Origin of the sequence: Mesorhizobium sp. WSM3859, from assembly GCF_002295065.1 — a bacterium.
In the GTDB taxonomy this organism is placed as follows: Bacteria; Pseudomonadota; Alphaproteobacteria; order Rhizobiales; family Rhizobiaceae; genus Mesorhizobium.
Genome location: NZ_NSGG01000009.1, coordinates 1 through 56,530 on the forward strand (window position 1 = coordinate 1; position 56,530 = coordinate 56,530).

Consider the following 56,530-nt stretch of genomic DNA (forward strand, 5'->3'; position numbering starts at 1 on the left):
CTGGTGTTGCCAGAGCCAGGACCGCTGCGCTGACCAAGCAAGGTTCGGATCGGCGCCCAGTCCAGTTCCTTCGCTATCAGGTCGAAGATCGTCTCATCCGACGCCGCAAAACCGTCCGCTAGGCTCAGCTGACCAAGCACTCGATCGACCATCGCGAATCCTCCTTGCCGGATATCCGCATGGAATCACCGATCCGATTCTGTGCAAAGCCCTCCTTGCGGGAGAAGGTGGATCGGCGCGCAGCGCCGAGACGGATGAGGGGTGTTCCAGCGGAGTGAGACGTTGGTGTTCCCTGGAACACCCCTCATCCGACCTCGCTTCGCGAGGCCACCTTCCCCCACAAGGGGAAGAAATGAGCTCACCCCAGCGTCAGCCCCGCCTTCCTCGCTTCCTCGCGCAGGAACGGCAGGCCGACCTCGATCACGTCGCGCGGGTCTTCCGCCACCGGCCGCCACACCGCGAGACCGCCGGCGATGTCGACATCGACATGGTTCATGCTTTCGAGCGTGATCGCCCCCTCATAGCCGATGTCGGCGATCGCTTTCATGCAGGCCGCCCAGTTGAGCATACCGCGCCCCGGCACGCCGCGATTGGCTTCCGACACATGCACATAGCCGAGATAGGGCGCCGCCGCCTCGAAGCCGGCGGCGAAACTCTCTTCCTCGATATGCATGTGGTAGGTGTCGAGATGGATGAAGATGTTGTCGACGCCGACCCGCTCGATAATCCGCGCCGCGTCGATGCCGCGATTGATCAGATGCGTCTCGTAGCGGTTGCAGGGCTCGATGCCGAGCTTCAGGCTCCGCGACTTCGCCGACTTCGCTGCCCGTTCGAGGAAGCGGCACATGCCGTCGATCTCGCGCTGCGTCGGCGCCCGTCCGGTGGTCTTGCCGATCGTGCCGTAGGTGACGCCGCCAAGCACCTCGGCGCCGACCTCGTTGCAGACCTTGAAAGCCGGCTGCAGGAAGTCGAGCGCTTCGTCCGGCCGCTCGACCACGTCGAGCGCGCGCGGCAGGCCGAGCGACGGGATAAGCTGGACGCCATAGTGATTGGCAAAGCCGCGCGTGCGCTTGGTATCGATCTCCTCGGGGCGCAGCAGCGGGATTTCCATCAGGCCGATGCCGAGTTCCTTCAGCCGATCCATCTGCGGCTCGATGCGGGCAAGGTCCCAGACCGGAGCGATGGCGAAAGTGTGCAATCCGAAGGTATTCATATCAGCCTCGTTGCTCATGCGCCGCCGCGGCGGCAATGTCGCCGCCGCCGACGATGCGGCTGACGACTTCGTTCATATTGGTCCTGGCGGTGGCGAGATCGGCGTCCGCCCTGCCGTGCCGCAGCACCACGATGCGGTCGGTGACCGACAGCACATCGTTCAGCCGGTGCGAGATCAGGATGACGGCGATGCCTTCCGACTTCAGCCGCCGGATGAGGTCGAGCACGCTTTGCACCTCGCGCACGGCAAGTGCGGCCGTCGGCTCGTCCATGATGACGAGCTTCGGGTTGAAGGTGAGCGCACGGGCGATCGCCACGGTCTGCTGTTGGCCGCCCGAGAACGAGCCGACGGAACGGTTGATCGACGGCAGATGCGCGCCGAGCCGCTCGATCATTTTTGCGGCCTGGCGGTCCATCTCGCCTTTGTCGACGAAGCCGGGGAACAGGCCGAACAGCCGTTTCGTCGGCTCGCGCCCAAGGAAGATGTTCGACGCCACGTCCTGCTGCTTGGCCAGCGAAAGATCCTGATAGATCATCTCGATGCCGAGCTGGCGGCGCTGTCCGGGATCGAGGGCAAGAATGTCCTTGCCGTCGAATTCGATCGAGCCCGAGTCGGCGCGGTAGATGCCGGTGATGGTCTTCATCAGCGTCGACTTGCCGGCGCCGTTGTCGCCGACCAGCCCGACCACCTCGCCGGCCGCGACCGAGAGGTCGACGCCGTGCAAAACGTCAACCGCGCCGAAACTCTTGCGGATGCCGTGAAGCGAAAGCAGGGTCATACGCGTGACTCCTTCCGCACCTGGTACTGGTCGATGAACACGGCCAGGATCAGCACCGCGCCGATCGCCATCTGCTGGTAGTAGGATTGCACCGCAAGCAGCGTCAGCCCGTTCTGCAGCACGCCCATGATCAGCGCGCCGATCATTGTGCCGAGGATAGAAGCGCGGCCGCCGAACAAATTGGTGCCGCCAATGATCGCCGCCGTGATCGCGGTGAGCTCGTAATTGATGCCGGCGGTCGGATCGCCAGCGTTGACGCGGGCGGTGAAGAGCAGGCCGGCGAGCCCAGCCAGCGCGCCGGAGAGCGTGTAGATGATGCGACGGTGATGCTCGACGCGGATGCCGGCCGCGCGCGCCGCCCCTTCGCTGTCGCCTAGCGCCAGTGTGTGACGGCCGAAGCGTGTATAGGCAAGCACCGCATGCGCGACGATCGCCGTCAGCACCAGTATGATCACCGGCATCGGGATGCCGAACGGCCGCCCCTGGCCGATATAGACGATCTCGGGCGGCAGACCGTAGATCGCCCTGCCCTGCGAGATGACCAGCGCCAGCCCGCGCGCAAGGCCCAGCATGCCGAGCGTGACGATGAAGGCCGGGACGAAGGCGCGGGTGACCAACTGCCCGTTGATATGGCCGGCGATGCCGCCGGCCAGGATGCAGGCGATCACCAAGAAGACCGTCGGCCAGCCGAGATTGACGACCACGAATGCTCCCATAACACCTGCGAGGCCCATGACGGAGCCCAGCGACAGGTCGAGCCCGCCCGAGCCGATGACGAAGGTGGCGGCGATGGCCAGCACGCCGATGGTCGAGGTGGCCAGGAGGATATTGAGGAAGTTGCTGAGCGACAGGAAATAGGGCGACATCAGCGCCATCGCCGCGCTCAGCGCCAGAAGCACCACCAGCGACTCCAGCCTGATGTGGAGCCTTTCGACGGATGCGCGCTGCACTCGAGCCCAGAAGCCGGGCTGCGTCGTTTCGGAAGCCATCTTGCCTCGCTGTTCGCAAAAAGTTGGCTGGCGCAGGGTAGACCCGCGCCAGCCTGTCCGGGAGGACTATTTCACATATTGCAGCATCGGCTCCTTGCCGGCGTCGATCACGTCCTTGGTCAGCACCAGCGTGGGGACAGCGATGCTGTCCTCGACCTTATCGCCGGCCAGCGCCTTCTTGACGTTCTCGACTGCCTGCTTGCCGACGAGATAGGGAAGCTGCGCCACGGAGGCATTGAGGCGGCCTTCCTTGATCGACTTCACCGCGTCGGAATTGCCGTCGACGCCGATGATCGTCACCTGCTCACCCTTGCCGCCAGCATAGATCGATTCCACGGCGCCCAGCGCCATGGTGTCATTGGCGCAGAAAATCGCGACAAGATCGGGATGCGCCGTCAGCGTGTCGGTGGCGATCGAGGCCGACTTGTTGCGATCCCAATCGCCCGGCAGCGAAGCGACGATCTGCAGCCCCGGCGCCAGTTCTTTCAGCTTGTCGGCAAAGCCCTTGGCGCGCTTCTCGCCGGTGATGTTGCCCGACAGGCCTTCGATCACCAGCACCGGCCCCTTTGCGTCCTTGCCGAGCTTGGAGACGAGATATTCAGCCCCCTGTGCGCCGGCGGCCACGTTGTCGGAGCCGATATGGAAGGTAACCTTGACGCCTTCCTTGTCGAGCACCGCCTGATCGAGATTGTTGTCGAGGTCGACGATCTTGATGCCGGCGTCCTGCGCCGACTTCAGGCAGGGCAGAAGATTGGTCGAGTTGATGGCGGCGGTGATCATCGCCACCGGCTTGCGCTCGAGCATGGTGTTGCAGAGGTTCAGCTGCGGCTCGGCCGCCTGGTCGCTCTCTGCCGCCTGCTGGAAATATTTCACCCCGGCTTCCTTGGCGCCGTCCGCGACGCCCTGCGCCATCGCGCCCCAGAACGGATTGGCCAGCGTCTTCATCAGAACGCCATATTCGCCATCCTCGGCCTTGGCGACGCCGACGGCCGAAAACGCCAGAGCTACGCCCAATGCTAGGGTAAATCGATTTATCTTCAGGGTAAGCGATGTCATTCCAGTCCTCCTTCTGATCTGGCGTGCCGGATGCCTTGGCCAGGCCGGCACCGTCCTTCCGTTGTCGACAATGGGGGCTATTGTCGGTCTCCTCCCCCGGAATGCGGGACGCTGCCTGGCGAGCCAACCGATTCCCGCATCAACACCTTGCAAGGTTCGAGCCGCGCTCTCGGCGGTCCGCCCTCGCCTTCAATCCTGCGAAACAAAACCTCCATCGCGTTGGCGGCAATCTCGTGGACTGGCTGAACCACGGCGGCAATTGCCGGCCATGTCACCTGCATCCACTCGGCGTCGTCGAAGCCGACCAGCGAAATGTCGTTCGGGCAATGCCAGCCGCGTCGCCGGAATTCCGACAGCGCCACCAGCGTGCCCTTGAGGAAGAGCGAATAGACTGCCGTTGGCCGGTCGGCTCCTGCTTCGCGCTTGCTGAAGTAGTCGCGCAGCAGCATCCGCAAGGGCTCGACGTCGCTTTCACAAAGCACGACGTCGATGCGGATGTCGGGCACAAGCTCGAGCGCCGTGTTGCGAAACCCTTCGAGGCGGGCGCGAACGGTCGCCGCCTGCTGGCCGAGGCCGACGACAAGGATGTGGCGATGGCCCTGGACGATGAGCGCGCGCGCCACTTCGGCACTTGCAGCCGCGCTGTCTGCTGAAACGGTGTCGAAGGCATCGTCGGCAAGCACGCGATCGATCAGCACGCCAGTCATGCCGTTTGCTTTCATGAAGGCAGCCGCCGGCCCGTGCTCGTTGCGCACCGGCGCCAGCACGACACCGGCCACGCGCCAGTCATGCATGCGGGCGAGAATCTCCTTCTCGCGCTGCTCCGATTCACGGCTGGAGGCAGCGACCAGCGTATAGCCGCGCTGCTCGGCGAGGCCTTCGAGTTCGCTCACCATCTGGCCAAAGAACTCGCTTTCGAATTCCGGCATGATGGCGCCGATGATGCGGCGCTTGGCTCTGCGCATGTCGGAAGCGAGCGGGTCGACGCGGTAACCCAGAAGCTCGACGGCATCGAGGACGCGCTGCGCATTCTCCGGCTTGACCGTGGTGACGCCGGACAGCACCTTGGAGACGGTTGCCGCGGACACGCCGGCATGGCTTGCCACGTCGTGGATCGACGGGCGCCGCTGCGGGGCTTCCTGTTGCGCCATTGACCTCCTCCCGAGGGCAGGCAGCCGATTTTGCTGTCCCGCTAGCTAACCGATAAATCGATTTTTCGTTCTTGTAAATCGTTTCATCGTGGGTAAGACTCGAAGATGTGATTGACGCGATCCAATCGCGTCCGGGAGGAACGACATGTCCGACAAGGCCTTGCCGCTGGTCATCAGCGCACCCGAACCGCGCACGCTCGACCTGATCTTCACGCCGCCGCAACTGGCGCTGTTTCGCAAAAAATATCGCATCGTCGAGACAACGCCGGAAGGCGTCGCAAAGTTGCCGCCGGATGTGCTTGCCGAAGCGCGCTACATCGTTGGCCAGCCGCCCATCGCCTCGGAAACGCTGCAGAAAATGACGGCGCTGCGCTGCATCTTCAACGTCGAGACCAACCTCCTCAACAACATGCCCTATGAGACGCTGTTCGCGCGCGGCATTCACGTCGTCACCAGTGGTCTTGTCTTTGCCGAGCCGGTGGCCGAGCTTGGCCTCGCCATGGCGCTGAATCTCGCGCGCAACATCGTCGACGCCGACCTCGCTTTCCGGCAGGGCAAGGAACTGTGGGGCGGCGACGGCAACCAGACCGCGCGGCTCCTCTCCGGCGCCGATGTCGGCATCATCGGCTTCGGCGATCTCGGCCGCGCCCTCAATCGCCTGCTGAGCGGCTTCCGCACCCGCACGAAAGTCTACGATCCGTGGCTGCCGCCGTCGATCCTGGTCGACAATGGTGTCGAGCCGGCCTCGCTGGAGGAGGTGCTGTCGCAAAGCGATTTCGTCTTCGTCGTCGCTTCGGTCACCAGTGAGAACCAGGGTTTCCTAGGCGCGGACTCTTTTGCCAAAATGCGCAAGGGCGCCGCCTTCATCCTGCTCAGCCGCGCCGGCGTGGTTGATTTCGAGGCCTTGATGCAAGCGGTGAAGAGCGGCCACATCGTCGCCGCAAGCGACGTCTTCCCGGAAGAGCCGCTGGCGCAGGATCATCCCGTCCGCGCTCTACCCAACTTCCTGCGTTCGGCTCATCGCGCCGGCGCACTCGATATCGCCTTCAAGCGCATGGGCGACATGGTGTTGGAGGACATGGATCTCGTCGACCGAGGCCTGCCGCCGCTGCGCTCCAAGCGCGCCGAGCGCGAGACGGTCTCGCGGATGCGGTCGAAACCCGTCGACAGGAACTGAGGCTGCAGCGTCAGGCGACGAGATCACCTCTCGAGGCATGGCCTGCCGGCTGCCCGAAATTAGCCCTGAGCCAGGCGATCGCGCTGGCGACATCTTCAATGGCGAAGCGGGCAGCCGTCTCGCCCTGCGGCTTGACGCGGATCGAGATCCCGCCTGCGGCGTTGACCGTCTCGAAGCCGTTCTCGTCGGACGTATCGTCGCCGAGGAACACCGGACGCCTGCCGGTGAAAGCATCGAGTTGCATGAAGCGCCGGATCGCGGCGCCCTTGGCGGCTTCGAGCGGCATCAGCTCGACCCCGGCGTTGCCCGCGATCACGCGGTAGCCCTTCGGCAGGCGCTCAAGCGCAGCCTCGACCAGCTCCGTCGCGCGCGCAAGAAGCTGCGGCGCGGCTCTCGTATGGATGGCGAGCACCGGCCCCTTGCGTTCAACATAGACGGCCTGGCTTGCCAGCTCCAGTTCGATCTCGTCGGCAAGTGCCGCCATATCCGCCGGCGCGTCGGCGGCCTCGATAGGTCCGTCCGGCAGAAGCCTGTGCTCCAGCCCGTAGAGGCCGGCAATCCGGAGTTTCAAGGGGGCGAACAGATGGTCGACGGCCGCGATCGAGCGGCCGGTGATGAAGGCGAGCGCACCGTCCAACCGCCGCTCGATTGTCTGCAGGAGATCACGCAACTCCTCGCTGACCGAGACGGCGTCGGGATGCGCCGCGTGCTCCAGCAAGGTGCCGTCGATGTCGAGGAAAAGCGCCCACCGGCCTTCTGGAAGCGGCGGGGTGAGTTCTGCCTGGATGTTCATCGGAATCCGACTGCCTGTTTGCGTTCGAACATGGGGACGACATTGTCGCCGGTGGGGCCTGCCGGCCGCTCGTATAGGGCCGTGACTCGATCCAGGTCGCCGCGCTTCCTCAGCCGCGCCGCGTCGAGCAGCATGCTGCCGGCCCAGCGATAGACATTGTTGTCGCGCACGATCTCGCGCATGCGCCGCATGCGCTCGTGCTGCTCGTCCGACCCCATCGTCAGCGCCTGAAGCATCGCCTCGCTCATCATCGCCGCATCGTAAGGGTTGACGATCAGAGCCTCCAGCAGCTCGCGCGAAGCGCCGGCGAAGGTGCTGAGCAAAAGCACGCCCTGCTCGTCGTCGCGCGACGCGACGAACTCCTTGGCGACCAGGTTCATGCCGTCATGCAGGCTGGTGACAAGGCAGACGTCGGCGGCGCGATAGAGTTCATAGACCGCCGCTTGCGAATGATGCTCGGCCACCATGACCGCCGGCCGGTAGGTTTCGCTGCCGTAGCGCTGGTTAAGCTCCTCGGCACAGCGCAGACATTCCTCGTGCAGTTGTTTGTAGGCCGGCAACGTACCCCGGCTCGGCGCCGCGACCTGCAGGAACACGACTTTACCCACCATTTCAGGATGACGAATGAACAGCTCCTCCAGCGCACGGAAGCGGTCGAGGATGCCCTTGGTGTAGTCGAGACGCTCGACACCGACGCACAGCTTGGCGCCGGCTGGAATCCTGTGCCGCTTGCGCACGCGCAGCCGGCATTCCTCGACGCTGGGGAGCGCTTTCAGGAGATCGTCCGGCCATTCTATCGAGATCGGATAGGAATGCACCAGCGTCACCTGGCCGCCATAGGAAATGGCGGCATCGGCGCGCTCGATGCGGCTTTCCATGAAGCGGTCGACGCTCTCGGTGAAGTTGTTGGCGTGGTATTGGGTATGGAAGCCCACGATCGAACTGCCGAGCAGACCGTCCAGGATGCGCTCGCGCCACGGGCATATGCTGAACACTTCAGAATTCGGCCAGGGAATATGCCAGAAGGTGATGATGATCGCCTCGGGCAGACGCTCGCGGATCATTCGCGGCAAAAGCGCGAAGTGATAGTCCTGGACAAGCACGATCGGTCGCTCGTTGCGAGCTTCGGCAACCACCGTGTCGGCAAACTTGCGGTTGACGGCTTCATAGGCCTCCCAGTCCGACTCGCGAAAAATCGGCCGCGTGAAAGCGATATGGCAGAGCGGCCACAGGCCTTCATTGGCAAAGCCAAGATAGTAGCCCTGATATTCGTCGTCGCTCAGCCAGACCCGCCGCAGCGTATAAGAGGGATGGCCGGGCGGCACCTGCACACGGTCGTTTCCGTCGACCACCGTCCGGTCGGCTGTGCCGCCGCCATAGGCGATCCAGGTGCCGCCACAGGCGCGCGTGATCGGCTCCAGCGCCGAGACCAGCCCGCTCGCCGGCACGACGAGCTCGACCTCGCCGCCTTTGGTCTCGTTGTGGATATAGGGCTCGCGATTGGAGACCACGATGACCTGCGCATCCGGCAGGTCCTCGGCAAGGATCTTGCGCAGGGTATCAGGCGACCAGCTAACGAGAGCCGCATCGACCGACTGCCCATTCTTCTCGAATTCGCGCAGCACCTTGCGCGCGGCTTCGGTGCCGGAGTCGTCGCCGGAACCCGACATGGCCGACCCCCTTGGATGGCTGCGACGGTATCGGGATATCGAAATGAAAATCGCTAGTGCGGACAGTCCGAGGCTTGCGAGAATAAGGACCAATAGCAGGTCGACGCCATATTGTGTCATTGAAATGCCAGGTTGCCTCCGGCCATCCGTTCATTGTTTTCGTTCGTGCCGGCCGCGGACGGGCAGACCGGCTTAGGTCTGCAACGCACGAACCAGCGATCAGTTCCGACACTTTTCGATTGTTGGACGCGGGGTTGCAGCGCTTTATTTACGTTCGCACAATCAGCGGCACCTGGCCTTCATGCCTGTCTGGCAAGAAGGCGGCAACGCGGTCGCCGACCCGTTGGAAGGTGAGATCGACCGCTTTGTCGCCGACCGTCAGGTGCCTGATCGTGAGCGTGTCGATACCGATCGGGAGTCTTGGCCGCGTGACATGCAATTCGCCCTCCCAGCCGTCGATTTCGAGCCCAAGGCAGGCCTGCATCAGCATGAAGGTGGAACCGGCCGACCAGGCCTGTGGCAGGCAGGCCACGGGATAGGCGATGGGCGCCTCGCCCGGAGCCCGGGCGAAGCCGCAGAACAGTTCCGGCAGCCGCATGTTGAAATGCACGGCCGACTCGAACGTGCCGCTCATCAGCCGCACGACGCTGTCGCGCTCGCCGTAACGCGCCAGGCCGACGCCGCAGAGCGCAGTATCGTGCGGCCAGATCGAGCCGTTGTGGTAGGACATCGGGTTGAAGAACACCGCGTCGTCGGCAAGCGTCCTCAGCCCCCAGCCGGAATGGAAGGAGGCCGATAGGAGCTGGTCGGCGACCAGCCTGGCGCGCTCCGGCTGCGGCAGCCCGACGAAAAGCAGGTGCCCGGCATTCGACGTCCGGACCTTGCAGGGCTGGCCTTCGCCATCGATGGCCAGGGCGTAGAAATTCATGTCGTCCTGCCAAAAATCCCGTTCCACGGCCACCCGCATTTCCTCGGCACGGTTCTCCCAGTGCTCGGCGTCCGCGAATTCGCCGCGGCGGCGCGCGAGAGCCGCCAGGCCACGAAAGGCGGCAAAGACGTAGCCCTGCACCTCGACCAGCGCAATCGGTCCCTTGGGGATGCGGCCGTCGGCGTGGAACACTGAATCGAAACTGTCCTTCCAGCCCTGGTTGGCGAGGCCTGACTCGGCGGCGCGCTGGTAGGTGACGAAGCCGGTGGCGCGGCTCGCCTCCTCCGTCCATTCGGCGGCGGCCTTGAGCGAAGGCCAAAGCTTGTCGATGAAGGCCATGTCGCCGGTGCGGTCGGCATAGGCGGAAGCCAGATGGATATAGAGCGGCGTGGTGTCGACGCCGCCATAGTAGCGCCCGAACGGAAGCTCGCGCAGCGCCGCCATCTCGCCCTTACGCGTCTCATGCATGATCTTGCCCGGCTGGGAATCCGAGAAGGGCGACGTTTCGGTCGCCTGGTGCTCGGCCAGAAATGCCAGCACACCGCGCGCCAGTCCCGGATTGAGCCAAAGCATCTGCAGGCTGGAGATCACCCCGTCGCGGCCGAACGCCGTCGAGAACCACGGGATGCCGGCATAGGGATAAGGTCCTGTCGAAAGCTCGGTGGTGAGCAGTGCCACGTCGGCGCGGGCGCGCTCGACCCAGTCGTTGAAGACGCGGCCCGAACTGTGCACCGTGGCGCCATGCCTGCGCTTGGCGCGCATGCCGAAGCGCGCCCGCGCCGCAGCCGCGCGGAAGCGGTCGCGGTCGGGCGCATTGGCGACCTCGGGACCGACTTCGACATAGAGCACTTTTTGGCTGCGCTTGGTCACCGCGATGAGAAAATCGGCGCGATTGTCGCTCAGCTGGTCTGGCGCCTGCGAAAAGGAGATTGCGGAAAGCCGCGGCAGGCCGTCAAGGCCATCATAGCCGAGCAGCACCGAGGTCTTGTCGGTCTTGGCGACATGTGTCGTGCCGCGCTTCACCCGCGTCGAGCCGCGCACCTCGAACATGTCGCGAAAATCGGCGGCGAAATGCAGCGAGGCGGTGATCGTCGAATGCTCGCGGCTGTAGTTGGACAGCGTGATCCGCTCGAAAAGCCTGTCCTGCCAGATCAGCCTCACGCGTTCGATATGGATCGCGCCCTGCGGGATGTCGCGACCGGCGGCGCTCTGGATCGGCAGGTTGGTCAGGTTGGACGTGAACAACACATTGTCCTGGCTGAGCGAAGCGCCGAGCAGCGACATCTGCCTGCCGCCGATGGTCAGCCGGAATTCGGAGAGCACGCGCGTGTCGTCGCGGAAGAAGCCGTCGCCCGACCCCCTGATATCGCCATAGGCGTCGGCGACGGCAAAGCAATCGCCCTGCTTGAGGGCAAAAAGCCGGTGCGGTTCGCGCGGCGCCGTTTCGTCGAGTGAAGAAAGGGCTACGGCAGGATCGAGCTTGCGCTCGTCGAGCTCCATCATTCGTCACCTCTTCGTTTGCCCCGCCCTAGAGCATGATGCCGAAAAGTGTGAAGCGGTTTTCGGACGACATTATGCTCTGTCTCTTTGATTTAGAGCCGGATTGAGATTCAGGTCGAACAGACCCGAAACATCCGGCTCCAGGCATCAAGATCAGGAGGCCTTCGCCTCCGGCATGCCGGTCAGACGCATATAGGCAGCAACATAGTCGCTTGCCATTCTTGCCGCCGAGAACCTTTTCTCGAACACCGTCCTCACCTGCCGCCGGTCGAGATCGAGAAGCGCCGGCATCGACGCGACCGCGGCATCCACACTGTGCACGACGAAGCCGGTGACGCCATTATCGACGATCTCCGGCAAGGCGCCCTGGGCCCAGGCGATCACCGGCGTGCCGCAGGCCATGGCCTCGATCGCGACGAGGCCGAACGGCTCCGGCCAGTCGATGGGGAACAGCAGGCCTGCCGCATTGCCGAGGAACGCAGCCTTCTCGTCCTCGGTGATCTCGCCGACATAGTCGATGCGATCGCCGTCGATGAGCGCCTCGATGTTGTCGTGGAAATAGGCGCGGTCGTCGTCGCCGATCTTGGCTGCCAGCTTCAGCTTCAATCCGGTCCGGCGCGCGATCTCGATGGCGCGGTCCGGCCGCTTGTCGCGCGACAGCCGTCCGAGGAAGGCTAGATATGGTTCTTCGGCTCGCGGCTCGTAAGTCGGTTGGTAGGCATCGAGCGGCAATCCGTGATGGATCGTGGCGAGCCAGTTCGCGTCGGGCAGACCGCGCTTCTGGCTGTGTGAAATCGAGATCATCGGGAAACGCGGGAAGCGCTTATAGGCCGGCGCCAGATCCACATAGTCGAGCCGGCCATGCGGCGTCGTCACCGTCCGCCCCGCGATCTCTTCGAAGAACGGAAAATGCAGGAAGTGGCTGAGATGGAAATGGATGACGTCGAACTCTTGGGCGCGCGCGCGCACATCGGCGAGCATCGCCAGATGCGCGGCGATCTCCGATTTCTTCGGCCGCGGGTCGAGGCGTATGGCCTGGTCACGCGCGGATACCAGCCGCGCCGAGGTCTCGCTGTCGCCACTCGCGAACAGCGTCACATCGTGGCCAAGCCCGACCAGCGCCTCGGTGATGTAGAAGACGATCCGCTCGGTCCCGCCATAGAGTTTCGGCGGCACCGATTCATAGAGCGGCGCGACATGGGCAATGCGCATCGGGTCCCTCAGTTGTTGACGCGAAGCAAAATGCGTCAGCCGCCAGATCGTTCCTGCCCAATTTGTCGAGGTGCCGTTGGCCGCCGATTTTGCCGCGCCGCGCTTTACCCAGGGTCTCCGCGCCAGAAGCCACAGTCTCCTGCGCGGGATCTCACTGTTTCCGGCCGGATTATCGCGCCTCTACGACACCCGTTCAATTGACCGGCCAGGCCGGGCGGGAGTATCGAAGGATGCCTTTCCTTACGTCGACCCCGGCGCCGCCGCGGTGACCCGCCACACCGTGTTGCCGACATCGTCGGCAATCAGCAGCGCGCCGGATTTGTCGACGGCAACGCCGACCGGACGGCCTCTCGCCTCGCCCTTGTCGTTGAGGAAGCCGGTGACGACATCCTGCGCCATGCCGTTCGGATGCCCGCCGCTGAACGGCACGAAAACCACCTTGTAGCCATTGAACTGGGAGCGGTCCCAGCTGCCATGCTCGCCGACAAAAGCGCCGCCGCGATAGGATTGCGGCAGGTTGTTCGCTGTATAGAAGGCAAGCCCGAGCGGCGCGACATGCGAGCTCAGCGCATAGTCCGGCGGGATGGCCTTGGCCACCATGTCCGGCCGCTGCGGCATCACACGCGGATCGACATGCTGGCCGTAATAACTGTAGGGCCAGCCATAGAAGGCGCCGTCCTTCACCGACGTCATATAGTCCGGCACGAGGTTCGGTCCGAGTTCGTCGCGCTCGTTGACCACCGTCCATAGCGCCTTGCTTTCCGGTTCGAACGATAGCCCGTTCGGGTTGCGCAGCCCACTGGCGAAGATGCGCCAGCGGCCGGTGGCGCGGTCGACCTCCCAGATCGCGGCGCGGTCTTTTTCGGCCTGGATGCCGTTCTCGGTGATGTTGCTGTTCGAGCCGACGCCGACATAGAGCAATGAGCCGTCCGGACTCGCCACCAGGCTCTTCGTCCAGTGGTGATCGATCGGCCCGCCTGGCAGTTCCGTCAGCACCTTGCCGGGTGCCGTGATCTTCGTATCGCCCGGCTGGTAGGGATAGCGCACAATCGCGTCCGTGTTGGCCACATAGAGGTCGGTGCCGACCAGCGCCACGCCGAAGGGTGAGTTGAGATGGTCGAGGGACACGCCCTGATAATCCGGCTTGCCGTCGCCATTGGTGTCGCGCAGCAGCGTGATACGGTTGCTCGGCCCGGTATCGCCGCCGGAGGTGACCCAGCCCTCGACCCAGCCCATGACGATATCCTTCGGCCGCTTGACCGATGCTTCATCCGGTGCCTTGGACTCCACCACCAGAATGTCGCCATTGGGCAGCACGTAAAGCGAGCGCGGATGCTGAAGCCCCTTAGCCAGCGCCTCGATCTGCAGGCCTTGCGCGACGGTCGGCTTTTCATCGTTTTTCCAGCCGACCACCGAGGCCAGGTGCATTGGCGGGAACAGGTATTGATTTATCTCCGGCAGTTTCGGGTTCGGGCCGATCTGCGCGTTCGGATCGGTGTTGTCGTCGCTGCAGCCGGCAATGCTCAGCACCGCCGCACAGCAAAGGGCCGCGATCGGCCATCTGATCGCGCTGTCAAACCGTCTCATCGGCCACTCCTACGTGATGGCGGTAGACCAGCGCCCAGCCGAGCCAGCCCGTGAAGATCAGGATGATCACCACCAGCGCCGACAGGATCAGCCCGGTCGGCACCACGGATGTCCAGGCATCTCTCGTATGGATCAGCATGTTGAAGAAGGACAGAACAAGCGCGATGAGGTTGCCGACCATGTGCAGCCACGCAGTCGGCTGGGCGCGTATCCTGCGGCCGCCAAGAAAGTCGGTAAGCCCCGCTATGGCGGCCAGTATTCCGACGATGACGCCAACGGTCAGGAGCCAGGCCGAGAAGTTGGCCCAGGTCATTTCGGCCGTCCGCCAATAGGCGATATCGGTGAGCAAGGTCCCGACGAAACAGGCGATGGGGATGGTGACGAGCATGGGATGGATGGGATGGCCGGCTATGCTTGCCGTAGATCGCGGATTGTGCATGCGGGAGCTCCTTTCCGCGCTGCTGCTTGGGCTTAACAGCGCGAAAAGAGGAATGTTCCGCCGGAAATTCGCGCGCTCACCGGAAGGTGAACACCGATATCCCTTCAGTCACGGCTGACCCGGAATAGACTGTTCGATTGCGGCGGTGCGCATTCTGCAAATGTCACTTAAGACGGCTGGCATGCCACTTCAGATGATCGTCCATGAAGGTCGAAATGAAATTGTAGGAATGGTCATAGCCTTCCTGCATGCGCAGGGTCAGATCGATGCCTGCCTTCCTGCAGGCTTCTTCCAGCAGCCATGGCCTAAGGCCATCCTGCAGGAAACCATCTGCCGTGCCCTGGTCGACGAGAAATTCCGGGAAGCGCTTGCCGTCCTCGATTAGCAGCGTCGCGTCATAGGCGCGCCAGCTCCTTTCATCCGCTCCGAGGTACTTCTCTAAAGCGGGCCGCGACCAGCCGGCCGTCGAGGGCTGCACGATCGGTGCGAAGGCCGAGCAGCTCCGATAGCGCTCGGGATTTTTGAGCGCGATCGTCAGCGCGCCATGTCCTCCCATCGAATGGCCGAAGATGGCCTGGCGCGACATGTCGACCGCAAAATTGGTGGCAACGAGCGCCGGCAATTCCTCGGCGATGTAGGAATACATCCGGTAGTTCTTCGTATAAGGCTCTTGCGTCGCATCGAGGTAGAAGCCGGCGCCGCAGCCGAATTGCCAATTGTCCTTTTCGTCTGGAACATCCGGCCCACGCGGGCTGGTGTCGGGACAAACGACGATGAGCCCGAGTTCCGATGCCGTCCGTCGGTACTCGCCTTTGTCCATGACGTTGGCGTGCGTGCAGGTGAGTCCGGACAGATACCAGAGGACCGGCAGCAACCGGTCCTTGGCCTGCGGCGGCACGAACACCGCAAAGGTCATGTCGCAGGCGCAGACCTTCGAAGCGCGTGAATAGACGCCCTGGATGCCGCCATGCGATTTGGAGGTGGAAACGACCTTCATCAGTTCTGCCCTCGTCAGGAATCCGGCCCGGGCATAGCCGTCGGCCAGGGCCTGCGCAACCTCGCGCCTCGCAAAACCATAGGGACGGCGCGGCGGAGCCGTGCCGTCTACGGTTAGCCTGCCGGAGAAATCAGGTCCGGGCCGACCTGCTGAAAACCGGGGACCCCGCAAAGCTTCAGGCCAGTTGCGATTTCCTCGAGCAGGATATCAAGCACCCGCTCAACACCGGCCTGCCCTTCCACCGCACCGAACAAAGCGGCGCGGCCGACTGCCGAGGCCGTCGCTCCGCGGGCCCTTGCCTTGATGACGTCCATGCCCGTGCGGATGCCGGAGTCGATCAGGATCGGAGCCTGGCCGCCCACAGCTGCATGCACGGCTCCGATAGCGTCGATGCTCGATATAGCGCCGTCGAGCTGGCGGCCGCCATGATTGGACACCCAAACCCCGTCCGCGCCCTCCCCGATCAATCTCGCGGCATCGTCCGGATGCAGGACGCCCTTGACGATCAGCGGCCCTTTCCACCAGTCACGGATCGTGCGGAAGTCGTCCCAGTCGAAACCCGCATGGAGATTGCGGCCGACGCGCGCCGCGATCGTCAGCCCCGCGCTGGTATCGCCGAGGTAACCACGGACATTCTCGAACTGAGGCAGGCCGCCGCGAAGCAGGCGAAACGACCATCCCGGATGCGCGATCCCTTCGATCATGTGCCGCAAAGAAGGCCTGAGCGGGATCGAAATTCCGTTCCTCAGGTCCTTCTCGCGCTTGCCGCCCGTCTGCAGATCGACGGTGACGACCAGCGCCGAATAGCCGAACTCTTCAGCCTGCCGCACCAGTCGGCGATTGAAATCGAAATCCTTCAGCACATAGAGCTGGAACCAGAGCGGTCCCTGGACGGCCCTTGCCATCCGCTCGATGCCGGTCGTCGCCATGGTCGACAGCGTGTAGGGAATGCCGCGCGGCGCCGCCGCTTTGGCAATCGCGATATCGGCGCCAGGGCGAACCAGTGCGCAGGACCCCATCGGGCTGATCACCAGCGGCGTTGGATAGGTCCTCGACCACAGCGTCGTGGCCAAATCCGGGTGGGATACGTCGGTCAGAACGCGCGGCAGCAGGCGGATGCGTTCGAAGCCGGCGCGGTTGTCGCGCAGGGTCAGTTCCTGACCCGCCCCGCCATCGACGAACTCGAAGACGGATTTTGGCAGCCGGCGGCGCGCCAGCTGGCGGAAATCCTCCACCGAAACGTAGCGATCGAGCCGCCCCATCGCCTCAGGCCGCGAGCCGGTCGCAGACGTTTCCGGTGATCTCGGCGGTCGATGATTTTCCCTTCAGATCGGCGCTGAGCAGCCCGTTTGCCAGGCACGCTTCGGTCACACGGCGGATCTGTTCTGCGGCCCGCAGCAGCCTTTCGTCGCCATGTCCGCGGCCAAGCCAGTCGAGCATTGCCGCCGCCGACAGGATCGTCCCGTAGGGATTGGCGATCCCCTTGCCGGCAATGTCCGGCGCGGAGCCGTGCGCCGCCTGGAAGAAGCCATTCGCGTCGCCGACCTCCGCCGAGGGCGCCATGCCCATGCCCCCGACCGTCGCCGCCGCCAGGTCCGACAGAATGTCGCCGAACATGTTCTCGCTGACGATGACGTTGAAATGGCCGGGCTTCAGCACGAGGTGCATGGCCATGGCGTCGACCAGCGCATGTTCCGTCTCGATGTCGGGATAGTCTTTCGCCACCTCGTCGAAGACGGAGCGGAAAAAAGCGTAGCTGCGCAGCACGTTGGCCTTGTCGCAGCAGGTCACCCGGCGAACCCCGTCGCGCGGCGCGCCATTCGACTGGCGCGACAGCTCGAAGGCCTTGCGCACGATGCGCTCGATGCCGGCGCGCGTCTGCACAAGTGTGTCGACCGCCACTTCGCCGCGCAGCAGCGCCCCTGCCCCGCGCGCGGCGTAAAGCCCCTCGCTGTTCTCGCGCAGGATGACGTAGTCGATGTCGCCGGCCTTCACCCCGGTGAGCGGGCTGGTCACCCCTTCGAAGAGCCTGATCGGGCGGATGTTGGCATAGAGGTCGAGCTCGAAGCGGAGCCTCAGCGTGAAGTCGAGCCCGGCTTCCGTGCCGTCCGGATAGACCACGCCCGGCAGGCCGCCGGCGCCGTGCAGGATCGCATCCGCCGCCCGGCACGCCTCGAAGGTCGGCTGGGGAAAGCTCTGTCCGGTCTCCAGAAAATGCTCGGCGCCGGCCGGGTATTCGGTGAACCGCAAAGGGCAGCCCGGCCCGAGCGCGGCCTTCACCACCTCAACGGCCGCGGCGCAAACCTCGGGGCCGATGCCGTCGCCATGCACGACCGCGATCTGATAGACATCCTTCATCGCCAATCCCTCAGGAACCGCAAATATTCAGATGCATTTGCCGCCGTCGACATTGAGGTCGACGCCGGTGATCATGCTGGCTTCGTCGGAGCACAGGAACGCGGCGGCGTTGCCCATGTCCTGCGGCGTCGACAGCCGGCCGATCGGAATGGTGGCGACGACGCGGGCGCGGTTTTCCTCGCCCGAGCCGATGAAGGTGGACAGAAGCGGCGTGTCGCCGGCGACAGGGTTGATCGCGTTGACGCGGATGCCGAACGGCGCGAGTTCCACCGCCATGGCGCGGGTAGCGGCGATCGCCCAGCCCTTCGAGGCGTTGTACCAGGTGAGGTTCGGACGCGGCGAAACGCCGCCCGTGGAAGCGACATTGAGAATGGCGCCCGCTTTGATCGATTTGAAATGCGGCACCACGGCGCGGGCGCCGTTGTAGATCGAGCGCAGGTTGACGTTGGCGATGCGGTCGAACAGGCCTTCGTCCATCGTCTCCAACGGCAGCGGCGGCTGCGCGACGCCGGCATTGTTGACCAGTATGTCGAGCCCGCCGAAGGCAGAGCGCGCCAGGTCAGCGGCCGCGACAAAGCTCTCCAGCGTCGAGACGTCGCCCGTGATCGGCCGCACCTTGTCGCCGGCTTCGCCAGCAACGCGCGAAGCCGCGGCTTCGTCGCGGTCCATCAGCACGACCGATGCGCCTTCCTCGAGGAATTTCTTGACGATGCCTTCGCCAAACCCCGACCCGCCACCGGTGACGATGGCGATCTTGCCAGCAAGTCTCATATCTGTTCCTCCGTTGCCGGCAACATCGGGGAAGACGCGCGCGTTGCACAGTCCGATTATCTGAACGCCCTTTTAGCTTTCCTTGTTTGAGGTCACCCGAACCGGGAGTAATAGTCGCCTCGGAATTCGTGAGGAGGAGACGATGACGCTGAACTTCGACCCGAGGGCGAAGGCCACGACGCTCTATCATGGCGAATTCCGGCCGATGTTCATCGGCGGCAAGTGGGTCGCGGCGCAGTCCGGCGAGGTCATGCAGGCGCTGAACCCGGCGACTGGCGAGGTGCTGGCGACGGTGCCGCGCGGCGGAGCCGCCGATATCGACGCGGCGGTGGCCGCCGCGCGGGCCGCGTTCGAGGGGCCTTGGTCGAAATTCTCGCCCTACGAGCGGCAATGCGTGCTGCTCAGGATCGCCGACCTCTTCGAAAAGCATTGGGAAGAGCTCAGCGTCTCCGACACGCTCGACATGGGGCTGCCAATCACGCGTACGCTGGCCAACCGGCGCCGGGTCATCGGCATGCTGCGCTTCTATGGCGGCATGGCGACCGCGCTGCATGGCGAGGCGATCGACAATTCGATCCCCGGCGAGATCGTCACCTTCACCCGGCGCGAGCCGGTCGGCGTCGTCGGCGCGATCATCCCCTGGAATGCGCCGACCGCCGCCTCGATCTGGAAGATCGCGCCGGCTCTCGCCACCGGCTGCACCATGGTGCTGAAGCCGTCGGAGGATGCATCGCTGACGCCGCTCCTGATCGCGAAGCTGATGCAGGAAGCCGGCGTGCCCGACGGCGTCGTCAACATCGTCACCGGGATCGGTGCCGAGGCCGGCGCGCGGCTCGCCGAGCACCCGGACGTCAACAAGATCGTCTTCACCGGCTCGACGCTGACCGGCCAGGCGATCGCCCGGGCCGGCGTTGCCAACCTCAAGCGCGTTTCGCTGGAGCTCGGCGGCAAGTCGCCGATCATCGTCTGCCGCGACGCCGATATCGACAAGGCCGTGCCGGTCGCGGCGATGGCGGTGTTCGTGCATTCGGGCCAGATCTGCATCGCCGGCTCGCGATTGTTCGTGGCGCGCGAGATCCACGACGAGTTCGTGCGCCGGGTCGCCGAGTTCGCCGGCGAGCTGCGCATCGGCCACGGCATCGAGGCGGAAACCGAGATCGGCCCGCTGATCAATGCGAGGCAGGCCGGCAAGGTGGAAGGCTACATCAGGGCCGGCAGCGAAGAAGGCGCCAGGCTGGTCGCCGGCGGCTCGCGGCTGACGGGTGAGCTCTATGACGGCGGCAACTTCATCGCGCCGACCGTCTTCGGCGCGGTGTCGGACAAGATGACCATCGCGCGGGAAGAGATCTTCGGGCCAGTCATCTCGGCCATGCCCTTCGACACGCTGGACGAGGCGGTCGCGCGCGCCAACGCGACGCCTTACGGCTTGGCGGCAGGCATCTTCACCACCAACCTCGGCACCGCGCACAAGCTCGCGCGCCGCGTCAAGGCCGGCTCGGTCTGGGTCAACATGTACCACGCCATCGATCCGGCCGTGCCGTTCGGCGGCATGAAGATGTCCGGCTATGGCCGCGAGGGCGGCGTCGAGCATCTGCACGAATATCTGGAAACCAAGGCGGTCTGGATCCAGACCGACTAAGCATCCGCCCCGGAACAGTCAGTGCGCCAGCTCGCGCAGATTGGTGCGGATCAGGTTCATCAGCTGTTCTGAGAAGGAGTGGTGCACATAGCCGCGCGCGGTGATGATGCCGACGGCGCGGTGGGCGTCGCGATGGTCGATCGGCACCACCCGCATGCGCTCGTCATTGCGTGAGATGGCGATGCCCGGCACCACGCAGACGCCCAGTCCCGACGACACCAGCGCCACCGCCGTCTGCGCGCTTTCGACCTCGTATTGCGGCTTGAGCTCGATCCCTTCCGCCGCCGTCAGCCGGTCGAGAAGGCCGCGCACCGCCGTCTTGCGGTTGAGCAGGATCAGCGGGAAGCGCTTGAGATCGGACAGATTGAGCTTCTTTTCGCCGCCATAGGTCTCCGTCGGGATGCAGGCCATCAGCGGATCGTCGAGGATCGACTCGAACAGGAAGTCGTTGAGGTTCGGCAGTTCGGGACCGATGTAGAATTCGACCTCCTGCTGCTGCAACAGCGCGAGTGCCCCCTGCGGCGGGGTCTCGATGACCTCGACGATCGAGCGCGGATAGCGCAGCTTGAACGTCGCCAATATGTCGCCCAGCCGGCTCGCCGCAAGCGTCGGCGCGCAGGCGATCTGCACCTTGCCCTTGCGCCGCGCGGCGATCTCGGTCAGCCGGTCGAGGCTGGTTTGCACCTGCGACATCGCATTGGCGATCTCCTCGAACAGCACCTGGCCTTCCGGCGTCAGGCTGGCGCGTTGCGCCGTGCGGATGAACAGCGAGATGCCGATCTGCTCCTCGAGGTCGCGTATCTGCATCGAGACGGCCGATGGCGAGCGGTTGCTCTCTTCGGCAGCACGACGGAAGCTGCCGTTTTCCGCGGCAAGCAGGAACGTCTGCAGAAGTTTGAGGTTGATGCTGGACATGTCCGCTCGGGCAGGTGATCTGACATCCTGCCCTATTCAGACGCGGAAGCGATTGCAAGGCAATAGGCCGGCTCAGGCGCCGGTCGGGTTTAGCCAGCAAATCTCTTCCCGCTCAAGATGTGTTGAGATTCAGGTCAGGCCGAGTCGGAGTCAAAGACGGGCGCGAAGCGACCAAACAAGGTGGCTTCCGAGAACCGGAGCGGAGCGTACTTAAAGTATGTGAGCACCGGAAGCGCAGGAAGCCACCGTTTGCAGGCCGGCCTCACCTGAATATCAACACACCTTAGTGGACCGCGGCGAACATGACGCGTTCCTCGGTCGCGTCCGACAGCATCATCTCCTCGACCACGCGGCCGCGCTTGACGACCAGGATGCGGTCGGAAACCGCAAGGATTTCCGGCAGATAGGACGAGATGACGACGACGGCCATGCCCTGATCGGCAAGGTCGCTGATGAGCTGATGGATCTCGACGATCGCGCCGACATCGACGCCGCGTGTCGGCTCGTCAAAGATCACCAGCTTAGGCTTTTGGATGAGCGACTTGGCGATCACGACCTTTTGCTGATTGCCGCCGGAGAGCTCGATCATCCGGGCGCGATCGCTGATCTGCTTCAGCCTCAGACGCTCGCCCCACTGCTTGGCCAGCTCCCTGGCGCGCGACATCGAAACCATCGACACTGGGTTCGAGTTGTCGGCCAGCTCGCCGATCTGCAGGTTCTCGCCCGCCGTCATCGTCTCGAAGAAGCCGTCGAATTTGCGGTCCTCCGTCACATAGACGATGCCGTCGCGCACCGCCGGCCGGGGCACACGATAGCGTACCGACTTGCCGAGCAGGCGGATTTCGCCGCCATGGAAGATGTTGCGCTTCAACAGGCCGGCGACGACCTTGGCCATCTCGGTGCGGCCGGCACCGACCAGCCCGAACATGCCGGTGACCTGGCCCGAAAACACCGAGAAGGACGAGTTGCGCACCAGGCCGGCGCAGGAGAGGTTCTCGACCGAAAGCACCTTGTCGCCATAGGGCCGCGCGGTGCGCTTGACCTCGCCATGCAGCGTTTCGGTGAGCGTGCGGCCGACCATGGCCTGCACGATCGAGGCGCGGGTGAAACCCTTGGCCTCGCCCGAAGCGACGATCTCGCCGTCGCGCATCACGGTGATGCGATCGGCGACGGCGAGCGCCTCTTCCAGCGCATGGGTGATGAAGATGATGGCGATGCCCTCTTTCACCAACCGCTGCAGAAGGTTGAAGAAATGCCGCTTCTCTTCCGGCGTCAGCGTCGCGGTCGGCTCGTCGAAGATGATGACGCGGGCCTTGTGATGGACGGCGCGCGCGATCTCCACCATCTGTTTGTGCGCCGCGCCCAGCGTGCTCACCTGCGCGGTCGGGTCGACCTGGAAACCCATGCCGGCGAGGAACTGGCGCGCCTGGATGTAGAGGCCGCGCAGCCGGTTGAACATCTTCTCTTCGCCGAGATAGAGGTTCTGCGCCACGGTCATCGCCGGCACCAGGTTGGTCTCCTGGAACACCATGGCGATGCCGGCGCGCAGCGCTTCGGCGGGCGTGGCGAAGGACACTTCCTTGCCGTCGAAGAACAGCTTGCCCTCGGTCAGCTTGAACACGCCGGCCATGACCTTGGTCAGCGTCGATTTGCCGGCGCCGTTTTCGCCCAGAAGCGCGTGGATCTCGCCCTTGCGCAGGTCGAAATTGACGTTCTTGAACGCCGGGATGCGCGCGAACGCCTTGGTCGCGTCCTTGAGTTCGATGATGTTGGCGTACGACATCGCTTAACCCCGCTTGCCGCCGGCGGCCTTCGTCACGCGCACGATCCGCGACCCGCCGCGCGAGGCGACGAGCAAGTCGTCGTCGACCTCGCAGGCGCTGATCGTGCCGTGCACCGTGCCGTCCGCGCGCGAATGGAAGCTCGACAGCGGCTTCATGTTCTGGTCGCAGTGGACCACCAGCCCGTAGGACCTGGTGACCGCGTAAGGTTTGAGCACATTCATCTGCTTGAGCTGGCTGCCCTGCATCGGCTCGCGATAGTCGCGCCAAGAGCCGAGCGACGGCGCCATCCAGTAGGCTTCCGGCACCTCTGCCAGCATGCGCTTGCGGTAGGCTTCCTCACGCAGGATGAACTCCACCAGTTGGTTGCGCACGGAATAGAAGGCCAGCCAGTAGCCGGCATTGAAGGCCGGCGCGATGCGGGCCGGATAGGCCGGCAGATGGTCCAGCACCGGCGCTGTTGCCTTGGTGGCGAGATCGATCGCAAGCACGCGATGGCGCCAGGCCTCGGTGACGTAGACGCGGTTCGAGCCTGTGGTGGCGATGCCGGCCGGCCAGGCGAGGCCGTCGCGGATCAGCTCGAGCCGGCCGTTTTTCAGGTCGAGGCGCCAGACCGAGCCGGAAGCGTTCTTCTGCATCAGGTCGCGTCGCCAGCCGCTCGCCGGCAGCGACGCCGAGCCGTTGGCCACAAGCAGAGTGTTGCTGTCGAGGAAAGTGAGCGCGGTGACGCAGGACAGCCTGCGGGCATCGTCGCCCGTCGCCTCGCGCCCGTCATGCAGGCCGCCGCGGATGACGACGCCCTTGCCGTCGATAGCCAGGGCGGTCATCCCACGGGCATGGGCGAGCGCGGTGATTTCGCCTGGGAATTCCTGCAGAACCTCGGCCTTGCCGTCGGCGTCGAACCGCATCAGCCGGTCCGCGCTGCTCGCCAGCATACCCTTTTCGGTCCGCACCAGATTGTCGGCGTCCGCGAGGCCGGCGAAAGTCTCCGCCTCCTCCAATTCCTGGTTGGGCAGCAGCGGCCCGTCGAGCGTCGGCACCGTCACCGCCCAGTCGCCGCGGCCGAGGAACCGATCGAAAAACTGGCTCACTGCGCTCATGGCTTTTTGCCCCAGTAGGAATCCGAGCTGAACCAATTGGGATCGGCGCCCTTCAGCGGCAGCGTCCCCATGCGGTTGTTGAAGATGCCGCAGAGATAGAGGACGCCCTTGTGCTCGCGCATCGAGGTGATCATCGGATGCTTCTCGCCGGCCTGATCCCACAGGCTTTCCAGGATCTGGCCCTTCTCGTCGAAGCGCAGCACGCAGCCGGTGTTGAGGTTGGGCATCAGCCAGGCGTCTTCCGACACGCGCCGCGCCATGCGGCGGCGGAAGCCCGGCATTTCCAGCGACAGGTCCAGCGCCGGCGTGCGCATGCCCATCAGCGCCAGCCAATAGGTACCGTCGGAGGCGCGGTTGATGTTATCGGGATAGCCAGGCAGTCCCTCGATGACTCGCTCCACCTTGCCCTTCTTCGGCCCGTCGAAATAGTAGCGGCTGATGCGGCAGGCCCAGCTTTCCGCGAACAGCACCGATTGGCCGTCGAAGGCGGTACAGATGCCATTGGGGAAGACGAGGTTCGACAGCAGCGTGCGGGTCGAACCGGACTTGGGATCGTGGACGATGATGCGCCCGTTGCCGCGGCTCTCCAGCGCGTCCGCATACCAGTCGTGCATTTCGAAACGCACCGTGGCCTCGGAAAAGACGATGCGGCCGTCGGGGAGGATGTCGCAGTCATCGGCAAGCTTCATGGTCGAGTCGTCGACGACCGATGTCAGCGAGCGGTTGGTTTCGGCGGTGAGCAGCTTCACCTCGCCGTCCGGCGAGACCTGGTAGAGGCCCATGCCGGCGACGCAGATGACCAGATTGTTGTCGCGGTCGAAAGCCATGCCGAGCGGCGAGCCGCCGATATGGGCGAACACTTCGCTCTCGGTGTAGTGCGGCGGCTGGAAGCGCAATATGTCGCCCTGGCGGCTGCCGGTGTAGAGCCGGTCCAGCCGGTCGAAGATCACGTCCTCGGCGCCGTCGAGGAAGCCAAGGCCGATGACGCCGACATCCCGCAGCCGGTCGTTCACCGCCATCGGCGCACCGGGCGCTGTCGAGATCGCCTGCGGCATCTTGGCGAAGGTCGGCGAGATGTAGACGCTGCGCAGGATCTTATGGCGGTTCTTCACCCAACGAACGTCCAGCAGCACCGACAGAAGCAGCACGAGGCCAAGGATCAGATAGTTGACCGGGCCCGGCACTGCCAAAGCAAGCAGGCTGTTCGACAGGATGAGCACGAAGAGCGTGCCCATCAGCGCTTTGGCGACAGAGCCGCGTCCGCCGCCGAGCGAGATGCCGCCGAGCACGGTCGCGGTCAGCACCTGCAATTCGAGACCGGTGCCGATATCGGAAGCGGCACTTCCGATGCGCGCCGAGAAGAAAAAGCCGGAGAGCGCGACCAGCACCGAACAGAGAACATAGGCGCTGAACAAGGTGAAACGCACATTGATGCCGGCATTGTAGGCGGAGCGGCGCGCGCCGCCGACCGCGAACAGCCGCCAGCCATAGCGGGCGCGCGACAGCACCAGATGGATCACGATGGCAATGACCACGAAGACCGCGAAGGAGGTCGGCACGCCCCAGATCGTGCCAAAGCCGAGAAAATCATAGGTTGGCGAATCCGGGCCACTGGTGACGATCGCCGTCGAGACATGCGGGAAGACGATGTCGAAGGTGGATCGGTAGATGATGAGCGTGACCAGCGTGGTCAGGAACGCCCGCATGCGCAGGAAGCCGACCAGAAAGCCGTTGATGGCGCCGCAGACGACGCCGAGCCCAAGGCAGGCCAGCAGGCCGGTCCCAAAACTCCACTGCTCGACATTCATGCCGTAGAGCGTGACCAGCACGGCGAGCGCGAAGGTCGAGCCGACCGAGAGATCGATGCCGCCGGACACCATCACGATGGTCATGCCGAGCACGACCAGGCCCAGTTCGGCCGTCTGGCCGCTGAGATTGGTCAGCGTCGTCACGTCGAAGAAGCCCGGCACGATCGAGCCGAAGATCGCGCACAGGATCACCAGCGCCGTGAAGGGGATGACGCTGTCGATCCACTTCTTGGTCAGGATCTCCCCGACCACATGGTCGGGGAGCAGACGGTAGCGCCAGCGCACAAGGCTTTCGGCCATGCTCATCGGAAAGTCCGCTTACTTGATGTCTTCGGGCTTCCAGCAGTTCCGGCCGGTCGCGTCGGTCTTGTCGACACGGGTGATCGGGCCGAAGAAGATGGTCTTCTCGCTGCCGGCCTTGCGATCAGGGTGCTGCAGCAGTTCGGAAATCTGCTGCGCGGCGATTTCGCCCTGCGTCGGCGCATTGAAGTTGAAGATCACGTCGAGCAGCCCGTTCTTGATGCTCTCGCAGCCGGTGGCGGCACCCGCGCCATTGGTGACGATGGTGACCTGATCCTGCTTGCCGGCGGCCGCGACGGCCGCGCCCGCGCCGACTTCGGCATTGTCCCAGATGCCCATGATGCCGCAGAGATCGGGATGCTGCTGAAGCACCGTCTCGGTGATCTGGCGGGCCTTTTCGCTGATGTAGTCGGCCGGCTGGTCGGAGACGAGCTGCAGCTCGGGATTGGCCTTCAGCACCTCGTCGATGCCGGTGCGCATATAGATGTTGGCGGCGCCCGTCTGAACGCCGGCGAGCCAGACCACCTTGTGCGAGACGGCGTTCGGCCCGGTGCAGTGCTTGGCCAGTTCGCCCATCTCCAGGCGGCCCATCTCGATCCAGTCATTGCCGACATAGGAGTCGGTCTGGGTCGCCGACTGCATGTTGACCTGCAGCACCTTGATGCCTGCCGCCTGCGCCTGCTTCAACAGGCGCGCATAAGTCTGCACATCCGGGTTCTGCACGATGATCAGGTCCGGCTTCTCGGCGATGGCGCCCTGCATGGCGCGGATGCCGGCGTTGGTGTCGCCGTTAGGATCGCGCACCTCGAGCGTGAAGCCATAGCGGGCGGCGTGGCGCTGCCACACCATCACCCAGGCCTGATTGAGGTCCATGCCCTGCGAGATCGGCACGAAGATGACCTTCTTGCCCTTGACGCCGTCAATATAGGCGGCCCGGCCGACCTGATCGGTTTCCTGCGCGCTCGCGACCCGCGCCGTACCCAGCAGCGCAAGTGCGGCCAGGCCCGTGAACAGGCATTTCTTGAATATCCTCATGGGTTCCTCCCTGATTTGATGGTTCGGGTTCTTGTTTCAGATGTCGCCGCTCTGCGAGGTCTGCTCGTCGCGCGGATTGATGATGGCGTCGATGGCGAGCGCGCCGAGCAGGATCACGCTCTTGATCAGGTTCTGGCTGGTGTAGCTGAAGTTCAGGATCGTCATGCCGTTGGTCAGGATGCCGACCAGGACGGTGCCGGCGATCACGTTGCGCACACCGCCCTGCCCGCCGGACAGGCCGATGCCGCCCAGCACGACCACCAGCAGCACGTCGTAGATCAGGCTCGAATTGTAGAGGCGCGTGTCGATGCCGGTGACAAGGCCGGTCATGATGATGCCGGCGGTGAAGGCGATCAGCGCGCTGATGACATATTGCATCACGATGATCGGGCGCGTCGGCAGGCCGGTGGTGCGCGCCGCGTTCGGATTGTCGCCGGTCGCATAGACCAGCCGGCCGAAGCGTGTCTTCCTCAGAAAGAGACCCATCAGGGCCGCCACCGCTCCGAAGATGAGGACGGACATCGGTATGCCAAGTACGCTGCCATTGCCGACGAATTTCAGCCAGGCGATGTCCGGCGGGGCATAGAGCACGTCCGAGGCGAAGACGATGCGCCCCGAGCCGTAGACCGAGGAGGCGATGGCCAGCGTGGCGAAGATCGGCGGCACTTCCGCGACCGCCACCATAACGCCGGTGAACAGGCCGATGGCCGCGACCAGGAGGGCGCCGCAGATCACGGCCAGAGTGAAATCGATTCCCCAGGTGGAAATCCAAATGCTGAAGGCGACGCCGACGACCATCACCGCCACCATGGTGAGGTCGATGCCGCGGCCGACGACGACGAAGCCCATGCCGACGGCAAGCGTGCCGAGGATCGACACGTTCTTGAGGATGGCGATGATGTTGCCCTGGCTCAGGAAATTGTGGAGCGTCGCCGAGAAGACGACGAACAGCACGACCGAGATCGCGACGACGACGACTTCCTGCGACGCCTTGAAGCCAAGGCGCCTGTCGTTCGATTGGCCCGAACCAGGCATTTTCCTCCTCCCAGGCAGCCGATGGTCAGCGCCTTGCTTAGGCGACCAGCTGCTCCGGAATCCTCCCAAGAAACCCAGCCGTTCGCCTGGTTCGGACAATTACGGCTGAAGCGTCGGCGGACAATTTCGTTTTTCTGACACGCTGTGCAGTTTGCCTCCTCAGGCCTGCGGTGGCTCGCCAGCATAAGCGCGCGCGATAAGAGCCCGGATCGGTTCGCGTTCCAGCGCCCGCGGGTTCCAGTAGGGATTGGCCAGCGCGCGGTCCGTCGCGATATCGATCCCGTCGGGCGGCATACCTATCTCAGACAAAGCACGCTTAGCGCCGATCCGGCCGGCGAGGTCGTAGAGCGCCATGGCAGGATCGTCCGTCTTCAGCACGGCCCGCAGAGTTTGCATGACGGCCGGAACGGCGGGCGCGTTGTAGGCCAACGCATGCGGCAGCACGATCGTATGGGTCTCCGCATGCGGCAGGTCGAAACTGCCGCCCAGCGTGTGGCAAAGCTTGTGGTGCAGCGCCATGCCGACGGAGCCGAGGCAGATGCCGCAGAGCCAGGCGCCGTAAAGCGCCTCGGAGCGCGCGTCGCGGTCATGCGGGTTCCCGGCGATGACCGGCAGGGCGCTCACCAACGCGCCGATGGCTTCGGTCGCCATCAGGTTTATCACCGGGTTGCTTTCCCTGGCATAGAGCGCCTCGACGGCATGGGCGATGGCGTTCATGCCGCTTGTTCCCGACAACGAAGCAGGAAGCGTCATCGTCAGGTCGACATCATAGATCACCACTTCCGGCAGCACCCTCGGGCTCGATTGGGTGACCTTCACGCCATCCTTCGTCTCGCCGAGGATTGGCGTCATTTCCGAGCCGGCATAGGTCGTCGGCATCACGATCTGAGGCAGGTCAGTGCGCAATGCGATCGCTTTGGCGAGTCCCGTCGTGGAGCCGCCGCCGACCGCAACCAGCCCGTCGACCTCAAGCTCCGCCACGACCCGCAGCGCGTCCTCGGTGACCGACACCGGCGTATGCATCATCGCCCCAGCAAAGACGCCGGCTGCCGTGCCGCCGAGCGACCCGGCGAGACGCCGGGCATCGGCCTCTCGCGGCGGTGTGGCCAGCACCAGCACCCGTTTCAGCCCCAGACGGTCGATCTCCTCCGTGAGCCTTGCGATCGTGCCCGATCCGAATACGACGCGCGCCGGCTGGGCGTTATAGACGAAGCTTTTCATCGAGCCCCTCCCGTCAAGCCCGGTTGTCGACGCGCAGCAGGAAGGGATTGATGCTGACGCTCTGCCAGACATTGGCGGCATTGAACGGGTCGCCGGCGTTGAACGCCTTCACCTCTTCGATGCTGTCGGCGGAAAAGACGAACAGCGAGCCGATCATGGTTGCGCCGTCCGCCGCCACCAGCGGCCCGGAGATGACGGTCGCGACCGGGCCGGCGGCAAGATAGGCCTTGTGAGCATCGTAATTGGCAAGCCGGCGCGCAAGCGCGTCGGCATGGTCGAGACAGTGGACGGCAAAGAGCAAGATAGACCTCCCTGGCGGCGCGACGCTTCATCGATCGTCGCCTAGTTCTACTCCTCCCAGCCGGAACTTAAATCGACTACTGCCGAACAGACCGATCAATTGGTCCAAACTGGACGGATGTGAGCGCCGGATGCCGTCGTTCGGCTTGTCGCATTGAGGCACGCAAGGGCCCTGAGCGACATAGCGCGCGGTTCGGGCGGGCGGTCCGGGATTGTTCGTCAGCGGAAGCGGATATCGACCGATTGCATCGTGCCGTCGGAGGCGGGCGCAGCCGAAGATCGCGGTGCAGTTAAGCGATCCTCTGCTCGAACTGCATCACGCTCGCGCTCTTGCGCAATCCCGTCGCGACGACCGACACACGGAACTTTCCGGCCAGGGACTGGTCGAAGATGGCGCCGACGATGATGTCGGCATCGGCGTCGACCTCCTCGCGTATCCGCGTCGCGGCTTCGTCGACCTCGAACAACGTCATGTCCATGCCACCGCTGATCGACACCAGCAGCCCCCTGGCCCCCGTCATGGAGGCTTCGTCGAGAAGCGGATTGGCGATCGCCGCCTCGGCCGCCATCCTTGCTCGTCCCTCTCCGGAAGCCTCGCCGGTTCCCATCATCGCCGGGCCCATGTCCCGCATAACCGACTTCACGTCGGCGAAATCGAGATTGATCAGGCCTTCCTTGACGATCAGATCCGTGATGCAGCCGACACCGGCGTAGAGAACGCGGTCGGCCATGGCGAAAGCGTCGGCGAATGTGGTCCTGGCGTCGGCGACCCTGAACAGGTTCTGGTTCGGGATGACGATTACTGTGTCGGCGCTCTCGCGAAGGCGTTCTATCCCTTCCTCTGCCGCCTGGGTCCTGCGCTTGCCTTCGAACGTGAAAGGCTTGGTGACGACGGCGACCGTCAAAATGCCGGCGTCGCGCGCGGCACGCGCAATCACGGGCGCGGCGCCCGTGCCCGTGCCGCCGCCCATGCCGGCGGTGATGAAGCACATATGCGTTCCCGCCAGATGATCCATGATCTCGTCGATGGATTCTTCCGCCGCGGCGCTGCCGACCTGGGGCAAGGATCCGGCGCCCAGGCCCTCGGTGACATGCGCGCCCAACTGGATGAGCCGCGACGATTTCGACATGGTGAGCGCCTGGGCGTCGGTATTGGCGACGACGAACTCGACGCCCTGCAAGCCCTCGGCGATCATGTTGTTGACGGCGTTTCCGCCGGCTCCGCCGACCCCGACAACGGTGATCTTGGGTCTCATCTCCAGGATTTCCGGCTTGGCGGTCATTTCTTCATCTTTCTACGAAAGCGCCTGCCGCTCCGCCGCACAGCGATGCGAACCGAAGCAACGAACACACGAATCAGGTGATCCCCACCAAGCGTAGGGAATCAGAGCGGGCGCCTCCCTGCAAGGTCCGCCGATCATATGCAAGCGCGATGGCCACGGCGCAAAGCTGAAAAGCTTTTGAGCGTTGACTGTCCAAGGCAATGTCGTTCCAAACCGCGTTACTGCTTCACCGAGGTCGAGGTGCCCCAGGTATCCGACAGCACGTAACCCTGCGGATACGGATCCGTCGGATCGAGGTAATAATTGTGCTCTCCGGTGATCCAGGCCCTGCCCGTTATCTGCGGCACGATCGCCTTGCGTCCGGCGACTTCGGTGAGTTCGAGGATCTTGCCGGTGAAGCGCGAGCCGATGATCGATTCATGGATTAGCACCTCGCCTTCCTTCATCAGGCCGCGCGCCTGCAGCACGGCCATGCGGGCCGAGGTGCCGGTTCCCGTCGGGCTGCGGTCGGAGCGGCCGGGCGAGACGATGCAGGTGTTGCGCGTGACCTTGCCCGGTCCCTGGAACGGCATGGCGAACTGCACGATCGACACGCCGCGCACATTGTCGAACTCAGGATGCACGACATCGAGCTGCTCGCGCGCCGCGCGGCGAACCTTCTCGCCAGCCACGGCCAGCTCGCGCGCCTCGTCGGGCGTGACCGAGAAGCCGAGCGCCTTGGCATCGACGATGGCGTAGAACATGCCGCCATAGGCGATATCGACCTTCAGCGTGCCCAGCCCCTCCACCTCGATATTGGCATCGAGGCGCTCGGCGAAAGAAGGCGCATTGCGCAGCGTGATCGACAGGCATTTGCCGTCGCGGCATTCGGCGCGCACCTCGATGACACCGCCCGGCATATCGAGCTTGAAACGCGTTTCGGGCTCCTGCATCGGCACCATGCCGGTCTCGAGCAGCACCGTGGCGACGCAGATCGTGTTGGAGCCGGACATCGGCGGGTATTCCGTCGGCTCCATGATGATCGCGCCCGCGGCGCAATCCTCCCGCGTCGAGGGCACCAGCAGATTGACATGCCTGGCAACGCTGCCGCGCGGTTCGCAGATCAGCATGCGCCTGATATGGTCGTGATCGCGCTCCATCGTGATCATCTTTTCCATCATCGTGCGGCCCGCCGGCGGCAGCACGCCGCCGACGATGACGTCGCCGACCTCGCCCTCGGCGTGACAGCCCACGACACGAATGCTGGACTTGGTACGCATGGTTGCTCCCTGTGGCCGCCACTATCCGCTTGGCAAGCGGTGCTGCTTCGGGACAAACTGATCAATCTGCGTGCCAGCCTCAAGGAGAATCCGAAATGACCGCCAATGTTTTTTCCGGCTGCATGCCGGCGCTGATGACGCCTTGCACCAGCGACCGCCTCCCCGACTTCGACGCGCTGGTGCGCAAGGGTAAGGAACTGATCGCCGCCGGCATGTCTGCGGTCGTCTATTGCGGCTCCATGGGCGACTGGCCGCTGCTCACCGACGCGCAGCGCATGCAAGGCGTCGAGCGGCTGGTGAAGGCCGGCGTGCCGGTGATCGTCGGCACCGGCGCCGTCAACACGGCCAGCGCCGTGGCCCATGCCGCGCATGCCCAGAAGGTCGGCGCGCGCGGCCTGATGGTGATCCCGCGCGTTCTGTCGCGCGGTCCGTCGGTTACCGCGCAGCGCCACCATTTCAAGGCGATCCTCTCAGCCGCGCCCGACCTGCCCGCTGTCATCTACAACAGCCCCTATTACGGCTTTGCCACACGCGCCGACCTCTTCTTCGCGCTGCGCGCGGAACATCCGAACCTTGTCGGCTTCAAGGAGTTCGGCGGCCCGTCGGATCTGCGCTACGCGGCCGAGAACATCACCAGCCGCGACGACGAGGTGGCGCTGATGATCGGCGTCGACACCGCCGTCTTCCACGGCTTCGTCAATTGCGGAGCCTCCGGCGCGATCACCGGCATCGGCAACGTGCTGCCCAAGGAAGTGCTGCATCTGGCGGGCCTCAGCCAGGCCGCGGCGAAGGGCGACGCCGAGGCGCGCCGGCTGGCGGAGGAGCTCGATGCCGCGCTCGCCGTGCTGTCCTCTTTCGACGAGGGCCCGGACCTGGTGCTGTATTTCAAGCACATGATGGTGCTGAAGGGTAATCCTGAATACAGGCTGCACTTCAACGAGACCGATGCGCTGACCGACAGCCAGCGCGGCTTTGCCGAGGCTCAGCTCAAGCTCTTCGATACCTGGTACGCCCAGTGGTCGAGACAGCCCGCAACGGCAAGGTTCGCGGCCTGAACTCGCGGACCTGAGGCCGTGCGACCTCGCCTTTCACCAGGATGAAGGGCCGCTATCGGCGGGCGGATGGTCCGCGCCAGATGCGGCCCAATACCCAAACGGAGGGCTATCCGCCACTCGGTTCGCGAAAGCCATGATTTTTGTTCGATGAGCCGGCAGGGGCCCTCCCCTGCACGCCGAAAGCATTGTATTCCTTTGCTTTGCGGCCTTGAAAATGGCGCAGGCGGCGTGGAATGTTTCAAACGCCGCACCGGCTTTCGAAAGTGAAACTTTCCTTTTTGCTGGTTTTCTTGGTTTTGCGGCGCCGGCCCGCGCCGCACATTGAAAGCTAGGCAAATGGGGAAGCCTAAGTGACGACAGCCTTCATCACAGGTGCAACGAGCGGCATAGGGCGCGCGATCGCAATCGCCTTGAGCGATGCCGGCTACGAGGTCTACGCGATCGGCCGCAGTCAGGCGGCGCTGAAAGAACTGCAGGCCGAGCGTCCGGGCATCGTGCCGATTGCCGTCGACGTCACCGATCGCGAGGCGCTGGAATCGGTGCTGGCGGATCTCACCATCGATGTGCTGATCAACAATGCCGGCATCATGCCGCCGCTCGGCAATTTCGCCGACATGAAAATCGCCGACATCGACGCAACGCTGGAAGTGAACCTCAGCGCCGCGATCCTGCTCACCCGCCTCGTCGTGCCGCAGATGCGCGAGCGGCAGTCGGGGCACGTCTTGTTCATCGGCTCGGTCGCCGGCCACGCGGCCTTTTCCAACATTGCCGTCTATGCGGCCACCAAGGCGGCGATCTCCGGCTTTGCCGGCGCGCTGCGCGCCGACCTCTCCCCCTCCGGCATACGTGTCACAGAGATCGTCGCCGGCCGCGTCGAGACGCAGCTCTACCAGGACATTCTCGACGCCAAGGCGCGCGCCGCCATGTATGCCAGCAAAGTGGTGCAGCCCGATGACGTGGCCAGGATGGTCGTCGCCGTGCTCGCGCTGCCGGCATGGGCCGACGTCACCCGTTTCGACATTATGCCGACATGGCCGACCTCGCCGAGCGGCACCAAGTAAGGGATAGTGGAATGAAGGATCTTTCCGTTCTGGTCGTCGGCGGCGGCGCCGGCCTCGGCGCGCTCCTCGCCAAGATGGCTGTCGAGGCCGGGGCGGCAAAGATCGGCATCATCGACATCAACCGGGGAGCGGCCGAGAGCGCGCTCGAGCCGGCAAAGGCCAAAAGCCTGCCGACAGCCGCTGCCGCATGCGACATCCAGGTGGGCCCGCAATGCCACGCCGCCTTCGATGCCATCGTGGCTAGACTCGGGCGCGTCGACACGCTGATCAATTGCGCCGCCATCTACCCGCGCCGACCGCTGCTCGAGATCACCGACGCCGACTGGGATGCCTCGAACGGCATCAACATCAAAGGCACCTACCACATGATGGTGGCGGCCGTCCGGCATATGCAGGCACAGGAGCCAAAAGCCCAGGTGCGCGGCCGCATCGTCAATCTGACCTCGGTCGACGCCTTCAAGGCGCATCCCCAGAACGCCCATTATGCCGCGACCAAGGCAGCCGTCGTCAGCCTGACCCGGTCCTTCGCGCATCACGTCGCCAGGGACGGCATCCTGGTGAACTCCGTGGCGCCGGCCGGCATGGCCACGGAGAAGGCAAAGGCCCTCGGCTTCCTGGAGGAACTGGCCAAGGCAAGCCCGCTCGGCCGCGGCGCCGAGCCGACCGAAATCGCCGAATGGGTGTTGATGACCGGCGGTCCGAGGAACACCTATATGACCGGCGAAAACGTAATTGTTTCAGGTGGTTACATCTACGCCTAGAATCATTTCGGCAGCCGCTGTTGAGGTTCGGCAGTGCATGATCAACGGGTCTCGAACGAAGGAGGCGGACTTACGATGAGCGGCAAGCTTCGTCTTCCTTCGCTCAATGCGCTTCGCGTCTTCCACGCCGTCGCGCAGCACAAGAGCTTCCGCCAAGCCGCCGACGAATTGCTGGTCACGCCGCAAGCGGTCGGACAGCAGATCAAGCTGCTGGAAGACACGCTGCAGGTCACGCTGTTCAAGCGCAAGGGCCGTTCGATCGAGCTGACCGAATCCGCCATCCTGCTCTCGCACTACGTCAAGGCGGGCTTCGACGAATTCTCCGAGGGCGTTCGCCGCGTCACCAAGTCGAACCACCGCGACCGCATCAACCTCAACGCCAGTCCATACTTCGCCACGCACTATCTGCTGCCGAGGCTGTCGCTGTTCCGCGAGATCCTGCCGGGCGCCGACCTGCGCCTGACCACCATGGTCGACCTGCCCGACTTCGGGCGCGACGACATCGATATGACTGTGCAGTGGGGCTACGGCAACTGGCCCGACTACGAGGTGACACTCCTGGTGCCGGATCCGAAGATCATCTGCTGCACGCCGGCGATCGGCGAGAAGATCAAGTCGCCGCAGGACCTGACAAAGTTCACGTTGCTCGACACCGTCAAGTCGAAGCGGCTATGGCCTGACATATTGCGGCACCTGGGCGTGGAGCTGACCGACGGCGACCGCAGCGTCAGCTTCGACGACGCGGCGACGATGCGCCGGGCGACCCTGCAAGGCATCGGTGTGGGCTTGGTCTCCGTCATCGACGCCGAGGAGGACTTCCGCTCCGGCGCGCTGGTCGCGCCGATCGGCCGCGACGCAATTGCCGATATGAGGCCGGAGGAAGTGCCTGGCTTCTGTCTTGTCGTCCCGCGCGGGCATCTGCGCGTCAAGGCCGTAGCCGCGCTTCATCGATGGCTGGCCCAGCAAGCCTGGCGAAGCGACCTCAAGATTTCCCTGCCGATACCGACCCCGCTTTCCGACTGAGAAGCGGCTGCAGACAAGCGTTTGGCGCGGGAGACAGTAAAGCAGAACTTTCGAATGGGCCGCATTTCTTGATTTCGCACCGGTCCGCTGGAGTGCAGGTATAAGCCGAAAGGCAAGCTTGGTTCGCTTGCCAGCCAAATGCGCGACGCAGCATTCTCTTCCCGGAAGGCCAAGGTATGACCTCCAGATCAGACGGCATCCGCCTCGGCGCTGACATCGGCGGCACCTTCACCGACATCGCCCTCGATGTGCGGGGAACGCTGTTCTCGACCAAGGTGCTGACGAATTATGCCGCGCCCGAGCAGGCGATCCTCGACGGCATCGACGCGGTCATCCGCGATGCCGGCATTTCGGCGGCCGAGATCGGCATCATCATCCATGGCACGACGCTCGCCACCAACGCGCTGATCGAACGGCGCGGCGCCAGGACCGCGCTGGTCACGACGGAAGGGTTTCGCGATGTGATCGAGATGCGGACGGAGAACCGTTTCGAGCAGTATGATTTGAATCTGCAACTGCCGACGCCGCTGATCCCGCGCGAGGACCGTTTTACCGTCAAGGGTCGCATCGGCGCCGAGGGCCAGGAGTTGCAGCCGCTCGATGAAGCCGCCCTCAAAGTGATCGCCGACCGGATCGCCGCGGGCGATTTCGGCTCGGTGGCGATCGGTTTCATCCATGCCTACGCCAATCCGGACCACGAGCGCCGCGCCCGCGAAATCCTCTCGCGAAAACTGACCATCCCGATCTCGATCAGTGCCGAAGTCTCGCCGCAGATGCGCGAGTTCGAGCGCTTCAACACGGTCTGCGCCAACGCCTATGTGCGGCCGCAGATGGCCGACTATCTCGCGCGCCTGCAGACACGGCTGAAGGACATGGGGGCCGAATGCCCGGTCTTCATGATCCATTCGGGCGGCGGCCTGATCTCGGTGGAGACGGCTTTGGAATTTCCTGTCCGGCTGGTCGAGTCCGGCCCGGCCGGCGGCGCGATCTTCGCCGCCGACATTGCCCGTCGCTTCGGCCTGGAAAAGGTCGTCTCTTACGACATGGGCGGCACCACCGCAAAAATCTGCCTGATCGAGGATTTTGCGCCGCGCACGGCGCGGACCTTCGAGGTGGCGCGCACCTATCGCTTCTCGAAAGGCTCGGGTATGCCGATCTCCATTCCGGTGATCGAGATGATCGAGATCGGCGCCGGCGGCGGCTCCATCGCCTGGGTCGACGCCATGGGCCGCATCCAGACCGGACCGGAAAGCGCCGGCTCGGAACCCGGCCCCGCCTGCTACGGCCGCGGCGGCAAACGCCCGGCGATCACCGACGCCGACCTGGTGCTCGGCAAGCTCGACCCCGATAATTTCGCCGGCGGCGCAATCAAGCTCGATACATCTGCGTCTGAACAAGCGATCCTGCGCGACGTCGGCGAGCGGCTGTCGCTGAATGCCCTGGCGACCGCCTTCGGCATCTGCGAGGTGGTGGACGAGAACATGGCCAACGCCGCACGCGTCCACGCCGTCGAGAATGGCAAGAACATTTCCGACAATCTGATGATCGCCTTCGGCGGCGCGGCACCCCTGCATGCGGCAAGGCTCTGCGAAAAGCTCGGCATCGACCAGTGCATCGTGCCGCGCGGCGCAGGCGTAGGCTCCGCGATCGGCTTCCTCAAGGCGCCGTTCGGCTACGAGGCGCTGGCGTCGAAGCTGACGAGCCTGTCCCGGTTCAAGCCGGCTGAGGTCAACGCCCTGCTCGCCGACCTCAAGGCCTCCGCCGAGGGCTTCGTGCGCAGCGGCGCCAGCGGCAGGATCGTGTGCGAGATCACCGCCTTCATGCGCTATGCCGGCCAGGGCTGGGAAATCCCCGTGCCGCTGGCGGACGAGCCGTTCGGCGACGATGCGTTGGCCAAGCTCAAGGACCTGTTCCAGACCAGCTATCAGCGCTTCTTCGGCCGCGCCATCGAGGGGCTCGACGGGCTGGAGATCGAGATCGTCACCTGGTCGGTGAAGGCGACCGAGGTTCGTCCGTCCGTGACGCGGCACGAACTCACCGCCGGCAGGAAGACGAGCGAACCGACAACGACCCGCGCTGTGTTCGATCCGACGACCGGCGCGCCACAGATCTATGGCATCGTCGAACGCGACGCGCTTTGCGCCGGCGACAGGGTGGCAGGCCCTGTGGTCATCGTCGAGCGCGAGACATCGACCGTCGTCACCACCAGCTTCGACGCCGTCATCCAGAGCGACGGCGCGATCCTCTTGATCCGCAAAGGCAGCCAGGCATGAGCGACATCAGCGAAATCCGCATGCAGGTCATGTGGAACCGGTTGATCTCGGTGGTCGAGGAGCAGGCGCTGACCTTGCTACGCACCGCCTTCTCGACGTCGGTGCGCGAAGCCGGCGACCTGTCGGCCGGCGTGTTCGATCCGCGCGGCCAGATGCTGGCGCAGGCGGTGACCGGCACGCCAGGCCACGTCAACACCATGGCCGAAGCCGTGCTGCATTTCATGCACGCAATCCCGCGCGAGCAGATGTTCGAGGGCGACACCTATGTCACCAACGACCCGTGGCTCGGCACCGGCCATCTGCACGACATCACCATGGTATCGCCGTCCTTCCTGAACGGCGAGCTCGTCGCCTTCTTCGCCTGCACGGCGCATGTCGTCGATGTCGGCGGCCGCGGCTTCGGCGCTGACGGCAAGTCGGTCTATGAGGAAGGCATCCAGATCCCGATCATGAAGTTTGCGGAAAAGGGCAAGGTCAATCTCGACCTCGTCAGCCTCCTGCGCGCCAATGTCCGCGAGCCTAACCAGGTCGTCGGCGATTTCTATTCGCTCGCAGCCTGCAACGAGGTCGGTCACCGCCGGCTGGTCGACATGATGAAGGAGACCGGGCTCACTTCGCTCGACGGTCTCCGCGACTTCATCTTCTCGCGCACCCGCGACGCAATGCTCGAACGCATCGAGGCGCTGCCCAAGGGAAGCTGGTCGAACGAGCTGGTGACCGACGGCTATGACGCACCGGTGAAGTTGGCGGCGACGGTTTCGGTCCGCGACGACCATGTCGAGGTCGACTTCACCGGCAGCGACCCGATGAGCAGCTGGGGCATCAACTGCCCGATCATCTACAGCAAGGCCTATGCCTGCTATGCACTGAAATGCGTGGTGGCTCCGGATATTCCGAACAATGCCGCCTCGCTCGCCTTCTTCACTGTGTCGTCGCCGGTCAACATCCTGAACGCGGTGCGGCCAGCGCCGGTGGCGCTCAGGCACATCTTCGGCCACATGGTTCCGGATCTCGTGCTCGGCGCGATCTCCCAGGCCCTGCCCGGCAAGATCCTAGCCGAAGGCGCTGGCGCCTTGTGGAACATCCACATCTCGGCGCGCCCGGTGGGTGGCGCATCCGGCCGCCGCGCCGAAGTGCTGATGTTCAACTCCGGCGGCATGGGCGCCCGCCCCGAGCTCGACGGCCTGTCGGCGACGGCCTTCCCGTCGGGCGTGCACACGATGCCGATCGAGGCGACCGAGCATACCGGTCCGATCGTCATCTGGCGCAAGGAGCTGCGGCCGGATTCCGGCGGCGACGGCGAATTCCGCGGCGGCCTGGGACAGATCATCGAGATCGCCGCGACCGAGGGCCACGAGTTCGATTTTTCCGCCATGTTCGACCGCGTCAATCATCCGGCGCACGGCCGCGAGGGCGGCAAGCCGGGCGTCGCCGGCGCGGTCAAGCTCGATGACGGCACGAAGATGCGCCCGAAAGGCTGGCAGCATGTGCCGGCCGGGCGACGGCTGATCCTGGAGCTGCCGGGCGGCGGCGGCTATGGCGATCCGGCCAAACGCAGCGCCGCCGCGCGAGCCAATGACCGATCCAAGGGTTACATCACGGAGGACGACCGATGAGCTATGTTGCCTCGCGCCTATCGGTGGTGAAGCCGTCGTGGCGGATGGCGTCGGTGCCTGGCGTCGCCTATGGACTGTCACCCTATTTCCGCATCTCGACCGCGACCGGCGAAGAAGTGCTGACCGAGGCGATCGCGCGGATCAACGCCGCCGTTGCGCAAGTGGAGTAAAGAATGCCGCAATACGAACGTATCCTGATCACGGGCGCCGCCGGCCGCCTCGGCTCGGTGCTGCGCAAGGGGCTGGTGCCGCTCGCCAGGACCATTCGCCTGGCGGACCGCGAGCCCTTCGGCGACCTTGCGCCTCACGAAGAGGAAGCGGTCTTCGATCTCGACGACATGGAGGCGACGATCGCGGCCACCAAGGATTGCGACGCGATCGTGCATTTCGGCGGCGCGCCGCTCGAATGCGAATGGCAGACCATCTTGGATTCCAGCATCCGCGGCTCCTACCACATTTACGAAGGCGCCCGGAAACACGGCGTGAAGCGCGTCATCTACGCCTCGTCCGTGCATGCGATCGGCTATCACGAGATCGAGGCGCATATCGGCGTCGACGCGCCGGTGCGGCCGGACAGCCTCTATGGCGTTTCGAAGAATTTCGTCGAAAGCCTCAGCCGGCTCTATTGGGATAAGTTCGGCATCGAGACCGTTTGCCTGCGCATCTTCTCGTCCTTCCCCGAGCCGGTCGATCGCCGCATGCTGTGGTCGTATCTCTCCTTCGCCGACTGCGTGCGCCTGGTCGAGGCCTCGCTCACCGCGCCGCGCGTCGGCCACACCATCTCCTTCGGTATATCCGACAACAAGCTGAAGATGGTCGACAACAGCGGCGCCGACCATCTCGGCTTCATCCCGCAGGACAGCGCCGAGCCCTTCCGCGCCGCCGTCGAGGCGAAGACCCCTATTCCCGATCCGACGAGGCCCTCGGTGAAATATCTCGGCGGCTGGTTCTGCGAGCTTGACCACCCGGACGACAAGCCGGCAGAATAGCGCGGCACTCAGGCAGCGGGAGGCCGGCTGGCCTGAATGAAGCGATGCCAGGCCGTTTGCAATGCCACGCCGCGCCGCCGCCCGCTCCAGGTCTTGACGAAAACAGGCGCGCCTGTTTGACACAATGAGGCAAATGGCGACATTTGCCCCATGGGAGATGAGCAGGCGGTGGGCAAGCTTTGAAGTGCGTTTTTCTGTTGCTTGCCGCTATCATCATGGCGTCTGGCGTGACCGGATGCACCAGCATTTCCTACTATGCGCAGTCGTTGGAGGGCCATGTCGAGATCATGGCCGCGCGGAAAAATGTTGGAAAACTGATCGGTGATCCGTCGACGCCATCGCCATTGCGCGCCAAGTTGACGTCGGCCAGCGCCATCCGCCGCTTTGCCACGGAGGAATTGGCGCTGCCCGACAACAGCAGCTACCGCAGCTATGTCGACCTCGGCCGGAACGATGTGACCCTGGCGGTCTTTGCCGCGCCGCAATTCTCGCTCGCGCCGATAACATGGTGCTTTCCGGTGTTCGGCTGCGTTCCCTACAAGGGTTATTTTTCGCGCAAGGACGCGCTCGAAAATGCCGCCGCGCTGCAGCGGCAAGGGCTGGACGTCTATGTGACAGGCATCACGGCCTATTCCACGCTGGGCTGGTTCAGCGACCCGCTGCTCAGCACCATGCTGCGCCAGAACGACACCTATCTCGCCAGCCTTGTCTTCCATGAGCTGGCGCATCAGAAAGTCTATGTGAACGGCGACTCCGCGTTCAACGAGGCTTTCGCCGTTTCCGTCGAAACCACCGGCACGAGGAAATGGCTGCGCGTCACCGGCAATCGCGCCGGATTGCGCAGCTACGAGGCCGATCGCAAGCGCAAGGCGGATTTCCTCGGACTGATCTCGAAGACCCGGGACGAGCTGAAACAGGTCTATGGGAGTCCCCGCGGCCCGGAGCAAATGGCGGCCGCCAAGGCCGCTACGATCGACAGGCTGCGGATGCGCTACCGGCAGATGCGCGACAAGCGCTGGGGCGGCTACCGGGGGTACGACGCCTGGTTCGACAGCCCGATCAACAACGCGAAGCTCGCCGCCACTGCCGTCTACGGCGAACAGGTCCCGGCGTTTCTTCGCTTGTTCGACTTGTGCTCAGGCGACTATCCGAGGTTCTACGCCTCTGTTCGACGGATCGGAAATTTGCCCGCGCCTTCCCGTGCCGAAGCGCTCAAGGCTGCGGCGACGTGTGAGCTGAACCGGCTCTAATTCGCCGCCAGCGCCGTCACCTCACGCCGGAAGGGCAAGGCATCGCCTATATCGGCTTCGTCCAGCTCGCGGGCGAAGCGGTGGCCGGCATAGGTTGCCCAGGCGATGGGTCCCGGCGCTTCGGCGTCGCCGATCACCTTGACCGAACGGATGCCGTTGCCGGCCCACTCGTTCTCTCTTGCCTTGAGCTCGCGCCACACGGCGTCGTCCTGGTTGCGCGACGTGACCAGGACGACGGCATCGGCCGCCAGCTCCTGTTTCGCGCCGGTATAGACACAGGCGGTCACGACGCCGCCGGAGGCGATATTCGTGACGGTCCGGTTGAGGACGATATCGACGCCGAGCTCAGCCAGGCGGCGGTGGATAGCGCCCTGCTCCAGCGTGTTGCGGGTCCAGTCCGAGACATAGGCCGAAGGGGTCACCAGGGTCACCTTGGCGCCCTGCCGCGCCATCAGCTCGGCAAGCACGCCGCCCATGTAATAGTGGTCGTCATCGAACAGCACGACATTGCCGCCCGGCACCTTGCCGTCCATCAGATCGTCGGGCGTGTAGAGCGGCATGGCGGGATCGACCGGCATCGGCACGACATGGGCGCGCGCCACGCCGTCCCGCCGCCAGGTCGATCCGGTGGCGACAGCGACGTTCTGGAAGCCGAAGGACAGGATGTCGTCTGCCGTCAGCCGGCTTTCGAAATAGATGTCGACATTCGGCATCTGGCTGAGCTGATACTGGCGATAGTCGCGCACCCTGCCCCACGCCGACAGGCCCGGGAGCAGGCATTCGCGCGCCACGCGCCCGCCGAGTTCAGTGCCCGCTTCCGCCAAGGCCACCTGATAGCCGCGCAGGCCGAGCGCGCGGGCTGCCTCCAGCCCGGCAGGCCCGGCGCCGACGATCAGCACGCTATCGCTGCCGCCCTTGGCCTGCATGCGCTCGGGATGCCAGCCCTTGCGCCACTCCTCCATGAAGGTCGGGTTCTGCGTGCAGCGCGAGATCGACATGGTCATGTCGCCCGTGATGCAGATGTTGCAGCCGATGCATTCGCGAATGTCCTCGATGCGGCCCACCTCGACCTTCTTTGGCAGAAAGGGATCGGCGATCGACGGGCGCGCGCAGCCGATGAAATCGAGCGTGCCCGACTTGATCATCCTCACCATCACATCCGGCGAGGTGAAGCGGCCGACGCCGACGACCGGCTTCGACGTCAGTTTCTTGATGCCGGAGACCAGGCTTTCCTGCGCCGCCTCTTCCTTGAAGCGGGACGGCCCCGAGCAATCCTCCCAGGCGCCGTGCGCGAGGTCCCACAGATCGGGCAACTCGGCATGCATCTCGATCATGTCGCGGACTTCCGAATTGGCGAAGCCGAGCTCGCCGATCATCTCGTCCAGCGACAGCCTTAGCGTCAGGCCGCAGGTGTCGCCGATCGCGTCGCGTCCTTCCTCGATCAGCTCGCGCATCAGCCGCGAGCGGTTTTCCAGCGAGCCGCCATATTCGTCGCTGCGCTGGTTGGTGGCTGTCGACAGGAAATGCTGGATGATGCCGAAGCCATGCGCGCCATAGAGGCACACCAGGTCGAAACCGGCCTGCTTCGCGCGCTTGAAGGCATTGCGGTGCCAACGGCGCAAATCGCGAATATCCTGCCTGTCCATGGCGCGCGCCTGCACCGGATCGTTGGTGAAGGTGCGGATCGGCAAGGCCGACGGCCCGCGCGGCACCTCCTTGGTGTAGAGGTTGGGCCCATTGATGCCGGAATAGGCGAGCTGGATGCCGGCAAGCGCGCCATATTCGTGCATGGCCTTGGCCATCTTGGCCAGAGCCGGAATATCGGCGTCATCCCATAGTCGCAGCTCGATGAAGGGCGTGATCTCCGAGGTGTGGTGCATCTCCGTCTGCTCGGTGAAGATGACGCCCCATCCGCCTTCGGACTTCATGCGGCGCATCTCGGCCGCGGCCGACGGATCGCGGTAGCCGCCGCCATTGCAATGTGGAACCTGATAGAAGCGGTTCTTGGCGGTCACCGGACCGATCTTCATCGGCTCGAACAGGATGTCATAGCGTGGGTCGCGCATAGTAGCTTCCTTCATGCCGAATCGGTCCTGCCGATCGGCCGACATTACTCATAAGTTGGCGCCGGCGCGGGAAAACTACGGAATTCTTCTGTGCGGATTAGGCCGCGCCTAATCGCGAGTCCGGGGATTAGCCTGCGATGAACCGGGGCTGAGCCAAATGCGACTTCAGCGCCGCCGCGCCGCGATGCTACACAGCCGGTTGCGGCAATGGGAAAGAAAAATGGACAGCATCAGGATCCTCGAAAAGGTGATCGCCTTCCCGACGGTGAGCCGCGACTCGAACCTCGATCTCATCTTCTATGTGGCGGAGCTGCTCAAAACGAGCGGCATAGCCAGCCAGCTCATACACAGCGCCGACGGCCACAAGGCCAACCTCTTTGCCACCATCGGTCCGGCAGACAGGCCCGGCATCATGCTGTCGGGTCACACCGATGTCGTGCCCGTCGACGGCCAGAACTGGACGCTGCCGCCCTTCGAAATGACCGCGCGCGACGGCAAGCTTTATGGGCGCGGCGCGGCGGACATGAAGGGCTTCGTCGCCTCGGCGCTCGCCGCCTGCCTCAAGGCTTCGAAGATGGCGCTGCGCACGCCCTTGCATCTGGCTCTCTCCTATGACGAGGAGGTCGGCTGCCTCGGCGTGCGCGACCTGATCGAGATGCTGAGCGCGGCGCCGCAACGCCCGCTGCTCTGCATCGTCGGCGAGCCGACCAACATGCAGGTGGCCACCGGGCACAAGGGCAAGCTCGCGGCGCGCGCCGTCTGCAAGGGACGCGAGGGCCATTCGGCTCTTGCTCCGCTGGCGCTCAACGCCATCCATCTCGGCTGCGATTTTGTGCGCGTCTTGCGCGACGAACAGGAGCGGCTGGCCCGCGAAGGTGCCCGCGACGGCGATTACGACATTCCCTACACCACCGTGCATGTCGGCAAGATCAACGCCGGCGTGGCACTCAACATCGTGCCCAATCTTTGCGTGGTCGATTTCGAGATCCGCAACGTCGCCGCCGACGACGCCGCCGGCATTCTCGACCGGCTGCGCGGTGCCGCCGCGCGCATTGCCTCTGACGCCGCTTCGATCGCCCCCGAAGCCGCAATCGACATCGAGATCACCAACACCTATCCGGGCCTCGATACGCCGGCCGCTTCGGAGGCGGTCGCTTTCGTCAAATCGCTGACCGGCGCCAACGACACCGTGAAAGTCGCTTTCGGCACGGAGGGCGGTTTGTTCAGCCGCGATCTCGGCACGCCTTCCGTCGTCTGCGGGCCGGGCTCGATGGCGCAGGGGCACAAGCCGGACGAATATGTCAGCATCGAACAGTTGCGGCGTTGCGACGAGATGCTGGGCCGGCTCCTGTCGCGGCTCACCGAAGGCTGGCCGTGACCTTCCTCATTTGACGATGCGTTCGGTGCCGAAGACGCCTTGCTCGACCACGAAGCGCCGACAATGGTCGATGAAGGCCTGCACCGTCAGCGTGCGGTGCTCGGCATTGGGCAGCGCAATGCCCATGGTCAGCGGCCTGATGTCGCCCAGCAGGGGAACGAAGACCAGCAGCTTGCCATCCGGCGACATGGCGTTGAGCGGCCGCATATTAGCGATACCATAGCCGAAGCCGTTGGCCACCATCGAGCGCATCACGGCGATGTCACCGGTGCGCTCGGCGATCCTGGGCCGCAGTCCCTGGAACGCCGAGAGGAAGTATTCTCGGCTGTAGGGCAAATCGAGCAGCACCATCGGCTCGTCGACCAGCTCCTCTGGCGTGATGCCCGCCCTCCCCGCCAGGCGATGCGCGGCCGGCAGCATCACATAGGCCGGCAACTGGATGAGCGGCTCGAACGTCATGTCCTGCGACAATTCGAGATCGTAAGTGAGCGCGGCGTCTATCTCGCCACGCTGCAGCATCTCGAACAATTGGCCCTGGTTGCGCTCGAACTGGCGGACGCGCACATCCGGATAGGCTTCCTCGAACTTTCTGCGCAGCGTCGGCAGCACGATCTGCGCGAAAGTCAGCAGGCAGCCGACCGCTAGCGGTCCCCGCACCTTTTCTGCGATATCGCCGGCAATGTCGTGCAGCGCGTCCGCGTCGTTGAGCAGCCGCGCGGCTTCCTTGAGGAACAGGCGGCCGCCCGCGGTCAGTGCAAGCGCGTGCGAATGCTTGCGCACGAAGAGCTGGACGCCGAACTCGGCTTCGAGCTGCGCGATCGACGCCGAGATCGAGGGCGGCGAGACGTTCACCTGCTCGGCCGCCTTGGCGATCGAGCCGGCTTCGCCAACGGCGACGAAATATTCGAGCTGTCTGAGCGTGAAGCGGAGCGGCATGGGCTATATGATGCCCGTTTGGTCGCTGCAATCAAGTCGGGGCCGCTCCTTGCCGTCGATGAAGGCCTTGTCGCGAAAAACGGATCGCGGACGCTTTTGCGATCCAGTCCTTATGACTGAGTCCGCTCAGGCTTGTTCCGGATTGCCGGTATTACTCGTCACCGGGGACGCCGTAGCTCGGCGCGTCGGACGGATTGAGGGCGCGGGTGACATAGGCATCGAGCTGCGGTTTGTAGATCTCCCACAGCGCAGCCAGCTGCTCGATCGGACAGTCCTCCGTCCAGTCGCAGCGCAGGTCGGCGACGGGCCAGGAGACATCGCGCACCAGCTTCATGCCGGCGGAACGGACAGGCCCGGCTTCCCCGCCGGCCTTGAGCGCGGCGCGCATGGTCGCGATTAGCCGGTCCCCCAGATCTCCTTCGCAAGCGAGGAAGGCATCGACCATGGCCTGTGGGACGCCGTCATTTGCAAGCAAATTGCCGCCGCAGGCGACGTCATCGCCGCGCGCCTCGGCCCAGATGCCCAGCGCCTTCGGCCCGGAATGGATCGCGCTGCCGCCGGCCGCGTCGACCGCCAGCACCTGCCGGTATTCGCTGAAGGCCGCCGTGCGCTTGATGATCGCGATGGCCTCGGTGGCCGACGCGCCGCGCGCCATCAGCTCCAATGCCCGGACCCCGAGCGTCGGGTCGGTGACGTTCTGACTGGCGACCGCGCCGACGCCGGCCTGCGCATAGGCGCAACGCGCCGCGACCGCGGGGGACGACGAGGACACCGCGACCCCGAACATGCCCGTGCGCCGGCAGCGCGCGACGATGGAAAAGGTCATGGCGCTTTAGTCCGGAATGACGGCTGTGCCGTCGATCTCGACCAGCCATTCCGGCCGCGCCAGCGCCGACACGACCAGCCCGGTCGAAACCGGGTGGACACCCTTGATGTATTCGCCCATCGTCCGGTAGACGGCCTCGCGATGGCGGACATCGGTGATGTAGATCACCACCTTCACCAGATGCTCCATACTGCCGCCGCACTCCTCGATGAGCTGCCTGATGTTCTGCATGACCTTGTGCGTCTGCTCGGCCGGATCGTGGCTGTCGATGTTCTTGGCCGTGTCGAGGTCCTGCGGGCACTGGCCGCGCAGATAGACGGTGCGGCCGCCGCGCGTGACGACGGCCTGACAGAGATCGTTGTCGAGCTTCTGCTCGGGATAGGTGTCCTTGGTGTTGAATTTGCGAATTCGCGTATGCGCCATCTTGGTCTCCATGAGGGTCGGGCTCGCAGCTTTGGTCAGGCGTCCACGGGCTCGCGTTTCGCGGCTGCATGGTAGGCCAGATATTTGCGCTGCGTCGAAATACGGTCGGCGACATGCTTGGCATCATGCCAGACGCCCCAGATGAAGCTCGACCCTCTGCGCGACTGCCAGGGCAGGCCCAGGAAATAGATCCCCGGCTCGACCGAGACGCCGCGCTGATGCCGTGGCCGGCCCTTCTCGTCGAAGGCATCGACCTTCAGCCAGCTGTAGTCAACGGCGAAGCCCGTCGCCCAGATGATCGTCGCCACGCCGGCTCCGGCAAGATCCAGATTGAGGATGGGATTGGTCACGCAGTCCGGGTCCGGGCCGATTTTGCGGAGGGCGGGCTCTTCCGGAAGGTCGAGGCCGTTGCGCGCGACATAGGCGTCGGCTTCGTCCAGCAGCGACATCAGATTGGCGTCGCCGCGAGCGATGTTTTTCGCAAGGTCCGGCGCGAAGGTCATCACGCCATCCTGGTACTCCTTCGTCATGCCGACCAGCGTCAGTCCCTGCGTGGCCAGGCGGCGGAAGTCGATCGTCTCGCCGCCGCGCGCGCCGCTGACCGCGATCGTCACATGCTCCGTGCCAGGCCCTGGCGTTTCGAGGTCCCATTTGCCGAGCACGCCCAGCCACCAGCAGAAATCGCGCCCGCGATAGGAGCGCGGCGGACGGTCATGCGCGCCGACGGAGAGATAGACGCGCCTGCCTGAGCGCTGCAGTTCGTCGGCAATTTGCACGCCCGAAGATCCCGCCCCGACCACCAGCACCGCGCCCTTCGGCAATTGCGCCGGATTGCGGTACGCGCTCGAATGGATCTGCAGTATGCCGCTATCCGCGGAAACGAGAGGCGGGATGACGGGGACCTGGAAAGGTCCGGTTGCGGCGACGACACTGTTGGCCTCGATCACGCCATCCGACGTCTCGACGCGAAATCCCGGACGGCCGACATTCCTCTGCACGAGCTTGACCTCGACGCCGCAGCGGATCGGCGCATTGATCTGCTTGGCGTAGGCGACGAAATAGTCGGCAACCTCCTCCTTGGAGGGAAAGCCGTCGGGACCTGTCACGGGAAATTCCATGCCTGGAAACCGGTCGTGCCAGGCCGGCCCGTTGGCGACCAGGGAGTCCCAGCGCTGCGAGCGCCAGCGCTCGGCAATCCGGCCGCGCTCGAGCACGAGATGCGGCACGCCGCATTTGCTCAGGTGCTCGCTCATGGCCACCCCGGCCTGGCCGCCGCCGACGACAAGCGTGTCTACCTTCTCAACCGACATGCTCAGTCCTTTTTGACCATCCGACAGCTTCCGCTGCGCGGGTGAAACCGATCTTGGGCAGAGGGTGGATGCAGACAGGCTGCGCCATCCGACCGCTCCTTACTGGCGCTCACAAGTAGCAGCACGTGCCGGCGCGAGCCCATAACGAATCTCCGAAGTCACGCGTAACCATTTCCGAATTTCTCGCGCCCATGGACGCACCTAGAGTTCCGCCATTCTCGAGGGGCTGGGCATGCAGACTGAGAGCTTTGACTACATTGTCGTGGGCGCCGGCTCGGCCGGTTGCGTGGTCGCCAATCGGCTGAGCGCCGACCCGTCAGTCAAAGTGTGCCTGATCGAGGCCGGCGGCAGCGACAATAGCCTGCGGGTCAAGGTGCCGGCCGGCATTCTCTCGCTCTACGGCAATCCGAACTACGACTATTGTTTCGTCGGCGTGCCGCAACCGCATCTCAACAACCGCAGCATTCCGGTCAATCGCGGCAAGGCGCTGGGCGGATCGAGCTCGATCAACTCGATGGTCTATATTCGCGGCGCCGCCGAAGACTATGACGAGTGGGCCGGGCTCGGCTGCGCCGGCTGGGCCTACAACGACGTATTGCCGGTGTTCAGGAAGCTGGAGCGCAATCTCCTCGCCCAGGACCCGCGCTATCACGGCAGCGACGGCGAGCTTTTCGTCGACAATCCGTGCGATCCGAACGTGCTTTCCGGCATGTTCGTCAAGGCCGGCGAAAATGCCGGCCTGCCCGCCAATTCCGACTTCAATGCCGAGAGCCAGTTCGGCGTCGGAATCTACAACGTCACGCAGGATCGCGGACAGCGCTTCAGCAGTTTCAGCGCCTTCATGCGTCCGGTGCTCGACCGCGGGAACCTGACGCTGCTCAGCCAATGCGAGGTGATCGATCTGGTCATCGCCGAGGGTCGCGCCACGGGGCTGCGCGTGCGGTATGAGGGCCACCAGAAGACTCTCTCGGCCAGCCGCGAGATCGTGCTGTCGGCCGGCGCCATCAACTCTCCCAGGATATTGATGGCCTCCGGCATCGGACCGGCGGCTGAGCTGCGGCAGATCGGCATCACGCCGGTCCTCGACCTGCCGGGCGTCGGCAAGAACCTGCAGGACCATGTCGACGGCATGATCACCGTGCGCTCCAGGAGCACCAGGACGCTCGGCCTGTCGCTCGCCAACCTGCCCCGCATGGCGGCGGCACCTTTCCAGTATTTCGCGCGCCGCAAGGGCATGCTCACCACCAACTATGTCGAAGCCGGCGGCTTCGCGAAGACCAGGCACGCGAACGGCCTTCCCGACATCCAGTTCCACTTCGTGCCGGGCTATCGCAGCCATCGCGGCCGGCTGATCGAATACGGTCACGGCTACGCCATTCACACCTGCGTGCTCAGGCCGAAAAGCGTGGGCGAGATAAGGCTGTCGCGCGACAATTCCCGCCGCGACGTCCTCATCGACCACCGCTTCTTCACGCATGAAGACGACGCCATGGTGCTGGTCGAAGGCATCAAGATCGCGCGCCGGATCTTTGCCTCGCCAGAGTTCGACGCGGTGCGCGGCAAGGAGATGCTTCCGGGCAAAGACGTCCGCAGCGACGACGAGATTCTCGCCTACCTGCGCGCCGAGGCGCTGACCGTCTATCACCCGGTCGGGACCTGCAAGATGGGAACGGACGACATGGCCGTCGTCGATCCGGCAACGCTTAAAGTACGAGGCGTCGAAGGGCTTCGCGTCGCGGATGCTTCGGTCATGCCGAAGCTGATCGGCGGTAACACCAACGCGCCCAGCATGATGATCGGTCAGAAAGCTTCCGAGATGATCCTCGGCTCGGCGCGCAACGGCCAAAGGTAGGGATCCTTCGGCTTTCATACGCTGAGGGCAGTTCAACGCTTTGCCTGCCGAACTGCCATCAACTGTTTCTTTGAGGTCGCTCTCAGTGATCCTCGTCGATCTCGTCGTGCAGGAGGCCGAGGATGCGGCGCTTGAGCGCGATGAAATCGGGTTCGAGGATCACGTCCATCGAGCGCGGCCGCGGGATGTCGACCTTGATCTCGGCCTTGATCTTGCCCGGCCTCGCCGTCATCACCAGGACGCGATCGCCGAGAACCAGCGCCTCGTCGATGTCGTGGGTGACGAACAGCACCGTCTTCTGCTGCCGCTCCCAGACAGGCACGATCGGCTCGCCGAAGCCAACATCAAGGATCGGCTGATGCGGCGGGCCAACAGGCATCACCCTGAACTGCCGCCGCGCCAAAAGCTGCGCAACCGGCTGATCGCCAAGGTACGGGCGGCGGTGGAGCGGCCGTTTGCCGTGTTCAAGGAGCACTATGGCATGCGGCGCGTGCGCTTCTTCAACCTCGCCGCCAACCGCACGCAGTGCATGCTGGCGGCCTGTGCCTACAATCTAAGGACTATGATCGGCGCCCTCTTCCCACCTGCTGAGAGGCGAGCATGAGGAGGAGTGCGTCCGCAATCCAGCGGATCCGCCGCCTAACCCGACAATGCCCCGGAAAGCTGCCGAAAACCGCTCCTCACGCCTTCAAAAAACGCCTCACTAGCCCAACAAACAGAACTCGCTCCCCGTGCAAAACCCTCCGGTGGGGAGAGGAGATTGTCGACGCCGGCGCCAACTTCTTCTCCCCACCGGGGAGAAGGTGGCCGCGAAGCGGCCGGATGAGGGGGAGCGCCGCCGAAAGGCCAATAACTAGCGGCAACCCGCACCCATAGTCTCATAAGTCGTCCGGCGAGCCGTCAGCCGGAACGGCATGTCGCCGAGCTCGCGCTCGGACATGGTGTCGAGCACGGGATGCGACAGCGGATCGGTGACCCAGCGGGCGATTTCTTCCTCATCGCGCGGCCTGGCCTCGGCGCCGGAAAACCCTTTCAGCAAAGATAAAATCTTCATCGGACAAGCTCCTGCCGCTAGGCTGGTCCGGCTAAATTCTGGGTTTTACCACCGGGTTTCAATTGAGATTTCAGCACGAACGCTTTAGGAAAACTGAATGGCTATGCTGAACCGCGTCCATCTCAACGGCCTGCGCGCCGTGGAAACCGTCGCCCGGCTGGGATCGCTGGCGGCAGCGGCGGCGGAGCTGAATGTCTCGGTCAGCGCCGTCAGCCAGCAGGTCAAGCGCACCGAAAAGCAGCTGGGGCAGGCGCTGTTCGAACGCACGCCGGGCGGGCTGGTGCCGACCGAATTCGGCGCCGCCTTCACGGTGCGGCTGAGCGCCGGCTTCCGCGAACTTACGAATGCGGTGGCGCTGGCGGACGAGGCCAATGAGTGCACGCTGGTCGTCTCGGTGGCGCCGGCCTTCGCTTCGAAATGGCTGCTGCCCCGGCTGTCGCGGCATTTCGCGCGGCATCCGAATGTGCTTTTGCGCATCGACGCCTCGGCCAGGGTCGCCGATCTCGACCGCTCCGACATCGATATCGCCATCCGCCTCGGCGACGGCAAATGGCCGGGCGGGCGCAGCGAGCTTCTGCTAGCCCAGGAAGTGTTTCCGGTCTGCGCGCCCTCGATCGCGGCCAGGCTGCACTCGATCGAGGATCTGGCGCAGACCTGCGCCATCACCGATGAGCGGGCGATGTTCAGCTGGGACGGCTGGTTCGAGGCGGCTGGCGTCGAGCCGGTCACCTTCCAGAAGGGCGCGCGCTTCACCGATCCGATGCTGTGCCTGGAATCGGCAATCGCCGGCCATGGCGTGATGCTCGCCTGGCAGTTGCTGACCGCCGACGCGCTGGCCGACGGCCGGCTGGTCGCGCCGTTCGGCATCAGGGCCGAGAGCGGGCTGGGCTACTGGCTGGTGACCTCGGCCACCAAGAGCGAAAGCCGCAAGGTTCGCGACTTCAAGGCCTGGATCCGCGAGGAGATCGAGGCGACCATGGCGCAGTTCCGGGCGCTGGACAGCGCCGCATAAAAGCTGTGCACTTTCGCGGTCCGTCACGCTTGAGAGCAGGCCCAGTCGATCGCGGTGGAAAGGCCAATCGCAGCGGTCTATGTAAGGATGAGAACCCCAACACAACGGCAGGCAGGATCATGACCACACATTCGCGCGGCGTCTCGGCAAGCATCGACCCGGTGAAACTCGACAGGCTGGCCGAAGTCGCCATCAAGGTTGGGCTCCAGCTGCAGCCGGGGCAGGATCTGGTGCTGACCTCCTCGATCGCGGCGCTGCCGCTGACGCGGCGCATCGTCGAGCATGCCTACAAGGCGGGCGCCGGGCTGGTTACGCCGATCTTCAACGACGACGAGATCACGCTGGCACGCTTCCGCTATGGCGCCGACGTCGGTTTCGACCGCGCCGCCGGCTGGCTCTATGAAGGCATGGCGAAGGCATTCTCCAACAATGCGGCGCGGCTTGCGGTTCGCGGTGAGGACCCATCGTTGCTTTCTTCGCAGGATCCGGCCAAGGTGGCGCGCGCCAACAAGGCGAACTCGATGGCCTACCAGCCGGCACTGGAGAAGATCACCGGCTTCGACATCAACTGGAACATCGTCGCCTATCCCGATCTCGCCTGGGCAAAGCAGGTTTTTCCAGGCGAGCCGGACGACGTCGCGGTGGTGAAGCTCGCCGACGCCATCTTCTCCGCCTCGCGCGTCGACGTCGAGGACCCGATCGGCAATTGGAAGGCGCATAACGCGGCGCTGGCCGAGCGCACGAAATGGCTGAACGAGCATAATTTCCACGCACTGCATTTCACCGGACCGGGCACGGATCTCACCGTCGGTCTGGCGGATGGTCACGAATGGATGGGCGGCGCCTCGACGGCGAAGAACGGAGTCACCTGCAATCCCAATATCCCGACCGAGGAGGTCTTCACCACGCCGCATGCAAGGCGCGTTGAGGGTCACGTCTCCTCGACCAAGCCGCTCTCCTACCAGGGCACGCTGATCGATGAGATCTCGGTGCGCTTCGAAGGCGGGCGGATCGTCGAGGCCAAGGCCTCGAAGGGCGAGGACGTCTTGAAGAAGGTGCTCGACACCGACGAGGGCGCGCGGCGTCTTGGCGAGGTGGCGCTGGTGCCGCATTCCTCGCCGATCTCCAAGAGCGGGCTTCTGTTCTTCAACACGCTGTTCGACGAGAACGCCGCCTGCCACATCGCGCTCGGGCAGTGCTATTCGAAGTGCTTCGTCAATGGCGCCTCGCTCAGCCAGGACGAGATCTCGACGCGCGGAGGCAACAAGAGCTTCATCCACATCGACTGGATGATCGGCTCGGACAAGATCGACATCGACGGCGTCGCCAAGGACGGCAGCCGCGTGCCGGTGATGCGCAAGGGCGAGTGGGCATAAGCTCCTCGCCAGTGGAGGTGTGATGGCCTTCGACATTGCGGTGAAGCGTGTTTACGAGCCGCCGGCGAAAGCCGACGGCCAGCGGGTGCTGGTCGACCGCATCTGGCCGCGCGGCGTCGCCAAGAAGGACGCCGCGCTGACGCTCTGGCTGAAGGAGATCGCGCCGAGCGACGAGCTGCGCAAGTGGTTCGGGCACGAACCTGAGCGCTGGGCTGAGTTTCAGATGCGGTATCTGGCGGAACTCGGCCTGAACGAGGAAGCGGTGGCGCAACTGCGCGTCCTGTTGCGAGAAGGTAAGGTGACGCTGCTCTATGGCGCGCATGACGAAGCGCACAACAATGCCGTGGCGCTGGCGGAATATTTGCGGGGGGCGTGAGGAGTCTCACAGCGTTGGCGATTGGCGAAGGCCAAAGCGACGTCCAATCTCCCCCCTTGCGGGGGAGATGCCCGGCAGGGCAGAGGGGGGTGCTGTCCCTCCGGCCTCTCAACCATTCGCTGCCGCATACCAAGACAGATTCGCGCTGGAACACGTTCGGCCAAGGTTGCGTTCCTTCACACCCCCCTCTGGCCTGCCGGCCATCTCCCCCGCAAGGGGGGAGATTGGCAGCTTCGCCGTCCCGCCTCTACTTCACCGCCACTTCATATACATCGGGCTTGAACCCAACGAGAATACGATCACCCACCTCAAGAACCGGGCGCTTGATCATGGTCGGCTTGGCCAGCATCAGCTTCTTCGCCTTCTTCTCGTTGAGCTCTTCCTTGTCCTTCTCAGGCAGCTCGCGAAAGGTGGTGCTGCCCTTGTTGAGCAGTTTTTCCCAGCCGACCTTGCCGACCCACCCATTCAACCTCTCCGCCTCGATGCCTTCGGCCCCGATAGTCATGAAAACGGTAAGGCACGCCGTGGCTCTCCAGCCAGACGCGCGCCTTCTTGATCGTGTCGCAGGTGATGATGCCGTACATGGTGATCGTCAAGGCAGGCCTCGGTCGGGTGGGGTTGCGAATCCGGCCGAACCCTAGAGCATGATGCCGAAAAGTGCGAAGCGGTTTTCGGACGCCATCATGCTCTCCTTGATTTAGAGCCTGCCCTTCCCGCTTTGCGATCCCCGGATTTTGGCTCTTGTCAATACTAAGGTTTTTTCCTAAGTATTGTCCGAAGCCCATGGAGCCATGGCCAATGATTAATCTTGAGACCGCCAGCCAAAGCGTGCCGCCGATTGACGGCATTTTTCGCGCGCTTGCCGATCCGACGCGCAGGCGCGTGGTCGAAAGACTGAACAGAAGCCCGGCATCGGTCAGCGAACTGGCAGAGCCCTTCGAGATGGCGCTGCCTTCCTTCGTCGAGCACCTCAAGGTGCTGGAGGGCTGCGGATTGGTGCGGTCGGAAAAGGCCGGCCGAGTGAGGACCTACAGGCTCTCGCCCGAGCCGTTGAAGCTCGCGGAAAACTGGCTCGCCGAGCAGCGCGCGCTGTGGGAACGCCGCCTCGACCAGTTCGACGCCTATGTGATGAACCTCAAGGAGAGTGAAAAGTGAGCTATCCGTTCAAGCCCAATCCGAAGCTGGACCTGACGCTTGAGCGCTTCCTCGACGCGCCGCGCGAATTGCTGTGGCGTGCCTGTACCAAGCCGGAGCATGTCAAGCAATGGTTCACGCCAAAACCCTGGATCATCACCGACTGCGAGATCGATCTCAGGCCCGGCGGCCTGTTCCGCACGCGCATGCAGTCGCCCGACGGCAAGGAGGTCAGCGACCGCCATTGCTGCTATCTCGAAATCGTGCCGAACGAGCGGCTTGTATGGACCGACGCGCTGCTGCCGGGCTACCGGCCGTCCGGCGAGCCATTCATCACCGCTGTCATCGCGTTGACGCCCGAAGGCAAGGGCACGCGCTACACCGCCACCGCCATCCACCGCGACGAGGCGACCCGCAACAACCACGAGGAGATGGGTTTCTTCGACGGCTGGGGCACGGTGGCC

The 56,530-nt window shown here is 64.4% G+C and carries 49 protein-coding genes and 3 pseudogenes (1 of these 52 cut by a window edge); 19 read left to right on the forward strand and 33 right to left on the reverse strand.

Annotated features, from left to right (window positions below; genetic code table 11):
* Positions 1–358 precede the first annotated feature (358 nt).
* From CK230_RS19380 to CK230_RS19400, 5 genes are all read right to left on the reverse strand, one after another.
* Complete coding sequence (locus tag CK230_RS19380) at positions 359–1,213, reverse strand: sugar phosphate isomerase/epimerase family protein (protein WP_095818752.1); 855 nt, start codon at positions 1,211–1,213, stop codon at positions 359–361.
* Position 1,214: 1 nt separating this feature from the next.
* A complete protein-coding gene (locus tag CK230_RS19385; protein WP_095818753.1) occupies positions 1,215–1,991 on the reverse strand; it encodes an ATP-binding cassette domain-containing protein in 777 nt (258 codons plus the stop codon).
* On the reverse strand, positions 1,988–2,980 hold the full coding sequence (locus tag CK230_RS19390; protein ID WP_095818754.1) for an ABC transporter permease: 993 nt from the start codon (positions 2,978–2,980) through the stop codon (positions 1,988–1,990). Before CK230_RS19390 ends, CK230_RS19385 begins: the two co-directional genes overlap by 4 nt.
* A gap of 66 nt (positions 2,981–3,046) precedes the next feature.
* Positions 3,047–4,036, reverse strand: a complete 990-nt coding sequence (locus CK230_RS19395) for a substrate-binding domain-containing protein (RefSeq protein WP_245429977.1) — start codon at positions 4,034–4,036, stop codon at positions 3,047–3,049.
* A gap of 77 nt (positions 4,037–4,113) precedes the next feature.
* Entirely contained in the window at positions 4,114–5,187 is a 1,074-nt protein-coding gene (locus tag CK230_RS19400) for a LacI family DNA-binding transcriptional regulator (RefSeq protein WP_095818756.1), read from the reverse strand.
* 145 nt (positions 5,188–5,332) lie between these two features.
* Here CK230_RS19400 and CK230_RS19405 point away from each other — a divergent pair, with 145 nt between their 5' ends.
* Positions 5,333–6,364 carry a hydroxyacid dehydrogenase gene (locus CK230_RS19405; RefSeq protein ID WP_095818757.1) on the forward strand — a complete coding sequence of 344 codons (1,032 nt, stop codon included), beginning with the start codon at positions 5,333–5,335 and terminating at the stop codon, positions 6,362–6,364.
* A gap of 10 nt (positions 6,365–6,374) precedes the next feature.
* Here the strand turns inward: CK230_RS19405 and otsB are convergent, their stop codons facing one another.
* The 10 genes from otsB to CK230_RS19455 form a co-directional block, all read right to left on the reverse strand.
* Positions 6,375–7,157: a trehalose-phosphatase gene (otsB, locus tag CK230_RS19410; protein WP_095818758.1), complete on the reverse strand. Its 783-nt coding sequence runs from the start codon at positions 7,155–7,157 to the stop codon at positions 6,375–6,377.
* Entirely contained in the window at positions 7,154–8,947 is a 1,794-nt protein-coding gene (locus CK230_RS19415; protein ID WP_095818759.1) for a trehalose-6-phosphate synthase, read from the reverse strand. Before CK230_RS19415 ends, otsB begins: the two co-directional genes overlap by 4 nt.
* A gap of 148 nt (positions 8,948–9,095) precedes the next feature.
* On the reverse strand, positions 9,096–11,258 hold the full coding sequence (locus CK230_RS19420; protein WP_095818760.1) for an amylo-alpha-1,6-glucosidase: 2,163 nt from the start codon (positions 11,256–11,258) through the stop codon (positions 9,096–9,098).
* A 150-nt stretch (positions 11,259–11,408) separates the two neighbouring features.
* Positions 11,409–12,467, reverse strand: a complete 1,059-nt coding sequence (locus CK230_RS19425) for a glycosyltransferase family 4 protein (protein ID WP_095818761.1) — start codon at positions 12,465–12,467, stop codon at positions 11,409–11,411.
* A gap of 240 nt (positions 12,468–12,707) precedes the next feature.
* Positions 12,708–14,054, reverse strand: coding sequence for a sorbosone dehydrogenase family protein (locus tag CK230_RS19430; RefSeq protein ID WP_095818762.1), 1,347 nt, complete (start codon positions 14,052–14,054; stop codon positions 12,708–12,710).
* Positions 14,041–14,493, reverse strand: coding sequence for a DUF2231 domain-containing protein (locus CK230_RS19435; RefSeq protein WP_095818763.1), 453 nt, complete (start codon positions 14,491–14,493; stop codon positions 14,041–14,043). Before CK230_RS19435 ends, CK230_RS19430 begins: the two co-directional genes overlap by 14 nt.
* A 163-nt stretch (positions 14,494–14,656) precedes the next feature.
* On the reverse strand, positions 14,657–15,490 hold the full coding sequence (gene fghA, locus CK230_RS19440) for an S-formylglutathione hydrolase (RefSeq protein ID WP_095818764.1): 834 nt from the start codon (positions 15,488–15,490) through the stop codon (positions 14,657–14,659).
* 113 nt (positions 15,491–15,603) lie between these two features.
* Positions 15,604–16,752 carry an alpha-hydroxy acid oxidase gene (locus CK230_RS19445; RefSeq protein ID WP_095818765.1) on the reverse strand — a complete coding sequence of 383 codons (1,149 nt, stop codon included), beginning with the start codon at positions 16,750–16,752 and terminating at the stop codon, positions 15,604–15,606.
* 4 nt (positions 16,753–16,756) lie between these two features.
* Complete coding sequence (locus CK230_RS19450) at positions 16,757–17,848, reverse strand: isocitrate/isopropylmalate dehydrogenase family protein (RefSeq protein ID WP_095818766.1); 1,092 nt, start codon at positions 17,846–17,848, stop codon at positions 16,757–16,759.
* 27 nt (positions 17,849–17,875) lie between these two features.
* Entirely contained in the window at positions 17,876–18,619 is a 744-nt protein-coding gene (locus tag CK230_RS19455) for a glucose 1-dehydrogenase (RefSeq protein WP_095818767.1), read from the reverse strand.
* A 142-nt stretch (positions 18,620–18,761) separates the two neighbouring features.
* Between CK230_RS19455 and CK230_RS19460 the strand changes: the two genes are divergently transcribed.
* The gene (locus CK230_RS19460; RefSeq protein ID WP_095818768.1) at positions 18,762–20,258 is read left to right on the forward strand and encodes an aldehyde dehydrogenase family protein; all 1,497 of its coding nucleotides are present in this window, start codon (positions 18,762–18,764) and stop codon (positions 20,256–20,258) included.
* An 18-nt stretch (positions 20,259–20,276) separates the two neighbouring features.
* On the opposite strand, the gene CK230_RS19465 is transcribed toward CK230_RS19460, so the two are convergent.
* From CK230_RS19465 to CK230_RS19510, 10 genes are all read right to left on the reverse strand, one after another.
* Positions 20,277–21,173 carry a LysR family transcriptional regulator gene (locus tag CK230_RS19465; RefSeq protein WP_095818769.1) on the reverse strand — a complete coding sequence of 299 codons (897 nt, stop codon included), beginning with the start codon at positions 21,171–21,173 and terminating at the stop codon, positions 20,277–20,279.
* A gap of 283 nt (positions 21,174–21,456) precedes the next feature.
* Entirely contained in the window at positions 21,457–22,956 is a 1,500-nt protein-coding gene (locus CK230_RS19470; RefSeq protein ID WP_095818770.1) for a sugar ABC transporter ATP-binding protein, read from the reverse strand.
* A 3-nt stretch (positions 22,957–22,959) separates the two neighbouring features.
* Entirely contained in the window at positions 22,960–24,054 is a 1,095-nt protein-coding gene (locus CK230_RS19475) for a strictosidine synthase (RefSeq protein WP_095818771.1), read from the reverse strand.
* The gene (locus tag CK230_RS19480) at positions 24,051–26,168 is read right to left on the reverse strand and encodes an SMP-30/gluconolactonase/LRE family protein (protein WP_095818772.1); all 2,118 of its coding nucleotides are present in this window, start codon (positions 26,166–26,168) and stop codon (positions 24,051–24,053) included. The genes CK230_RS19475 and CK230_RS19480 overlap by 4 nt, the downstream gene beginning before the upstream one ends.
* 12 nt (positions 26,169–26,180) lie before the next feature.
* Entirely contained in the window at positions 26,181–27,197 is a 1,017-nt protein-coding gene (locus CK230_RS19485) for a sugar ABC transporter substrate-binding protein (protein ID WP_095818773.1), read from the reverse strand.
* 36 nt (positions 27,198–27,233) lie between these two features.
* Positions 27,234–28,232 (reverse strand): ABC transporter permease, encoded by a 999-nt coding sequence (locus CK230_RS19490; RefSeq protein ID WP_095818774.1) that lies wholly within the window; start codon positions 28,230–28,232, stop codon positions 27,234–27,236.
* 159 nt (positions 28,233–28,391) lie between these two features.
* A complete protein-coding gene (locus CK230_RS19495; RefSeq protein WP_095818775.1) occupies positions 28,392–29,453 on the reverse strand; it encodes a maleylacetate reductase in 1,062 nt (353 codons plus the stop codon).
* Positions 29,454–29,466: 13 nt separating this feature from the next.
* The gene (locus CK230_RS19500) at positions 29,467–29,754 is read right to left on the reverse strand and encodes a YciI family protein (protein ID WP_095818776.1); all 288 of its coding nucleotides are present in this window, start codon (positions 29,752–29,754) and stop codon (positions 29,467–29,469) included.
* 289 nt (positions 29,755–30,043) lie between these two features.
* The gene (ftsZ, locus tag CK230_RS19505) at positions 30,044–31,036 is read right to left on the reverse strand and encodes a cell division protein FtsZ (RefSeq protein ID WP_095818777.1); all 993 of its coding nucleotides are present in this window, start codon (positions 31,034–31,036) and stop codon (positions 30,044–30,046) included.
* Positions 31,037–31,254: 218 nt separating this feature from the next.
* Positions 31,255–32,295, reverse strand: a complete 1,041-nt coding sequence (locus tag CK230_RS19510) for a proline racemase family protein (RefSeq protein ID WP_095818778.1) — start codon at positions 32,293–32,295, stop codon at positions 31,255–31,257.
* Between the two features lie 95 nt (positions 32,296–32,390).
* Between CK230_RS19510 and CK230_RS19515 the strand changes: the two genes are divergently transcribed.
* From CK230_RS19515 to CK230_RS19555, 9 genes and pseudogenes are all read left to right on the forward strand, one after another.
* The gene (locus CK230_RS19515) at positions 32,391–33,350 is read left to right on the forward strand and encodes a dihydrodipicolinate synthase family protein (protein WP_095818779.1); all 960 of its coding nucleotides are present in this window, start codon (positions 32,391–32,393) and stop codon (positions 33,348–33,350) included.
* 350 nt (positions 33,351–33,700) lie between these two features.
* Positions 33,701–34,411 carry an SDR family oxidoreductase gene (locus CK230_RS19520; protein WP_095818780.1) on the forward strand — a complete coding sequence of 237 codons (711 nt, stop codon included), beginning with the start codon at positions 33,701–33,703 and terminating at the stop codon, positions 34,409–34,411.
* 11 nt (positions 34,412–34,422) lie between these two features.
* Positions 34,423–35,172 (forward strand): SDR family oxidoreductase, encoded by a 750-nt coding sequence (locus tag CK230_RS19525; RefSeq protein ID WP_095818781.1) that lies wholly within the window; start codon positions 34,423–34,425, stop codon positions 35,170–35,172.
* A 75-nt stretch (positions 35,173–35,247) separates the two neighbouring features.
* The gene (locus CK230_RS19530; protein ID WP_095818950.1) at positions 35,248–36,195 is read left to right on the forward strand and encodes a LysR substrate-binding domain-containing protein; all 948 of its coding nucleotides are present in this window, start codon (positions 35,248–35,250) and stop codon (positions 36,193–36,195) included.
* Positions 36,196–36,371: 176 nt separating this feature from the next.
* Positions 36,372–38,468, forward strand: coding sequence for a hydantoinase/oxoprolinase family protein (locus CK230_RS19535; protein WP_095818782.1), 2,097 nt, complete (start codon positions 36,372–36,374; stop codon positions 38,466–38,468).
* Entirely contained in the window at positions 38,465–40,084 is a 1,620-nt protein-coding gene (locus CK230_RS19540) for a hydantoinase B/oxoprolinase family protein (RefSeq protein ID WP_095818783.1), read from the forward strand. The genes CK230_RS19535 and CK230_RS19540 overlap by 4 nt, the downstream gene beginning before the upstream one ends.
* Positions 40,085–40,128: 44 nt before the next feature.
* A pseudogene (locus CK230_RS19545) lies at positions 40,129–40,254 on the forward strand (pyridoxal phosphate-dependent aminotransferase); the annotation flags it as partial.
* Between the two features lie 3 nt (positions 40,255–40,257).
* Positions 40,258–41,073 carry an NAD(P)-dependent oxidoreductase gene (locus CK230_RS19550; protein WP_095818784.1) on the forward strand — a complete coding sequence of 272 codons (816 nt, stop codon included), beginning with the start codon at positions 40,258–40,260 and terminating at the stop codon, positions 41,071–41,073.
* Between the two features lie 215 nt (positions 41,074–41,288).
* Positions 41,289–42,323: an aminopeptidase gene (locus CK230_RS19555; RefSeq protein ID WP_095818951.1), complete on the forward strand. Its 1,035-nt coding sequence runs from the start codon at positions 41,289–41,291 to the stop codon at positions 42,321–42,323.
* Here CK230_RS19555 and CK230_RS19560 read toward each other — a convergent pair.
* Positions 42,320–44,389, reverse strand: a complete 2,070-nt coding sequence (locus CK230_RS19560; protein ID WP_095818952.1) for an NAD(P)-binding protein — start codon at positions 44,387–44,389, stop codon at positions 42,320–42,322. The genes CK230_RS19555 and CK230_RS19560 overlap by 4 nt on opposite strands.
* A gap of 220 nt (positions 44,390–44,609) precedes the next feature.
* On the opposite strand from CK230_RS19560, the gene argE reads away from it, so the two are divergent.
* The gene (gene argE, locus CK230_RS19565) at positions 44,610–45,767 is read left to right on the forward strand and encodes an acetylornithine deacetylase (protein ID WP_095818785.1); all 1,158 of its coding nucleotides are present in this window, start codon (positions 44,610–44,612) and stop codon (positions 45,765–45,767) included.
* A 6-nt stretch (positions 45,768–45,773) separates the two neighbouring features.
* On the opposite strand, the gene CK230_RS19570 is transcribed toward argE, so the two are convergent.
* The 4 genes from CK230_RS19570 to CK230_RS19585 all read right to left on the reverse strand — a co-directional run bounded on the left by CK230_RS19570 (position 45,774) and on the right by CK230_RS19585 (position 49,262).
* A complete protein-coding gene (locus tag CK230_RS19570; RefSeq protein ID WP_095818786.1) occupies positions 45,774–46,703 on the reverse strand; it encodes a LysR family transcriptional regulator in 930 nt (309 codons plus the stop codon).
* A 151-nt stretch (positions 46,704–46,854) separates the two neighbouring features.
* Positions 46,855–47,529, reverse strand: coding sequence for a DUF1028 domain-containing protein (locus CK230_RS19575; RefSeq protein WP_095818787.1), 675 nt, complete (start codon positions 47,527–47,529; stop codon positions 46,855–46,857).
* Positions 47,530–47,535: 6 nt separating this feature from the next.
* The gene (locus CK230_RS19580; protein WP_095818953.1) at positions 47,536–47,952 is read right to left on the reverse strand and encodes a RidA family protein; all 417 of its coding nucleotides are present in this window, start codon (positions 47,950–47,952) and stop codon (positions 47,536–47,538) included.
* Positions 47,953–47,987: 35 nt separating this feature from the next.
* Entirely contained in the window at positions 47,988–49,262 is a 1,275-nt protein-coding gene (locus CK230_RS19585) for an NAD(P)/FAD-dependent oxidoreductase (protein ID WP_095818788.1), read from the reverse strand.
* A gap of 232 nt (positions 49,263–49,494) precedes the next feature.
* On the opposite strand from CK230_RS19585, the gene CK230_RS19590 reads away from it, so the two are divergent.
* On the forward strand, positions 49,495–51,114 hold the full coding sequence (locus tag CK230_RS19590) for a GMC family oxidoreductase N-terminal domain-containing protein (RefSeq protein WP_095818789.1): 1,620 nt from the start codon (positions 49,495–49,497) through the stop codon (positions 51,112–51,114).
* Between the two features lie 82 nt (positions 51,115–51,196).
* Here the strand turns inward: CK230_RS19590 and CK230_RS19595 are convergent.
* A pseudogene (locus CK230_RS19595) lies at positions 51,197–51,439 on the reverse strand (ABC transporter ATP-binding protein); the annotation flags it as partial.
* A gap of 33 nt (positions 51,440–51,472) precedes the next feature.
* Here CK230_RS19595 and CK230_RS32555 point away from each other — a divergent pair.
* Entirely contained in the window at positions 51,473–51,718 is a 246-nt protein-coding gene (locus CK230_RS32555) for a transposase (protein WP_141246060.1), read from the forward strand.
* A gap of 249 nt (positions 51,719–51,967) precedes the next feature.
* Here the strand turns inward: CK230_RS32555 and CK230_RS19605 are convergent, their stop codons facing one another.
* Positions 51,968–52,168, reverse strand: a complete 201-nt coding sequence (locus CK230_RS19605) for a hypothetical protein (protein WP_095818790.1) — start codon at positions 52,166–52,168, stop codon at positions 51,968–51,970.
* Between the two features lie 97 nt (positions 52,169–52,265).
* Here CK230_RS19605 and CK230_RS19610 point away from each other — a divergent pair, with 97 nt between their 5' ends.
* The 3 genes from CK230_RS19610 to CK230_RS19620 all read left to right on the forward strand — a co-directional run bounded on the left by CK230_RS19610 (position 52,266) and on the right by CK230_RS19620 (position 54,932).
* On the forward strand, positions 52,266–53,180 hold the full coding sequence (locus CK230_RS19610; RefSeq protein ID WP_095818791.1) for a LysR substrate-binding domain-containing protein: 915 nt from the start codon (positions 52,266–52,268) through the stop codon (positions 53,178–53,180).
* A 119-nt stretch (positions 53,181–53,299) separates the two neighbouring features.
* Positions 53,300–54,556, forward strand: a complete 1,257-nt coding sequence (locus CK230_RS19615) for an aminopeptidase (protein ID WP_095818792.1) — start codon at positions 53,300–53,302, stop codon at positions 54,554–54,556.
* A gap of 22 nt (positions 54,557–54,578) precedes the next feature.
* Positions 54,579–54,932, forward strand: a complete 354-nt coding sequence (locus CK230_RS19620) for a DUF488 domain-containing protein (protein WP_095818793.1) — start codon at positions 54,579–54,581, stop codon at positions 54,930–54,932.
* A 247-nt stretch (positions 54,933–55,179) separates the two neighbouring features.
* Here CK230_RS19620 and CK230_RS19630 read toward each other — a convergent pair.
* Positions 55,180–55,443: pseudogene (locus CK230_RS19630) on the reverse strand (ArsC/Spx/MgsR family protein); the annotation flags it as partial.
* A 287-nt stretch (positions 55,444–55,730) separates the two neighbouring features.
* Here CK230_RS19630 and CK230_RS19635 point away from each other — a divergent pair.
* Positions 55,731–56,087, forward strand: a complete 357-nt coding sequence (locus CK230_RS19635) for a metalloregulator ArsR/SmtB family transcription factor (protein ID WP_095818795.1) — start codon at positions 55,731–55,733, stop codon at positions 56,085–56,087.
* Positions 56,084–56,530, forward strand: the 5' portion of a protein-coding gene (locus CK230_RS19640; protein WP_095818796.1) for an SRPBCC family protein. 33 nt of this gene lie beyond the right edge of the window; only the first 447 of its 480 coding nucleotides appear in the window; it begins with the start codon at positions 56,084–56,086; its stop codon lies off the right edge, out of view. The genes CK230_RS19635 and CK230_RS19640 overlap by 4 nt, the downstream gene beginning before the upstream one ends.

Bases quoted from the DNA above. Each gene is read 5' to 3' on its own strand.
- CK230_RS32555 (WP_141246060.1), top strand. From the start codon at position 51,473: ATGCGGCGGGCCAACAGGCATCACCCTGAACTGCCGCCGCGCCAAAAG.
- otsB (WP_095818758.1), bottom strand. From the start codon at position 7,157: ATGAACATCCAGGCAGAACTCACCCCGCCGCTTCCAGAAGGCCGGTGG.
- CK230_RS19420 (WP_095818760.1), bottom strand. From the start codon at position 11,258: ATGATGGAGCTCGACGAGCGCAAGCTCGATCCTGCCGTAGCCCTTTCT.
- CK230_RS19510 (WP_095818778.1), bottom strand. From the start codon at position 32,295: ATGCGTACCAAGTCCAGCATTCGTGTCGTGGGCTGTCACGCCGAGGGC.
- CK230_RS19590 (WP_095818789.1), top strand. From the start codon at position 49,495: ATGCAGACTGAGAGCTTTGACTACATTGTCGTGGGCGCCGGCTCGGCC.
- CK230_RS19615 (WP_095818792.1), top strand. From the start codon at position 53,300: ATGACCACACATTCGCGCGGCGTCTCGGCAAGCATCGACCCGGTGAAA.
- CK230_RS19425 (WP_095818761.1), bottom strand. From the start codon at position 12,467: ATGCGCATTGCCCATGTCGCGCCGCTCTATGAATCGGTGCCGCCGAAA.
- fghA (WP_095818764.1), bottom strand. From the start codon at position 15,490: ATGAAGGTCGTTTCCACCTCCAAATCGCATGGCGGCATCCAGGGCGTC.
- CK230_RS19405 (WP_095818757.1), top strand. From the start codon at position 5,333: ATGTCCGACAAGGCCTTGCCGCTGGTCATCAGCGCACCCGAACCGCGC.
- CK230_RS19635 (WP_095818795.1), top strand. From the start codon at position 55,731: ATGATTAATCTTGAGACCGCCAGCCAAAGCGTGCCGCCGATTGACGGC.
- CK230_RS19465 (WP_095818769.1), bottom strand. From the start codon at position 21,173: ATGTCCAGCATCAACCTCAAACTTCTGCAGACGTTCCTGCTTGCCGCG.
- CK230_RS19515 (WP_095818779.1), top strand. From the start codon at position 32,391: ATGACCGCCAATGTTTTTTCCGGCTGCATGCCGGCGCTGATGACGCCT.
- CK230_RS19585 (WP_095818788.1), bottom strand. From the start codon at position 49,262: ATGTCGGTTGAGAAGGTAGACACGCTTGTCGTCGGCGGCGGCCAGGCC.
- argE (WP_095818785.1), top strand. From the start codon at position 44,610: ATGGACAGCATCAGGATCCTCGAAAAGGTGATCGCCTTCCCGACGGTG.
- CK230_RS19560 (WP_095818952.1), bottom strand. From the start codon at position 44,389: ATGCGCGACCCACGCTATGACATCCTGTTCGAGCCGATGAAGATCGGT.
- CK230_RS19470 (WP_095818770.1), bottom strand. From the start codon at position 22,956: ATGTCGTACGCCAACATCATCGAACTCAAGGACGCGACCAAGGCGTTC.
- CK230_RS19435 (WP_095818763.1), bottom strand. From the start codon at position 14,493: ATGCACAATCCGCGATCTACGGCAAGCATAGCCGGCCATCCCATCCAT.
- CK230_RS19575 (WP_095818787.1), bottom strand. From the start codon at position 47,529: ATGACCTTTTCCATCGTCGCGCGCTGCCGGCGCACGGGCATGTTCGGG.
- CK230_RS19460 (WP_095818768.1), top strand. From the start codon at position 18,762: ATGACGCTGAACTTCGACCCGAGGGCGAAGGCCACGACGCTCTATCAT.
- CK230_RS19610 (WP_095818791.1), top strand. From the start codon at position 52,266: ATGGCTATGCTGAACCGCGTCCATCTCAACGGCCTGCGCGCCGTGGAA.
- CK230_RS19540 (WP_095818783.1), top strand. From the start codon at position 38,465: ATGAGCGACATCAGCGAAATCCGCATGCAGGTCATGTGGAACCGGTTG.
- CK230_RS19390 (WP_095818754.1), bottom strand. From the start codon at position 2,980: ATGGCTTCCGAAACGACGCAGCCCGGCTTCTGGGCTCGAGTGCAGCGC.
- CK230_RS19570 (WP_095818786.1), bottom strand. From the start codon at position 46,703: ATGCCGCTCCGCTTCACGCTCAGACAGCTCGAATATTTCGTCGCCGTT.
- CK230_RS19620 (WP_095818793.1), top strand. From the start codon at position 54,579: ATGGCCTTCGACATTGCGGTGAAGCGTGTTTACGAGCCGCCGGCGAAA.
- CK230_RS19550 (WP_095818784.1), top strand. From the start codon at position 40,258: ATGCCGCAATACGAACGTATCCTGATCACGGGCGCCGCCGGCCGCCTC.
- CK230_RS19430 (WP_095818762.1), bottom strand. From the start codon at position 14,054: ATGAGACGGTTTGACAGCGCGATCAGATGGCCGATCGCGGCCCTTTGC.
- CK230_RS19385 (WP_095818753.1), bottom strand. From the start codon at position 1,991: ATGACCCTGCTTTCGCTTCACGGCATCCGCAAGAGTTTCGGCGCGGTT.
- CK230_RS19480 (WP_095818772.1), bottom strand. From the start codon at position 26,168: ATGAGCATGGCCGAAAGCCTTGTGCGCTGGCGCTACCGTCTGCTCCCC.
- CK230_RS19475 (WP_095818771.1), bottom strand. From the start codon at position 24,054: ATGAGCGCAGTGAGCCAGTTTTTCGATCGGTTCCTCGGCCGCGGCGAC.
- CK230_RS19495 (WP_095818775.1), bottom strand. From the start codon at position 29,453: ATGAAAAGCTTCGTCTATAACGCCCAGCCGGCGCGCGTCGTATTCGGA.
- CK230_RS19535 (WP_095818782.1), top strand. From the start codon at position 36,372: ATGACCTCCAGATCAGACGGCATCCGCCTCGGCGCTGACATCGGCGGC.
- CK230_RS19455 (WP_095818767.1), bottom strand. From the start codon at position 18,619: ATGAGACTTGCTGGCAAGATCGCCATCGTCACCGGTGGCGGGTCGGGG.
- CK230_RS19580 (WP_095818953.1), bottom strand. From the start codon at position 47,952: ATGGCGCATACGCGAATTCGCAAATTCAACACCAAGGACACCTATCCC.
- CK230_RS19555 (WP_095818951.1), top strand. From the start codon at position 41,289: ATGGCGTCTGGCGTGACCGGATGCACCAGCATTTCCTACTATGCGCAG.
- CK230_RS19605 (WP_095818790.1), bottom strand. From the start codon at position 52,168: ATGAAGATTTTATCTTTGCTGAAAGGGTTTTCCGGCGCCGAGGCCAGG.
- CK230_RS19395 (WP_245429977.1), bottom strand. From the start codon at position 4,036: ATGACATCGCTTACCCTGAAGATAAATCGATTTACCCTAGCATTGGGC.
- CK230_RS19525 (WP_095818781.1), top strand. From the start codon at position 34,423: ATGAAGGATCTTTCCGTTCTGGTCGTCGGCGGCGGCGCCGGCCTCGGC.
- ftsZ (WP_095818777.1), bottom strand. From the start codon at position 31,036: ATGACCGCCAAGCCGGAAATCCTGGAGATGAGACCCAAGATCACCGTT.
- CK230_RS19400 (WP_095818756.1), bottom strand. From the start codon at position 5,187: ATGGCGCAACAGGAAGCCCCGCAGCGGCGCCCGTCGATCCACGACGTG.
- CK230_RS19415 (WP_095818759.1), bottom strand. From the start codon at position 8,947: ATGACACAATATGGCGTCGACCTGCTATTGGTCCTTATTCTCGCAAGC.
- CK230_RS19450 (WP_095818766.1), bottom strand. From the start codon at position 17,848: ATGAAGGATGTCTATCAGATCGCGGTCGTGCATGGCGACGGCATCGGC.
- CK230_RS19490 (WP_095818774.1), bottom strand. From the start codon at position 28,232: ATGCCTGGTTCGGGCCAATCGAACGACAGGCGCCTTGGCTTCAAGGCG.
- CK230_RS19485 (WP_095818773.1), bottom strand. From the start codon at position 27,197: ATGAGGATATTCAAGAAATGCCTGTTCACGGGCCTGGCCGCACTTGCG.
- CK230_RS19530 (WP_095818950.1), top strand. From the start codon at position 35,248: ATGAGCGGCAAGCTTCGTCTTCCTTCGCTCAATGCGCTTCGCGTCTTC.
- CK230_RS19445 (WP_095818765.1), bottom strand. From the start codon at position 16,752: ATGGGGCGGCTCGATCGCTACGTTTCGGTGGAGGATTTCCGCCAGCTG.
- CK230_RS19380 (WP_095818752.1), bottom strand. From the start codon at position 1,213: ATGAATACCTTCGGATTGCACACTTTCGCCATCGCTCCGGTCTGGGAC.